At 33.7% G+C, this 57,671-nt stretch carries 49 protein-coding genes, 1 tRNA gene and 1 pseudogene (2 of these 51 only partly in view); 32 read left to right on the forward strand and 19 right to left on the reverse strand.

Annotated features, from left to right (window positions below; all coding sequences use genetic code 11):
• The 7 genes from porN (ACFS3A_RS15035) to topA all read right to left on the reverse strand — a co-directional run.
• On the reverse strand, positions 1 to 969 hold the 5' portion of the coding sequence (gene porN / locus ACFS3A_RS15035; RefSeq protein ID WP_379826582.1) for a type IX secretion system ring subunit PorN/GldN. It extends 21 nt beyond the left edge of the window; the window shows 969 of its 990 coding nt (coding positions 1–969); the start codon lies at positions 967 to 969; its stop codon lies beyond the left edge, outside the window.
• Between the two features lie 189 nt (positions 970 to 1,158).
• A complete protein-coding gene (gene porN / locus ACFS3A_RS15040; RefSeq protein ID WP_379826583.1) occupies positions 1,159 to 2,148 on the reverse strand; it encodes a type IX secretion system ring subunit PorN/GldN in 990 nt (329 codons plus the stop codon).
• Positions 2,149 to 2,193: 45 nt separating this feature from the next.
• Positions 2,194 to 3,738 carry a type IX secretion system motor protein PorM/GldM gene (gene porM, locus ACFS3A_RS15045; RefSeq protein ID WP_379826394.1) on the reverse strand — a complete coding sequence of 515 codons (1,545 nt, stop codon included), beginning with the start codon at positions 3,736 to 3,738 and terminating at the stop codon, positions 2,194 to 2,196.
• Positions 3,739 to 3,789: 51 nt separating this feature from the next.
• A complete protein-coding gene (gene porL, locus ACFS3A_RS15050) occupies positions 3,790 to 4,437 on the reverse strand; it encodes a type IX secretion system motor protein PorL/GldL (protein WP_379826395.1) in 648 nt (215 codons plus the stop codon).
• 56 nt (positions 4,438 to 4,493) lie between these two features.
• Complete coding sequence (porK, locus tag ACFS3A_RS15055; RefSeq protein ID WP_379826396.1) at positions 4,494 to 5,900, reverse strand: T9SS ring complex lipoprotein PorK/GldK; 1,407 nt, start codon at positions 5,898 to 5,900, stop codon at positions 4,494 to 4,496.
• Between the two features lie 262 nt (positions 5,901 to 6,162).
• Positions 6,163 to 7,314 carry a formimidoylglutamase gene (locus tag ACFS3A_RS15060; protein WP_379826397.1) on the reverse strand — a complete coding sequence of 384 codons (1,152 nt, stop codon included), beginning with the start codon at positions 7,312 to 7,314 and terminating at the stop codon, positions 6,163 to 6,165.
• Between the two features lie 6 nt (positions 7,315 to 7,320).
• Complete coding sequence (gene topA / locus ACFS3A_RS15065) at positions 7,321 to 9,837, reverse strand: type I DNA topoisomerase (RefSeq protein WP_379826398.1); 2,517 nt, start codon at positions 9,835 to 9,837, stop codon at positions 7,321 to 7,323.
• A gap of 514 nt (positions 9,838 to 10,351) precedes the next feature.
• On the opposite strand from topA, the gene miaB reads away from it, so the two are divergent.
• From miaB to ACFS3A_RS15115, 10 genes and pseudogenes are all read left to right on the forward strand, one after another.
• Positions 10,352 to 11,797: a tRNA (N6-isopentenyl adenosine(37)-C2)-methylthiotransferase MiaB gene (miaB, locus tag ACFS3A_RS15070; protein ID WP_379826399.1), complete on the forward strand. Its 1,446-nt coding sequence runs from the start codon at positions 10,352 to 10,354 to the stop codon at positions 11,795 to 11,797.
• 45 nt (positions 11,798 to 11,842) lie between these two features.
• Positions 11,843 to 12,232 (forward strand): annotated as a pseudogene (locus ACFS3A_RS15075) (GxxExxY protein).
• A gap of 186 nt (positions 12,233 to 12,418) precedes the next feature.
• Positions 12,419 to 13,678, forward strand: coding sequence for a sigma-54 interaction domain-containing protein (locus ACFS3A_RS15080; RefSeq protein WP_379826400.1), 1,260 nt, complete (start codon positions 12,419 to 12,421; stop codon positions 13,676 to 13,678).
• Between the two features lie 101 nt (positions 13,679 to 13,779).
• Entirely contained in the window at positions 13,780 to 14,283 is a 504-nt protein-coding gene (locus ACFS3A_RS15085) for an LptE family protein (RefSeq protein ID WP_379826401.1), read from the forward strand.
• 84 nt (positions 14,284 to 14,367) lie between these two features.
• Positions 14,368 to 16,077, forward strand: a complete 1,710-nt coding sequence (locus tag ACFS3A_RS15090) for a tetratricopeptide repeat protein (protein WP_379826402.1) — start codon at positions 14,368 to 14,370, stop codon at positions 16,075 to 16,077.
• A 3-nt stretch (positions 16,078 to 16,080) separates the two neighbouring features.
• Positions 16,081 to 16,422 (forward strand): preprotein translocase subunit SecG, encoded by a 342-nt coding sequence (gene secG / locus ACFS3A_RS15095; protein WP_144215270.1) that lies wholly within the window; start codon positions 16,081 to 16,083, stop codon positions 16,420 to 16,422.
• Positions 16,423 to 16,565: 143 nt separating this feature from the next.
• On the forward strand, positions 16,566 to 16,841 hold the full coding sequence (locus ACFS3A_RS15100; protein ID WP_012023920.1) for a co-chaperone GroES: 276 nt from the start codon (positions 16,566 to 16,568) through the stop codon (positions 16,839 to 16,841).
• Between the two features lie 86 nt (positions 16,842 to 16,927).
• Complete coding sequence (gene groL, locus ACFS3A_RS15105) at positions 16,928 to 18,559, forward strand: chaperonin GroEL (RefSeq protein ID WP_177210785.1); 1,632 nt, start codon at positions 16,928 to 16,930, stop codon at positions 18,557 to 18,559.
• A 369-nt stretch (positions 18,560 to 18,928) separates the two neighbouring features.
• On the forward strand, positions 18,929 to 20,131 hold the full coding sequence (locus ACFS3A_RS15110) for an alkaline phosphatase family protein (protein WP_379826403.1): 1,203 nt from the start codon (positions 18,929 to 18,931) through the stop codon (positions 20,129 to 20,131).
• Positions 20,132 to 20,493: 362 nt separating this feature from the next.
• Complete coding sequence (locus ACFS3A_RS15115; protein WP_379826404.1) at positions 20,494 to 22,857, forward strand: hypothetical protein; 2,364 nt, start codon at positions 20,494 to 20,496, stop codon at positions 22,855 to 22,857.
• 237 nt (positions 22,858 to 23,094) lie between these two features.
• Here the strand turns inward: ACFS3A_RS15115 and ACFS3A_RS15120 are convergent, their stop codons facing one another.
• From ACFS3A_RS15120 to ACFS3A_RS15140, 5 genes are all read right to left on the reverse strand, one after another.
• Positions 23,095 to 23,934 carry an oxidoreductase gene (locus ACFS3A_RS15120; protein ID WP_379826405.1) on the reverse strand — a complete coding sequence of 280 codons (840 nt, stop codon included), beginning with the start codon at positions 23,932 to 23,934 and terminating at the stop codon, positions 23,095 to 23,097.
• A 90-nt stretch (positions 23,935 to 24,024) separates the two neighbouring features.
• On the reverse strand, positions 24,025 to 24,933 hold the full coding sequence (locus ACFS3A_RS15125; protein ID WP_379826406.1) for a helix-turn-helix domain-containing protein: 909 nt from the start codon (positions 24,931 to 24,933) through the stop codon (positions 24,025 to 24,027).
• 257 nt (positions 24,934 to 25,190) lie between these two features.
• Positions 25,191 to 26,720 (reverse strand): SulP family inorganic anion transporter, encoded by a 1,530-nt coding sequence (locus ACFS3A_RS15130; protein ID WP_379826407.1) that lies wholly within the window; start codon positions 26,718 to 26,720, stop codon positions 25,191 to 25,193.
• Positions 26,721 to 27,022: 302 nt separating this feature from the next.
• Positions 27,023 to 27,262: a hypothetical protein gene (locus ACFS3A_RS15135; protein ID WP_379826408.1), complete on the reverse strand. Its 240-nt coding sequence runs from the start codon at positions 27,260 to 27,262 to the stop codon at positions 27,023 to 27,025.
• Positions 27,263 to 27,270: 8 nt separating this feature from the next.
• Entirely contained in the window at positions 27,271 to 28,260 is a 990-nt protein-coding gene (locus tag ACFS3A_RS15140) for a DUF6268 family outer membrane beta-barrel protein (protein WP_379826409.1), read from the reverse strand.
• A 457-nt stretch (positions 28,261 to 28,717) separates the two neighbouring features.
• Here ACFS3A_RS15140 and ACFS3A_RS15145 point away from each other — a divergent pair, with 457 nt between their 5' ends.
• The 4 genes from ACFS3A_RS15145 (at position 28,718) to ACFS3A_RS15160 (ending at position 32,982) form a co-directional block, all read left to right on the forward strand.
• The gene (locus ACFS3A_RS15145; protein ID WP_379826410.1) at positions 28,718 to 29,440 is read left to right on the forward strand and encodes a sensor histidine kinase; all 723 of its coding nucleotides are present in this window, start codon (positions 28,718 to 28,720) and stop codon (positions 29,438 to 29,440) included.
• Positions 29,413 to 30,126: a LytR/AlgR family response regulator transcription factor gene (locus tag ACFS3A_RS15150; protein WP_379826411.1), complete on the forward strand. Its 714-nt coding sequence runs from the start codon at positions 29,413 to 29,415 to the stop codon at positions 30,124 to 30,126. Before ACFS3A_RS15145 ends, ACFS3A_RS15150 begins: the two co-directional genes overlap by 28 nt.
• A gap of 264 nt (positions 30,127 to 30,390) precedes the next feature.
• Positions 30,391 to 32,172 carry a hypothetical protein gene (locus tag ACFS3A_RS15155; protein ID WP_379826412.1) on the forward strand — a complete coding sequence of 594 codons (1,782 nt, stop codon included), beginning with the start codon at positions 30,391 to 30,393 and terminating at the stop codon, positions 32,170 to 32,172.
• 78 nt (positions 32,173 to 32,250) lie between these two features.
• Positions 32,251 to 32,982, forward strand: coding sequence for a hypothetical protein (locus ACFS3A_RS15160; RefSeq protein WP_379826413.1), 732 nt, complete (start codon positions 32,251 to 32,253; stop codon positions 32,980 to 32,982).
• Positions 32,983 to 33,018: 36 nt separating this feature from the next.
• Here ACFS3A_RS15160 and ACFS3A_RS15165 read toward each other — a convergent pair whose 3' ends face one another.
• Positions 33,019 to 33,441, reverse strand: a complete 423-nt coding sequence (locus tag ACFS3A_RS15165; RefSeq protein ID WP_379826414.1) for a DoxX family protein — start codon at positions 33,439 to 33,441, stop codon at positions 33,019 to 33,021.
• A 190-nt stretch (positions 33,442 to 33,631) separates the two neighbouring features.
• Between ACFS3A_RS15165 and ACFS3A_RS15170 the strand changes: the two genes are divergently transcribed.
• From ACFS3A_RS15170 to ACFS3A_RS15230, 13 genes are all read left to right on the forward strand, one after another.
• On the forward strand, positions 33,632 to 34,147 hold the full coding sequence (locus ACFS3A_RS15170) for a hypothetical protein (protein WP_379826415.1): 516 nt from the start codon (positions 33,632 to 33,634) through the stop codon (positions 34,145 to 34,147).
• Positions 34,148 to 34,616: 469 nt separating this feature from the next.
• Complete coding sequence (locus tag ACFS3A_RS15175) at positions 34,617 to 34,811, forward strand: hypothetical protein (RefSeq protein ID WP_379826416.1); 195 nt, start codon at positions 34,617 to 34,619, stop codon at positions 34,809 to 34,811.
• A 134-nt stretch (positions 34,812 to 34,945) separates the two neighbouring features.
• Positions 34,946 to 35,980, forward strand: coding sequence for a hypothetical protein (locus ACFS3A_RS15180; protein WP_379826417.1), 1,035 nt, complete (start codon positions 34,946 to 34,948; stop codon positions 35,978 to 35,980).
• 88 nt (positions 35,981 to 36,068) lie between these two features.
• Entirely contained in the window at positions 36,069 to 37,052 is a 984-nt protein-coding gene (locus ACFS3A_RS15185; RefSeq protein WP_379826418.1) for a hypothetical protein, read from the forward strand.
• A 35-nt stretch (positions 37,053 to 37,087) separates the two neighbouring features.
• The gene (locus ACFS3A_RS15190; RefSeq protein WP_379826419.1) at positions 37,088 to 38,107 is read left to right on the forward strand and encodes a hypothetical protein; all 1,020 of its coding nucleotides are present in this window, start codon (positions 37,088 to 37,090) and stop codon (positions 38,105 to 38,107) included.
• Between the two features lie 219 nt (positions 38,108 to 38,326).
• On the forward strand, positions 38,327 to 38,791 hold the full coding sequence (locus ACFS3A_RS15195) for a hypothetical protein (RefSeq protein ID WP_379826420.1): 465 nt from the start codon (positions 38,327 to 38,329) through the stop codon (positions 38,789 to 38,791).
• Positions 38,792 to 40,570: 1,779 nt separating this feature from the next.
• On the forward strand, positions 40,571 to 41,797 hold the full coding sequence (locus ACFS3A_RS15200) for a TMEM143 family protein (protein ID WP_379826421.1): 1,227 nt from the start codon (positions 40,571 to 40,573) through the stop codon (positions 41,795 to 41,797).
• A gap of 29 nt (positions 41,798 to 41,826) precedes the next feature.
• The gene (locus ACFS3A_RS15205; RefSeq protein ID WP_379826422.1) at positions 41,827 to 42,342 is read left to right on the forward strand and encodes a DUF2199 domain-containing protein; all 516 of its coding nucleotides are present in this window, start codon (positions 41,827 to 41,829) and stop codon (positions 42,340 to 42,342) included.
• Between the two features lie 47 nt (positions 42,343 to 42,389).
• Positions 42,390 to 42,854, forward strand: coding sequence for an Mpo1 family 2-hydroxy fatty acid dioxygenase (locus ACFS3A_RS15210; RefSeq protein ID WP_379826423.1), 465 nt, complete (start codon positions 42,390 to 42,392; stop codon positions 42,852 to 42,854).
• Positions 42,855 to 42,861: 7 nt separating this feature from the next.
• Positions 42,862 to 43,728 (forward strand): class I SAM-dependent methyltransferase, encoded by an 867-nt coding sequence (locus tag ACFS3A_RS15215; RefSeq protein WP_379826424.1) that lies wholly within the window; start codon positions 42,862 to 42,864, stop codon positions 43,726 to 43,728.
• 165 nt (positions 43,729 to 43,893) lie between these two features.
• Positions 43,894 to 45,723 carry a TlpA disulfide reductase family protein gene (locus ACFS3A_RS15220; RefSeq protein WP_379826425.1) on the forward strand — a complete coding sequence of 610 codons (1,830 nt, stop codon included), beginning with the start codon at positions 43,894 to 43,896 and terminating at the stop codon, positions 45,721 to 45,723.
• Between the two features lie 115 nt (positions 45,724 to 45,838).
• Complete coding sequence (locus tag ACFS3A_RS15225) at positions 45,839 to 46,519, forward strand: metal-dependent hydrolase (protein WP_379826426.1); 681 nt, start codon at positions 45,839 to 45,841, stop codon at positions 46,517 to 46,519.
• 147 nt (positions 46,520 to 46,666) lie between these two features.
• Positions 46,667 to 47,518 carry an alpha/beta fold hydrolase gene (locus ACFS3A_RS15230; protein ID WP_379826427.1) on the forward strand — a complete coding sequence of 284 codons (852 nt, stop codon included), beginning with the start codon at positions 46,667 to 46,669 and terminating at the stop codon, positions 47,516 to 47,518.
• Between the two features lie 35 nt (positions 47,519 to 47,553).
• Here the strand turns inward: ACFS3A_RS15230 and ACFS3A_RS15235 are convergent, their stop codons facing one another.
• Positions 47,554 to 48,342 carry a zinc-dependent peptidase gene (locus tag ACFS3A_RS15235; RefSeq protein WP_379826428.1) on the reverse strand — a complete coding sequence of 263 codons (789 nt, stop codon included), beginning with the start codon at positions 48,340 to 48,342 and terminating at the stop codon, positions 47,554 to 47,556.
• Positions 48,343 to 48,552: 210 nt separating this feature from the next.
• Between ACFS3A_RS15235 and ACFS3A_RS15240 the strand changes: the two genes are divergently transcribed.
• From ACFS3A_RS15240 to ACFS3A_RS15255, 4 genes are all read left to right on the forward strand, one after another.
• Entirely contained in the window at positions 48,553 to 48,807 is a 255-nt protein-coding gene (locus ACFS3A_RS15240) for a hypothetical protein (protein ID WP_379826429.1), read from the forward strand.
• Between the two features lie 11 nt (positions 48,808 to 48,818).
• Entirely contained in the window at positions 48,819 to 49,016 is a 198-nt protein-coding gene (locus tag ACFS3A_RS15245; RefSeq protein ID WP_379826430.1) for a hypothetical protein, read from the forward strand.
• Positions 49,017 to 49,323: 307 nt separating this feature from the next.
• Entirely contained in the window at positions 49,324 to 50,532 is a 1,209-nt protein-coding gene (locus ACFS3A_RS15250; protein ID WP_379826431.1) for an outer membrane protein assembly factor BamB family protein, read from the forward strand.
• 45 nt (positions 50,533 to 50,577) lie between these two features.
• Positions 50,578 to 52,116 (forward strand): hypothetical protein, encoded by a 1,539-nt coding sequence (locus ACFS3A_RS15255; protein WP_379826432.1) that lies wholly within the window; start codon positions 50,578 to 50,580, stop codon positions 52,114 to 52,116.
• A gap of 316 nt (positions 52,117 to 52,432) precedes the next feature.
• On the opposite strand, the gene ACFS3A_RS15260 is transcribed toward ACFS3A_RS15255, so the two are convergent.
• On the reverse strand, positions 52,433 to 53,374 hold the full coding sequence (locus ACFS3A_RS15260; RefSeq protein ID WP_379826433.1) for an AraC family transcriptional regulator: 942 nt from the start codon (positions 53,372 to 53,374) through the stop codon (positions 52,433 to 52,435).
• Between the two features lie 258 nt (positions 53,375 to 53,632).
• On the opposite strand from ACFS3A_RS15260, the gene ACFS3A_RS15265 reads away from it, so the two are divergent.
• Positions 53,633 to 54,241, forward strand: a complete 609-nt coding sequence (locus ACFS3A_RS15265; protein WP_379826434.1) for a hypothetical protein — start codon at positions 53,633 to 53,635, stop codon at positions 54,239 to 54,241.
• Positions 54,242 to 54,400: 159 nt separating this feature from the next.
• On the opposite strand, the gene ACFS3A_RS15270 is transcribed toward ACFS3A_RS15265, so the two are convergent.
• The 4 genes from ACFS3A_RS15270 to ftsA all read right to left on the reverse strand — a co-directional run.
• A tRNA-Arg gene (locus ACFS3A_RS15270) sits at positions 54,401 to 54,474 on the reverse strand.
• Positions 54,475 to 54,548: 74 nt separating this feature from the next.
• The gene (locus ACFS3A_RS15275; protein WP_198854339.1) at positions 54,549 to 54,998 is read right to left on the reverse strand and encodes a GatB/YqeY domain-containing protein; all 450 of its coding nucleotides are present in this window, start codon (positions 54,996 to 54,998) and stop codon (positions 54,549 to 54,551) included.
• A gap of 258 nt (positions 54,999 to 55,256) precedes the next feature.
• Positions 55,257 to 57,251 carry a cell division protein FtsZ gene (gene ftsZ / locus ACFS3A_RS15280; protein ID WP_379826435.1) on the reverse strand — a complete coding sequence of 665 codons (1,995 nt, stop codon included), beginning with the start codon at positions 57,249 to 57,251 and terminating at the stop codon, positions 55,257 to 55,259.
• 89 nt (positions 57,252 to 57,340) lie between these two features.
• Positions 57,341 to 57,671, reverse strand: the end of a protein-coding gene (ftsA, locus tag ACFS3A_RS15285) for a cell division protein FtsA (RefSeq protein ID WP_379826436.1). Its footprint extends 1,079 nt past the window's final position; the window shows 331 of its 1,410 coding nt (coding positions 1,080–1,410); its start codon lies off the right edge, out of view; it ends in the stop codon at positions 57,341 to 57,343.

A 57,671-nucleotide genomic window follows, 5' to 3' on the forward strand; every position in this document is an offset into this window, starting at 1 on the left:
TTCGAAATTTCGAATCTTCTCTTTTACACGTTCTGATTCTAATAACTGACTTTGTGCATTATCTTTAATATAATCTTTTATTTCTCGGTCTCCGTAAACATTTTCTTCTTTATAAATAACTGCATTGAATCTTCTTGAATTTAGAATTTGATCAAATGAAATTGGGAGAGCTGAATTGTATTCATTAAACGCTTTTGCTTCATGCAGCACATCTCGTGCATTAGGGAAGAAAACCCAAAACAGTTCTATATAATCCTTTTCGTCACTATTCATTGTATAGACATCAGGAGTAACCGGACAAATCCCAAGTAAACGATACTTTAATTCACTTTGACGTTTATCAAAATACCAAAACCCTTTAATCTTATACTGACTCACATCTGCTGCCGTAAGATCTTGTTTCAAAATATATTCAGCAGGAACTGTTCTGGTCGGACCTACAGTTTCTTCTACGTAATTAACACTTTTGTTTTTTCCTTTTCCAGTTACTACTTTTTTCTTGACAACACGAGATCTGTAATCATCAGGATATTGATTAATAAGCTCTCTTCCTGCATCGGTTGTATCAACACGAAATAAAGCTCCTTCAATATCTTTTAAAGACTTTTTGGTATTAAAATAACTGTCTGTATACACTTCAGTTATCTTGCCTGATTTAATTCCTTTAGTTAAAACATCATAAAGAGAACGTCTATCTGGACCTATATTAACTGAATCTACAGGAAAGTACAAAGGAAAATTAATTCTCTGGTTTAAATCAATAATTTCCCAAACCGTTTTCCCCATTAAAATGTCCCGATCATCAACATAACCATAAGCAAGAGGCTTGTCATTATCTGATATCATTTGTGCAGGTGTCTTAATGCCAATCTGATCAGCAGTTTTGGCATTAAGTAAATTCGATTGTGCATAAGTAGTTAAAGTTCCGGCAACAGCAACAATAGCAATTAAAAAATTTCTCACTTTCATCATAATAATTATTATAAGACATTAAACGAAATTTTATTATAAATATTGTTATTTTTCTTACATAAATAAAATTGTAAAAATTTGATACTTTTTTAAACTCTTAAAACCAAATTACCTGAATTATCTACATAAAAAAAACTCTTACTACAAAGGTAGTAAGAGTTTTTCAAATATTTGATTAGGTACTACTTAGTAGTTCCACATATCTTGTTCGAAGTTGCGAATTTTTTCTTTCACTCTTTCAGATTCTAACAACTGGTTTTGAGCGTTGTCTTTCATGTAATCGCTAATTGCTCTGTCTCCATAAAGGTTTTCCTCTTTGTAGATTACAGCATTAAAACGTCTTGAATTCAAAATCTGATCAAACGAAATTGGAAGAGCTGAATTATTGTCATTAAAAGCTTTTGCTTCATGAAGCGCTTCTCTGGCATTTGGGAAGAATACCCAAAACAATTCAATATAATCCTTTTCGTCACTATTCATTGTATAAACGTCAGGAGTTACAGGACAAATTCCAAGTAGACGATATTTCAATTCACTTTGACGTTTGTCAAAATACCAGTATCCTTTAATTTTATACTGAGTAACATCTGCAGCAGTAAGATCTTGTTTTAAGATATATTCAGCAGGGACTGTTCTTGTTGGCCCAACTGTTTCTTCAACATAAGATACACTTTTGTTTTTTCCTTTACCGGTAACTACTTTTTTCTTCACAACACGTGATTTATAATCATCCGGGTATTGGTTAATCAACTCTCTACCTGCATCTGTTGTATCAATACGAGATAATGACCCTTCGATGTCTTTCATTGATTTTTTAGTATTAAAATAACTATCAGTATACACTTCAGTTATTTTTCCACCTTTAATAGCTTTAGTTAGAACGTCATATAAAGAACGTCTGTTAGAACCAATGTTAGCTGTATCTACCGGAAAATACATTGGAAAATTGATTTTTTCATTTAAGTCAATAATCTCCCATGTTGTCTTACCCATCAGGATATCCCTATCATCTACATAACCATAAGCCAAAGGCTTATCATTATCAGATATAAGTTGAGCAGGAGTTTTAAGTCCAATCTGATCAGGTGTTTTTGCATTTAGCAAATTAGATTGCGCATTAGAAGCAAAACCTCCAGCGATAGAAACAATAGCTATTAAAAAATTTCTTACTTTCATCATGATATCATTATAAGATATTGAACGTAGTTTTAAACTACTTTATTATTGTATTTCGTAAATTACCGGAGCAGTTCTTGGCAACAAATAACTACCAGCACCAACCAGTTTAGTTTTAATTTCAGAAATAGTAACCTGATCTCCTTTACCTGCTCTTGAAAGTACTTGTTTACATTGTGCATTCATTTTGTTTCCTGTAACAACCACAGTTGGCTGTCCAGCAATTTTCATATTGAATCCAACAACATCTAAACCAACTTCAAAATCAAAATCAAGTAATTTAGCTCCAATAGTAGCCACCTCTAGGTTAGATTTAGGACCTTTAACAACTCCCATTTCTCCTCTAATTGTTCCTGTTGGCCCAGGAATACCTTTAATTCTGAATGTTTTCTTATCAGTTACTTTATCACCATTTGGCAATGTACCAGTTACAGAGATTGTAGTTTCAGTACCCTGACCTGGATTCATGTTATATTTTCCTGGTTTTCCAGCTGAAGATAATCCAGGAGCGCTAGCCACAACTTTATTATCAGCAACACCAGCGAAAGATACAGAAATCGGGTTCACAACTCCTCTATATACAACATTCATTTTATCAGCAGAAATTGTAGCAGAGTTTGGTTTTGGAACTACAACATAAGTACCTTTAAATGGTAAATTAATTTTTTTACCATCTTCAACGAAGTTGAATTGTCCACCAATATTTTGTTCTCCAATGCTACCAGCTGTCAGGTTAATTCTAGCTTGTCCAGTAGCTGCATCTAATGTAGCTCCTGTTACGCTTTCCGGTATAGTATTTTCATCATAACGACCTAAAACAACTTTACCTGTAACTTTCTCTCCCTGGAAATAAGCATTTTTATCCAATACAACAATTGCCTGGTAATTGCTATAAGAAGCAGCAGCAACTGCAGCTTTTCCTAAAGCACTGTTGTAAACGTCTGCTTCTACTTTCTGAACGTCATTCTGCCAAGCTGAAAGTTTAGCAGCAGATGCAATTGCAGGGAATCCTTTAAAATGGTAAGCTAAGTATTTTTCTTTTATACCGTCTTTGTTTTTTACATCAGAAAGATCAAATTTTTTGTTAACCTCAGCAATAATACCTGCATACTTTTTATCGGTTCCTAAAGCTGCTTTAATATCAGCTTTATATTTTTCGATCTTTGCAATAATTTCATCACCTTTTTTAGTGTAACCATCTCCTGTAAACCAGTTATCGATATTATCACCTTTGTCCATAGACTCGTATGGTAATTTTCCTGTTGATTTATCTACTTCAAATCCTTCTAAAGCCTGAGCTTTTAAAGTTCCAATGTAAGCGTAAAAATCTTTTGAAATTGCCTCAACTTTATGAGCACTCTGAGCTGCAGTTGCAAATTCTCCTTTTGCTTCAGCTGCTTTTTGATCCAAAGCTGTTAATAAAGTGGCGTTATTTGTTATTGATGTTGCGTTAGAAGCTTCAAATTTTTCGTTAAACAAACCGAAACCTGAAATAACTTCTTTTGAGACGTTCATTGCCAACATTGCGATGAAAACCAGATACATCAGGTTGATCATCTTCTGTCTAGGGGTTAATTTTCCTCCTGCCATTTTTTTCTAATTAGTTCTTTATTAATAAATTTAATATTAGTTAAAAACTAATTATCCTTTGTTACTCATTGCAGAAAGCATACCACCGTAAACACTGTTCAAAGAAGCAATGTTTGCAGTCATAGAAGCCATTTGTTCTTTTAATTTAGAAGCGTTTTCAGCGATTTCTTTGTTAGCCTCAGCATTTCTTGAAGCGCTTTCTAACTGTACTTTATATAAACTGTTTAATGATTCCATTTGAGCAGCAGCAACAGATAATTCTTCAGAATATTTCTTTTGTCCTGCGATTGAATCTACAGTTGGAGCAATTCCTTTAGCAGCAGATTCGAAGTTTTTGATACTGTTTCCTAAACTTGACATTAATTCTCCGTCAATTTTAGCTTCTTTTAATAATGAATCTAATTTTTGAGATAATAATCCTTGAGCATCAGTTGGAGTTTCAACTTTATCAGCTTTTTTTCTAGCTTGTCCGTTTGCTAATTCAGGATAAACAAGAGTCCAATCTAACTCGTCTTCAACTGGTTCGAAAGCAGAAAGCGCAAAAATTAACGCTTCAGTTACCAATCCTATCGAAAGCATAACTGTTCCTGTTAATGGTCCAATTTCAAAGTGAGTAATTTTGAATAAAGCTCCAATGATTACTACTGCCGCTCCCATACCATAAGCGAAATTCATTGCTTTTTTACTTAATAATGCCATAATACTTTTTTTTAGGTTTTAAAATAGATTTGTTGGATATTGATAAAATTATAAAATTACTTTCTTTTGCTTCCGTTACCGTTACCAGTTACCTGAGTACCCATGTAATCCTGCACAGTTCTGAATCCGATATAACTTCTGGCAGAATCAGCATATTCGTGGTCACGAGTGCTTACCTGTAGGAAATAAGCAACGTCTTTCCAAGAACCTCCACGAACCACTTTTCTTTGATTTTTACCATCAATTACGTTTGGATTCATTGTAGAAACATACTCATAAGCGTTTGGATTGTAAGCTGAGTCAGTCCATTCTGAAACGTTTCCTGCCATGTTATATAATCCGTAACCGTTTACGTCATAAGATTTAGCTTCTACAGTATATAATGCTTCGTCTGCAGCATAATCTCCTCTGCTTGGTTTGAAGTTGGCTAAGAAACAACCTCTGTCACTTTTAGTGTAAGGGCCTCCCCAAGGGTAAGTTGCAGACTCCAGACCTCCTCTGGCAGCATATTCCCATTCTGCCTCAGTTGGCAATCTGAAAGCATTAACCAAGTCACGACCTTTTTTCTTAGATTTGATATAACTGTTTTTGTTTAATGTTCTCCAAGCACAGAAAGCTTTAGCTTGTTTCCAGGTAACACCAACTACAGGATAATCTCCATAAGCTTTGTGCCAGAAGTAATCATTATGCATTGGCTCATTATATGAATAAGCGAAATCTTTAATCCAAACTGCCGTATCAGGATAAACATTTACCTGCTCCGTTTTTACGAAATCACTTCTTTTTCCAACTTTAGCTTTTGCAGCAGCCTGAATATCCATCCAAGAATAACGGAATTTCAATTTATTTACATCAATTGTTCTTAAACCATTGTATGATTCTTCAATTGGCAAATACATAGAATCCATAACTTCAGTATAGTACTCATCCGGATAAGCTTTTGTATCTTTAATTAATTTTACTTTTCTGTTTAATTTTCTTCCCGCGTACGGATCATCTTTTGTCCCAACACTATAGTAGTTGTCGTACATATATTTATCATAAGCCGTCATTTTTTCCGGATCAGAATCATTGAAAGCATAGTCAGCAATACTTCCGCCTTTTTTTCCTTTTCCGTCAGTAGCTTTCTGCCCTGTTTCATCAGCAAGGATCGCTAAACGAACTCTCATTGTAGAGTCTTTTACCCACTCCACAAATTGACGATACTCACTATTTGTAATTTCAGTTTCATCCATATAAAATGAACGAACAGTTACAGTCTTAGTAGGAGCATCTTCCACGTTAGCTAAATCTGCATCCGATTTACCCATAATAAAAGATCCACCCGGAACCAAAGTCATTCCATAAGGTTTTTCAGGATGCCATTTCCCTCCTGTAACACCAACTAATTCACCTTTGTCACCTGACTTACCACAGCCAATTACCAGTGTTAACATTGCTGCAAATGCAATAAACTTCTTCATATAAATTTGGATTATCTATTCATTATTAAAAGTCCGTAAACGTATTTATTATTTATCTAAAAAACAATACTACTTGCGAAATTTATTTTACCGTTCAAAAATAATGTTAAATAAAATAAAAAAAAAATATTTTATCGATAAACTGCGTCAAAAAATCGATGTAAAACGTTAATTTTTATAATATATATTTATTTTCTTACTAATTAATTTTAACTCTTTTTGACCGTTTTTAAAAACTTAAGATTTACCTTAAATTTTACTCTTATAAAGCATTTTTTCGCTGTGCTTTCCACCATCTTTCTGGCAATTCCTGATTGCAAGCTGACAAATATTCTTCATAAGAACAGGGTAATAACGTATTTCTTTTCAACTTATTGTGACCATTTGACTGAAAAGGAATTTCTATCCACCAGCGATCTGTTTTATCACTTTTATAGAAAATCAATTCCTCATCTTCAAGAGGAACTATATATTTAAGATAATTGGCACGGCTTCCGAACGGATACTCTTTTGAACGGTAGTGATATCCCTCGATAAAATACCACACAATCTGAGCAATAATAACCGATTCAGCCATTGTGCTATTGTGATTAAATACTCCAAACGCAGAAACTTTATCACTGATACCTGCGTATCTTGACAAAGCACAAATTTCTTTTCCGTTAAATCCGTTTGGCTCAAAAGTTACCGTATTTCCTGAAGCAGAAGACTTTACAGAATTCAAATCAAAACTCACTAAATCTGCATCTCTAAAAACCGGCTCTGCCAAAGTAATTTTATTTGAAATTTCTCCCAGACGATAAGCATCAAAAAAGAGTTTTTCAATCAGATCGATTTCTTCCTGGGAGTTGTAATAGGTCTGATACCCTATATTACAGTAGTTAAACAGGTTATTTGGCTCATCTATAATAATTTTAGTCAGATATGAATTAGCAGAAACTGATTCATTTTCTTTTCCAAAATCGAATTTATTATCTACTGCAACCAAATTAACCATCTGCTCTAAATCATCGTAAGCACGATATAAAGCGTAGGTTAAATCCTGAGAACCTCCCAGGACTATAGGAATTACTTTTTTCTTGATTAGAGCCGCTACAACTTTTTTAACTGCAAAATAAGTATCTTCAACAGAATCGCCTGCCAATATATCGCCTAAGTCAGCAATTGAAGCATCCCAGTTACCAGGAAACATACTATATATTTTTTTACGTACAGCCGAAAGATTAACTTCGTTAATCATATTGATATTAGTACGATCTTCTAAAACACCAACTATGGCTATATTAATTTTATCAATATCAGGAAACTGATCCTGGGTATGAAAAACAACTTTGCTTCCAAGTTCTTGCGAAGACAGTGCACTGACGAATTTTACAATTACATCATTAACTGGTTCTAGAAAATCAAATTCCATCTATACTTATTTCTTTTTAGCAGCCGCTTTTTTAGCAGGGGCTTTTTTAGTTGTTGTTGTCTTTTTTGCCGCTGTTTTCTTTGCAGGCGTTTTAGCAGCAATCATTTCCTGAACCTGAGCTAATGTTAACTGTGTTGCATCAACATCTTTACTTAATTCAATTTTGATTTTACCTTTTAGAATCACAGATCTTCCCCAACGGGCTTTTTCTACTACAATTCCTTCTTCTTCCCAATTGTGAAGAACTTTATCAATGTTTTTCTGAAGTTTATCCTCAATAAGCTCTTCTACATCTGCTTGTGATAAATTGTCGAAATTGTACTTTTTGCTCACATTCACAAAAAGTCCGTTCCATTTAATGAAAGGACCAAAACGCCCCACACCTTTCTGAACACCTTCGCCTTTATAAACAGCGATCGGAGCATCTGCAAGTGCTTTTTCATCAATTAATTCCTGAGCTCTTTCTTTAGATACATTTAACGGATCTTCTCCTCTTGGCAGTGAAATAAAAACGCTTCCGTGACGAACATAAGGACCGTAACGACCGTTATTTACTTCAACTTCCTCTCCTTTATATTCTCCTAAACTTTTTGGAAGTAAAAATAAATTTAAAGCCTCTTCAAGAGTAATGTTTCCTATATTTTGATCTGCCATTAAGCTGGCGAATTTCTTATCTTCATCGTCTGCTTCTCCAATTTGAGCCATTGGTCCAAATTTTCCTAAACGAACTGAAACTTGTCTTCCGTCAGCATCTTTACCAAGAATTCTTTCACCGCTTTCACGTTCTGCATTTGCCTCAACTTCTTTTACATTTGGATGAAACTGATTGTAGAAATCCTGCATCATTTTAGCCCAGTCGATATTTCCTTCGGCAATTTCGTCGAAATCCTGTTCAACTTTTGCAGTAAAATTATAATCCAAAATGTTTCCGAAATTCTTCACTAAGAAATCAGTAACAATAGTACCAATATCTGTAGGAACTAATTTTCCTTTATCCGAACCTGTATTTTCTTTCAACAACTTCTCTCCTACTTTACTGTTTTGTAAAGTCAGTTGAGTATAATTACGTTCCTGACCTTCCAATGTTCCTTTTTCAACATAATTTCTATTGATAATCGTTGAAATTGTTGGTGCATAAGTTGACGGACGGCCAATTCCCAGTTCTTCTAATTTTTTAACCAAAGAAGCCTCTGTATAACGTGCCGGAGGTCTTGAATATCTTTCTGTCGCTGTAATATAATTATTAACTAATTTCTCGTTTACTTTTAAAGCCGGAAGCATCCCTTCCTGTTCTTCTTCATCATCATCGTGACCTTCTAAGTACACTTTTAAGAAACCCTCAAAAAGCAATACTTCTCCGGAAGCTGTAAAAATTTCACTGTGATTATCCGCTTCAATTTTTACGTTTGTTCTTTCCAGCTGCGCATCACTCATTTGTGAAGCCAACGTTCTTTTCCAAATCAAATCGTATAAACGAGCCTGATCACGATCTATATTTACAGAGTGACGAGACATGTCTGTTGGACGAATTGCTTCGTGCGCTTCCTGAGCTCCTTTGTTTTTGTTGGCAAAAACACGAGGTTTCGAATATTCTTTTCCGTATGATTTGATGATTTCTGCTTCAGCTGCGTCCATCGCTTCTTTAGAAAGATTTACAGAATCCGTTCTCATATAAGTAATGAGTCCGGCCTCATATAAACGCTGTGCTAATTGCATTGTGATTCCAACCGGCAAATACAATTTTCTTGCTGCTTCCTGCTGCAATGTTGAAGTTGTAAAAGGTGATGTTGGTGATTTTTTGGTAGGTTTAGTTTCTAAATCGGCTACCTTATATTTAGAACCGATGTTTTGATTTAAGAAATCTTCGGCTTCTTTTTTAGTGTTGAAGTTTTTAGGAAGTTTTGCTTTGAAAGCTTTTCCGGCTTCGTTTACAAATTCTGCAACAATTGAATAGGTTGCTACTGCATTAAAACTCTGAATTTCGCGTTCTCTTTCTACGATCAAACGTACAGAAACTGACTGTACACGACCTGCTGAAAGTCCCCCTTTAATTTTTCTCCATAAAACCGGAGATAATTCGTAACCTACTAAACGATCCAGAACACGACGTGCCTGCTGTGCGTTTACTAAATTATAATCAATTTCTCTTGGATTGTCGATTGCTTTAAGAATCGCTGATTTTGTAATCTCGTGAAAAACAATTCGTTTGGTCTTTTTTGTATCCAGTTTTAATTCTTCCGCCAAGTGCCATGAAATAGCCTCTCCCTCGCGGTCCTCATCGCTTGCTAACCAAACCGTTTCGGCATTCTTAGATAGTGATTTTAGTTTCGTTACCAAGGCTTTTTTATCCGGAGAAACTTCATATTTAGGTTTAAAACCATTTTCTACATCTACTCCTATTTCCTTTGATGGTAAGTCTGCTATGTGTCCATAACTTGACTCCACCTGAAAATCGTTTCCAAGAAATTTCTCGATCGTTTTCGCCTTTGCAGGTGACTCCACTATTACTAAATTCTTTGCCATTGCTCTATTTTTCTGCAACAAAAGTATCTATTTTTTTTAAATATTAACCTTACGAATGCATTTTTGAAGTATTTTGATATTATGAAACTTAAAATTGCAGATTTATCTGTAATAATCTCGATTATATATATAGGTACAACTTTTAATGATTTATGACCGAGAAATCCCTTTTAATTTCAGATTTGAGATTATAAAAACATGAACTAAATTAAAACTCAATTTATTTTCTTTTAAAACGGATTGACCTAGCCCAGATCGTAACGGATTGCCCGGAGTAAAAAAAGCAAAAGTTTCTTGTTATAAAAAAGCGACCAACGGAAGCTCTTTTTATAATATTAGAAACTTTGCTTTTTTTATGAGGACAAGAAGTGGAAAGCTGGAAATAGCTTCTTATCATGAAAAACAAAACTCAAAACACTAGTAATCAACATTTCTGAAAACATTGTTAATTCTTTATCTGACATCTTGTCATATTCGTTTCAATTACGCTATCTTTGCACTTTGAAATTTTACAATGGAAAAGATTATTGAAGAAAGCAAGCAGGGCGAAAGTCTTGTTCTGGAAAATAAACCTGAGAATACTAAAAAACTCTTTATAGAAAGTTACGGCTGTGCGATGAATTTTTCGGATAGTGAAGTCGTAGCTTCCATTTTATCTGACGGAGGATATAACACTACTTCTGTTCTTGAAGAAGCCGATTTGGTTTTGGTCAATACTTGCTCTATCCGAGACAAAGCAGAGCAAACAATTCGTAAACGTTTAGAGAAATATAATGCTGTAAAACGCACAAATCCAAAAATGAAAGTGGGTGTTTTGGGTTGTATGGCAGAACGTTTGAAAAGTCAGTTTTTGGAAGAAGAAAAAATTGTCGATCTTGTTGTTGGACCGGATGCTTATAAAGATCTTCCGAATTTACTGGCTGAAGTTGAAGAAGGCCGTGACGCCATTAACGTAATTTTGTCAAAAGAAGAAACGTACGGAGATATTTCGCCTGTTCGTTTAATGAGTAACGGAATTACAGCTTTGGTTTCAATCACTCGTGGTTGCGATAATATGTGTACGTTTTGTGTTGTACCTTTTACACGTGGCCGTGAGCGTAGCCGTGAACCTCAAAGTATTATGAATGAAATTAAAGATCTTTGGGATAAAGGTTTTAAGGAAATTACTCTTTTGGGACAAAACGTTGACAGTTATCTTTGGTACGGCGGCGGTTTGAAAAAAGATTTCGTAAATGCTTCTGAAATGCAAAAAGCAACTGCTGTTGATTTTGATCAATTGCTAGAAATGGTTGCTGTTGGTTTTCCTAAAATGCGTATTCGATTTTCGACTTCAAATCCGCAGGATATGCACGAAAGTATTTTACATGTGATGGCGAAATATCCAAATATCTGTAAACATATTCACTTGCCGGTTCAGTCCGGAAGTAACAGAATTTTAAAAGAAATGAATCGTCTGCATTCTCGTGAGGAATATATGGCTTTGATTGATAAAATTAGAGCAATTGTTCCAGATGCTTCGATTTCACAAGATATGATTGCCGGTTTCCCAACTGAAACAGAAGAGGATCATCAGGACACCATGAGTTTGATGGAATATGTAAAATATAATTTCGGCTATATGTATTCGTATTCTGAACGCCCGGGAACTTTAGCCGGAAGAAAAATGAAAGATGATGTTGAAGAAGAGACCAAAGCCAGAAGATTACAGGAAATTGTCGATTTACAACAAAAACATGCCTGGTTTAGAAGCGAGGAGTTTGTTGGAAAAACGGTTGAAGTTTTAGTCGAGAAAGTTTCTAAAAAATCGAAAGAAGAATTCTCCGGAAGGAACTCTCAAAGCATTACGGTTGTTTTTCCGAAAGAGAATTATAAAATTGGAGATTTTGTAAATGTAAAAATCACAAGCTGTACTAGTGGAACTTTAAAGGGTGAAGCCATTGGATATTCTGAGATGAATTAGTTTTTATAACCGCAAATTTCACAAATTTCCGCAAATTAACTATTCATGATCGATACAAACGAATATTACTACAAGAAAGATCAAAATTATCAAATTGTAGGCATATGTATGGAAGTACATAGATTACTAGGCCCTGGATTACTTGAAATTGTCTATAAAGATACATTAGAAATTGAATTCAAAAACAACAACATTCCTTATCATCGAGAAAAGGAATTTTCAATAGAATAAAAAGGAGTTATTTTGCCTCATAAATTTTATGCCGATTTTATAGTTTATGAAGATATAATATTAGAAGTAAAATCAGTTAGAGAAATCAGTAATGATCATCTTGCTCAAACATTAAATTACATGAAGCTTGCGGATACTCCTGTTGGAATAATTGCAAACTTTAAAAACAAATCATTAGTACACAAAAGATTGATAAATTCATAAACAGAATTTGCGCTAATTTGTGTAATTTGTGGTTAATTTAATAATACACATTTCTAACGGATTTAAAAGAAAACTTGAGTTAATCCGCATTAATCTGTGGTAAAAGAAAAAAATACAAGCCAAAGTTTTAATTTTTAGGCATAACCTGAAACTTGAAACAAATAAAAAACTTGAAACAAAAACTACATGGAAACAGTTCAAGCAATAAAACAGCGATTTGAGATTATTGGTAATGATCCAAAATTAAATCGTGCCATTGAAAAAGCCATTCAGGTTGCTCCAACTGATATTTCGGTTATGGTAACGGGGGAAAGTGGTGTTGGTAAAGAAAATATTCCTAGAATTATACATTCGCTTTCGCACAGAAAGCATGGTAAATATATTGCAGTAAACTGCGGAGCTATTCCGGAAGGAACTATTGATAGTGAACTTTTTGGTCACGAAAAAGGTGCTTTTACAGGTGCGACAAGCACTCGTGAAGGTTATTTTGAAGTGGCTGACGGCGGAACAATATTTTTAGACGAAGTTGGAGAACTGCCATTGACAACTCAGGTAAGATTACTGCGTGTTTTAGAAAATGGTGAATTTATAAAAGTAGGTTCGTCTCAGGTTCAAAAAACAAATGTGCGTATTGTTGCCGCAACAAATGTGAATTTATTTAACGCTATCGAAAAAGGTAAATTCCGTGAAGATTTATACTATCGTTTAAGCACTGTTGAAATTACCTTACCGCCTTTACGCGAAAGAAATGACGATATCCATTTGTTATTTAGAAAATTTGTAGCCGATTTTGCTCATAAATATAAAATGCCTCCTTTAAGACTGGACGATGATGCAATACAATTGTTGCAAAAATTCAGATGGAGCGGAAATATTCGTCAGCTTCGAAATGTAGCCGAGCAGATTTCCGTTTTAGAAACAAATAGAGATATCACTCTCGCAACTTTACAATCGTATCTGCCTGCCGAAGGAAGCAATCTGCCTTCTGTTATCAACGACAGCAAAAAAGAAAGTGACTTTAGTACAGAAAGAGACATTTTATATAAAGTGCTTTTTGACATGAAAAGCGATCTGAACGACTTAAAGAAACTGACTTTAGAATTAATGAAAAACGGCACTTCTAAAGTTCAGGATATTAATCCAAATTTAATTCAGAAAATATACGGTAACCAGGAAAATGACAGCGAGATTGATTTTGAAGAAGAACCAAGAACGGCGGTCATGACAACACCTGCTGTTCGTGAAGACAATTATCAAATACAAGACGATAATTATTTATTTGCTGAAACGATCGAAGAGGAAGAAGTTTTGCGCCTGGAACAAAAAGAAATCGAAATGATCAAAAAGTCATTAGAAAAAAACAAAGGAAAACGTAAAGCGGCGGCAGATGAATTAGGTATTTCTGAAAGGACTTTATATCGCAAAATCAAACAATTCGATTTATAGTTTTGCCGCAAAGAGACCAAGACACAAAATGTTTTTTAAACGAAAATGAATATCTTTGACCAAGCACCGACAAACTGGTCAAACAACTCTTAAACAAAAAAATGAAATACTTAAAATACATCTTTATTCTACTTATTACTACAACTTTTAGTGGTTGTTCTGTTTACAACTTTACAGGAACTGGAAAAATTGATGCCAAAACCTTTCAGGTTAACTTTTTTCAAAACAATGCTGATTTAGTTGAACCCGGAATCGACAGAACTTTTACATTGGCTTTGCAGGATTTGATTATGAATCAGACCAATCTAAACCTTGTGAGTACGGGCGGTGATTTGACTTACGAAGGAGAAATCGTAGATTACAGAATTACACCAATGACAGCAACAGCAGACCAGCAGGCAGCACAAAACCGTTTGTCTATTCGTGTCAATGTTAGATTCATAAACAAGAAAAAAGAAACAGATGATTTTGAGAAACCATTTGAATTTTACTTTGATTTCCCAGGTAGAGACCTTCCTACCGGATCTGTATTAAATGAAGCCATCAGAGTTATTTTTGAAAGAATTACGCAGGATATTTTTAATGAATCATTGGCAAAATGGTAAAATTTTTATTTGTTGAATCGGTTAACATTCCAATCGATTTTCAAAGACAAGTAAACAATTAACCGATTAAAAAAAAACAAAAAAATGAACGTTACCGATTATACCTACTTAATGAACAAACCGGATGCTATCACAGAAAAGCAGGCGGATGCATTAGGAAGTGTTCTGAATGAATTCCCCTATTTTCAAAGTGCACGTGCATTACGATTAAAAGGACTTTATAATCAAAACAGTTTTAAGTATAATTATGCCTTAAAGGTAACTGCTGCTCATACTTCAGATCGTTCGGTTTTATTTGATTTTATAACTTCGGAGGCTTTTACTTCTATTCAAAATGATTTCTACGAACAAAAACTTAGGGATCTTTTGCAAATTACTGTTTTTGACAGCGAGATAATTTCTCCGGAACAAATCCAGAAAGCTATCGAAATCAAAACAGATATTGAAGAAGAACCAATTTCATCAGTTGAAACTCCTGTGGCTGTAGAAGCTATAAAAGTTGAAGAATTTGTAAAAACGGAAGAACCTGTAAAAATTGAGGAAATAATAAAAGCTGAGGAACCAATTAAAGTTGAAGAATCAGTAATAACGGAAGAGACTAAAAACATTCCTGAAATTGATCCGTCGATTTTTCTTGCAATTAAAGAAGCACAAACAATTACTTTTGAAAAACCAATAACAGCAGAAGAACCTAAAAAAATAACAGAAATAGATCCGTCTATTTTCCTTGCTATTAAAGAAGCGCATTCTGTTATTTATGAAAAACCAATAATCGAAGCTGAAACTAAAATAGATACTGAAGAATCAGTTACAAATCTCGTAGAAGAAACCGAAACTTTACCCGAAATAGAACCAGTAAAAACAGAAGAAGTAAAAATTGATCGTGTTGAAAATTCTATTTTAAGTTCTATTAAAGAAGCAGAAACCCCTTCTATACCTGAATCTATAAAACAAGTTGAAGAGCCAAAATTCGATCGCATTCAAAATTCAATTTTAAGCTCTATTAAAGAAGCGGAAAACATAATTCCTCAAGAAACAGTAAAAACGGAAGAACCTAAAACTGATCCTGTTTTTGAACAGACCATTTTAAATACTATTGAAGAAGACGAAGACGAAGGTGATGTTATCGAAGAAATGATCATTCCTGAATTCAAGATCAATCCAATTGAGCGATCCATTCTTTCTTCGATAAAAGAAGCTGAAACAGCAGTACCAAAAGAAAACACCGAAGAAACTCACGAAGAAATAAAAGAAGAAATTTTAGAAACAGCTTCTGAAGTAGTTATTGATAAAATTGAAGAAGAACAAGTCGAAGAAGAAACAAATCAATTTGCAAAAACAGCTGCTGAACATTTAGAACTTGGCAAACCTTTGGATTTTTCTCTTAACGAAAAACATTCTTTTCAGGAGTGGCTGCAACTTTCCAGAACAGAACCTATTGATCGTTCAAACGAAGTTTCTCCCGAAGAAAAAGCTAAAATTGAAGCTGAGAGAGAAGAAGAAAGACAGAAAAAAGCAGAAATTATCAATAAATTTATTGAAACCAATCCGAAAATATCTCCAATCAAACCTGGAACCAGCGCCCCGGCAGTTCAGATAGAAAGCACTATTGAAGATAATTCTTATCTGATGACAGAAACTTTGGCCCGAGTATATCTGGAACAAAAGAAATATACAAAAGCAATTCAGGCATATGAAATATTAATTTTGAAATATCCAGAAAAAATTACTTTCTTTGCAGACCGCATATCGGATATAAAGATTTTACAACAAAATAACAATAACAATAATTAAGTAATGAGCACATTTTCAATTTTTTTAGTTTTAATCACAATAGTTTGTTTTCTATTGATCGTAGTTATCATGGTACAAAACCCTAAAGGAGGCGGATTGTCTTCTACTATCAGCGGAACGCAGATGTTAGGTGGTGTACAAAAAACTACTGACTTTTTAGATAAAAGTACCTGGACTTTAGCTACTGTTTTAATTGTGTTAATTTTACTTTCAAGCTTAAGTTTCTCTGGATCTTTAAGCGATACTGAATCTAAAATCATTGAAAAAACTGAAGCTCCGGCAAATGCACCAGCAGCTCCTGCACAAGGAAATACTCCTGCTCCTGCAGCACCAGCAACTAAATAATCTTAGTTCACTATAAAATCTAATGCCAGCCTGTCAAAGCTGGCATTTTTTTTAAGAAATAATGTCAGTTTTAACAGCATGGCACAATTTCTGAAAGTTTATAGAACATAAAAAAAATGTATAACTTATAATAATATAAAATCATGGCTTTAAACATTAAACCGCTTTCAGACCGCGTACTTATTGAGCCTGTTGCAGCTGAAACCAAAACTGCTTCAGGTATTTTTATTCCAGATACTGCCAAAGAAAAACCGCAAAAAGGAACTGTAGTTGCAGTAGGAAACGGATCTAAAGATCATACTATGACTGTAAAAGTTGGTGATACTGTTCTTTATGGCAAATATGCAGGAACAGAACTAAAATTAGAGGGAACTGATTATTTGATTATGCGTGAGGATGATATCCTTGCAATTATCTAAAAAAAATATATTGTATTAAGTACGAAGTATTAGAAATTAAGTACTTCATTAACTTGAAACAAATCAAACTTTAAACAAAAATTAAAATGGCAAAAGATATAAAATTTGATATTGAAGCACGTGACGGTTTAAAACGTGGTGTTGATGCATTAGCAAATGCTGTAAAAGTAACTTTAGGACCAAAAGGTCGTAACGTAATCATCGGAAAATCATTTGGTGGACCAACTGTTACTAAAGATGGTGTTTCTGTTGCAAAAGAAATCGAATTAAAAGACGCATTAGAAAATATGGGTGCGCAAATGGTTAAAGAAGTGGCTTCTAAAACCAATGATTTAGCTGGAGACGGAACTACAACGGCTACAGTTTTAGCTCAGGCTATCGTAAAAGAAGGTCTTAAAAACGTTGCTGCAGGTGCAAATCCAATGGATTTAAAACGCGGTATTGACAAAGCGGTTGAAACAATCGTGGCTGACTTAGCAAAACAAGCTAAAGTAGTAGGAAGCGATTCAGACAAAATCAAACAAATTGCTTCTATCTCTGCAAACAATGACGAAGTTATTGGTGAATTAATCGCTACTGCTTTCGCTAAAGTTGGAAAAGAAGGTGTGATCACTGTTGAAGAAGCTAAAGGAACTGATACTTTCGTTGACGTTGTTGAAGGAATGCAGTTCGACAGAGGATACCTTTCTCCTTACTTCGTAACAAATCCAGAGAAAATGGAAGTGGAATTAGACTCTCCATACATCTTATTATACGACAAAAAAGTATCTTCTTTAAAAGAATTACTTCCAGTTTTAGAGCCAGTTGCTCAATCAGGAAAACCATTATTAATTATTGCTGAAGATGTTGACGGAGAAGCGCTTTCTACATTAGTAGTAAACAAATTAAGAGGCGCTCTTAAAATTGCTGCTGTAAAAGCTCCGGGCTTTGGAGACAGAAGAAAAGCAATGTTAGAAGACATCGCAATCTTAACTGGCGGAACTGTAATTTCTGAAGAAAGAGGTTACACTCTTGAAAATACAACTATCGAAATGTTAGGAAACGCAAAAAGAGTTTCTATCGATAAAGACAATACAACTATCGTAAGCGGTGCTGGCGAAGCTGATATCATCAAAAACAGAGTAAACCAAATTAAAGGTCAGATGGAAACTACTACATCTGATTACGATAAAGAAAAATTGCAAGAGCGTTTGGCTAAATTAGCTGGTGGTGTTGCTGTTCTTTATGTTGGTGCTGCTTCTGAAGTTGAAATGAAAGAGAAAAAAGACAGAGTTGACGATGCTTTACATGCAACTCGTGCAGCTGTTGAAGAAGGAATTGTTGCTGGAGGTGGTGTGGCGCTATTAAGAGCTAAACTTGCTTTAGCTGACTTAAAAGCGGATAACGCTGACGAAGCAACTGGAATCCAGATTGTTTCTCGTGCTGTTGAATCTCCATTGAGAACTATCGTTGAAAACGCTGGTCTTGAAGGATCTGTTGTGGTAGCTAAAGTTTCTGAAGGTTCAGGAGATTTTGGATACAACGCAAAAACTGACGAATATGTAGACATGCTTACTGCTGGAATTATCGATCCTAAAAAAGTAACTCGTGTGGCTCTTGAAAACGCTGCATCTGTTTCTGGAATGATCTTAACTACAGAATGTGCATTAATTGATATTAAAGAAGAAAATGCCGGAGGCGGAATGCCAATGGGAGGCGGAATGCCTGGAATGATGTAATTCATTCTCTTCTTAAAACTTAAAAGCGCTAGATTTTTATCTGGCGCTTTTTTTTTGTTTGCCACTAATTGCACTAATTTCCACGAATGATTTTGCTTGTAAAAAGTAGCCACAGATTACACAGATTAAAAGGATTTCTTTATTGGATACACTAAAAAAATTTTACACAGATTTTACAAATTCAAGCATATTAATTTAATTTTTATAATCTATAATCTGCATAAAATAAAAATCCTTTTAATCTGTGGCTGAAAAGAAAAAAAATTCGTGGAAATTAGTGCAATTTGTGGCAACCACTTTTTATTTAACATTCTCTTTTTCTTTAAAAAATCTGTTATCTCTACCTTTGCCCTTATAATAAATTCAAAAATGAAAAAATATTTTATCCTGCTCCTATCTTTACTTTTCTTTACATTTTCTTTCATTTTACAAGCTCAAAACAGCAAAGACAATTATGTGGTTTTAGTTTCCATGGATGGATTTCGCTGGGATTATGGCAAAATGTATAATCTTCCTAACTTAAAACAAATTTCAAAAGAAGGCGTTCATGCCAAATCAATGAAACCTTCTTATCCGAGTAAAACATTTCCAAATCATTATTCAATAGTAACAGGACTTTATCCAGACCATCACGGAATTATTAATAATGTTTTTTATGATGCTTCTTTAGATCAGGCATTCTCATTATCAAGTAATGCAAAAAATGATTCCCGATTTTACGGAGGAAATCCGATTTGGAATTTAGCAGAAGAACAAGGTGTAAAAACAGCTTCTTTCTTCTGGCCGGGATCTGATATTGACAAAAGAAATCCAAGTTATTTCAAAAAATACGATGGTAAAATCCCATACGGGGCAAGAGTTGATACGGTTTTAAAATGGTTACAATTACCCGAAAAACAACGACCTCATCTGGTTACTTTATATTTTGACGAACCGGATCATTCTGGTCATAATTTTGGTCCACTCTCTCCTGAAACCAAAAAAGCAGTAGTCAAAATGGATTCGATTATGGGTGAATTATCCCGAAGACTAGATCAATTACCAATCGGAAAACAAATCAATCTAATTATTGTTTCTGATCACGGAATGGCCAATATAAGTAATGATAAAAAAGTAGCTGTTTTAGATTATTTAAAACCAGAATGGCTTGGATATAAAGATGTTATTAATCCGATTATGAGCTTACAGGCAAAAGCAGGATTTCAAGATTCTATTGCTAAAGCCTTAAAAAAAGTACCACATATCAAATTCTGGAAATCAACCGATGTTCCAAAAAGATTGCACTATGGAACCAATCCAAGAGCACATGATTTTGTAATTGAAGCTGAAAAAGGATATAGCTTGGTAAGCAAAGAAAGTACTCATATAAAAGGCGGAACGCATGGTTATGATAATAATGAAAAAGATATGCATGCTATTTTTTATGCTAAAGGCCCGGCTTTTAAAGTAGATAAAACGGTAAAAACATTTCAGAATGTTTCTGTTTATCCTTTAATTGCACATATTTTAGGTCTCCAAATTGGTGAAATTGATGGAAAGTTTAGCGATGTAAAATCGATACTGATTAATTAGCTTGTGTCACCCTGAGCGAAGCCGAAGGGCGCTCTAATTGATACGTAGCCTTCGACTTCGCTCAGCCTGACATACTAATCTTAATAAACAAAAGTAAACCCGACAGGTTTTTAAAAACCTGTCGGGTTTACTGTATAAAATAAAAAAACATTTTATACTTATCTAATGTAGACGCACTGTAGTGCGTCTCTACAGAAATACGACATCAATAGAATGGTATAATTGCCACATTTTCTAATTATTACCCCGTTTTAATAAATACTCAGAAACATTATGACCATTTTAACTATTACAGATAAATATTACAATTAAATTTATAGCCACATTATAAATATCATAATTGTATTTAATATTTGCTTTGTATGAAATTAATCATCAGGTTTTTTAGTTTTCTATTCTGCCTACAATCTTTCGCACAGGTTATTTCTAATCAAGATAAAATCACGAAATACCTTAATGATTATTTTTCTCAGGACCGCGAGATTATCCATGTACAATTCAATAAAAACCTTTTTATAAACAATGAAGATATTGCCTTCAAAGGATATGTTCTCAGTAAAAACAACAATATCCCAAACAGCAATACTACAAATGTTCAATTAGTCGTTTATAATGAAGAAGATCAAATAATTCAAAAACAATTGCTTTTTGTACAATACGGTATTTTTTCCGGCGGAATTCATTTAAATGAAAAATTTAAACCTGGTAAATACCATTTTCATTTCTATACCAACTGGATGAATAATTTCAAGGAAGACGATTCCTTTAATCAGACTATTGAGGTTATTGATAAAAATACTCCATATACATTTGACAACAATGAACCTAGCTGGAAAACGGCAGAAATAAACTTATTCCCCGAAGGAGGAATTATATTAAACGGCATCATTAATTTGATTGGAATTAAAATTACAGACTGCAATAAAACAGGAATAGAAGTAGCAGATGGCGTTATTTTAGATTCTAAATCAAATGAAATCACACACTTTCGCACCAATCAAATGGGAAACGGCGTTTTTTATCTAAACCCTGATTTAAACGAAAAATACACGCTTAAAATAAATAATGATAAATTAAAAATAGTACAACCTCTCGGCAAAATTGCAGAAACCGGTCTTATATTAAGTGCTCCTAATAATCCTGCAAGAAACAATTTACTTGTAGTTTTAAAGACAAATGAAAAAGGACTTCAATCTTATCAAAATAAAAAATTCACTGTATTGATTCAACAAAATGGAAATTCAATGCAACAGGAAGTTACCTTCAACAACAACAAAACGGAACAACCATTTTATTTTGACAAAAAATATTTATCAAATGGAGTAAATACGATTAGAGTACTAGATGAAGATTTAAATGAAATTACAGAAAGATTAACCTACATTGAAGAAGGCAAAAATCTGTCTACAACACTAAACGCCAAAGCAACATCTAACGACAGTATTGTACTATCCGGAAAAACCGAAGTTAATAAAGCGCATTTAAGCATTAGTGTTCTTCCTGAAAAAAGCGAATGCATCAATCAAAAGAAAACAATTTTAGGGACTTTTTATCTTAATGCCTATTTAGAGAAACCTGAAACTAATACTTATTTTTATTTTGATCCGGACAATAAAACACGAAGACAAGATATAGAGTTCTTATTGCTTAATCAGAAAAAAGGAAAATATTTGTGGGATAATATTAAATCGGGTACACCAAAAATTAGTTATGAATTTGAAAAAGGAGTTACAATAAATGGAAAAGTAGAGAAAGAACTAAAACCGAATTCTAAAAACAAAATTTCTCTTATCGCATTAAAAAATAATTTATTTGACCAAACCACTATCGATCAGAATAATGATTTTAAATTCGAACATTTTTTTGTTCAGGATTCGACTGTTTTAGCTCTACAGATGACCAATGAAAAAAACACTACTTTAACCACCAAAATAGAAGCACGAATTGCCCGAAATGAACCTCGATTTGTTTTGGGACCATCATTCGAAAAAACATTTTGTCCGGTAATAAAAAGCTCTGACAATATTTTTACTTACCAACCTCCTAAAACAGAAGCGAGTGAATTAAAAGAAGTTGCAATAAAAAACACCTATAAAAAAGAAGTTTTTACTCATAAAGCTGACATGAGTCCTATGGCGAGAGTCTTTAAATTTGATGGCAAAGAATACGGAACTGTACTGAATTTTCTCTCTTCAAATGGCTATAATACCGGTGTTAACCAAAGTGACTTCAGTGTATTTATAAAAGAGAGAAGAAGTTCTTATCTGGGCGAATCTGCGAGTTCTCCAAATGTATATATTGACAATTTTCTAGTCTTCGATTTCAATCAGCTTTTCAATCTGACTTTAGATCAAATAGATGAAATTTACATTGATCAGACTGGAAGCTCTGATATGACAAGTGCAGGACATGGAACAATTAAAATTTTCATGAAAACCGGGCAAAAAAACGATTATTTCAAAGCAAAATTTGCAACATTTATCGTGACAAAAGGTTTTGCAAAAGACTTTATTTACAAAACCACCCCATTTGCAAATCAGGATGAGCTTAATTATTTCGGCACATTGGGCTGGTTTCCAAACATCGAGCCGAATGATCATTTGGACTATCAAATTAAAATTCCAAAGAATCAGCAAAAAGAAATACAAGTTGTAATTGAAGGTTTTTCTAATGATGGACAATTAATTTCAGAGATTAAAAAAGTTCCTATCGGAGGGATTTTTTAATTAGAAAATTTGATAATTCTTTAAATTAATCAAATTGAATTACCTCCAGATTTATCTGGAGGCATGCTTTTGAAATATAAAAAAGGGCTTTAGTCAAACTACGAAGTTTGGCTAAAGCCCTTTCTGATTAAGCTATTCTTTTCCTCTAGCTAAAGCAGGAGGCAATTCAATAAAATAGTAAACCTGACAGGTTTATCATTGCATTTGGAATTTGGAGTTTTTTATTTGATTATCTAATTAAAGCGCTGTTGATATAGAAACCGTTTTCCATTGTTCTAATTCTGCCTGAACGCTTGCTATTTTTTGGTTGGCCATATTATAGGCATCTTCTCCTAAAAATAAATGCAATGGCGGATTTTCATCTTCGCTCGCTTTAATTAAGGCTTCTGCTAATTTTACAGGATCTCCAGGCTGATTTTCGTTGATACTGTCTTTGTGTGCACTTTCAGATTGTCTTACTTCTTTGTAATCTGCAATAGGATTTTGAGGTAATAATAATGAACTGTCTTTTAAGAAATCGGTTCTAAAATAACCAGGATAAACAATTGTCGCATGAACTCCAAACGATTTTACTTCTGCCGCCAAAGATTCTGTTAAACCGGCAACTGCAAATTTTGTTGAACAGTAAATTCCCCAGCCCGGAAATTCTCCGTAATAACCACCAACAGAAGAAATATTAAAAATATGTCCTGAATTGTTAGCACGAAGAATCGGCATTGTATTTCTAATTACATTCAATAATCCGAAAACATTTATTTCGAAATTTTTTCTGGATTCAGCATCTGTTAATTCTTCTAATGCACCTAATAAACCATAGCCGGCATTGTTTACCAAAACATCAATTGTTTTAAAATGATTTATAGTTTTGCTGATTGCATTTTTGACACTTTTTTCATCAACCAAATCCATTTCTAAAGGAAGAAAATTTTCAGACGAATTTCCTAAAACTTTAATTAAAGCTTCTCCACTTCTTGAAGTTGCAGCTACTTTAAATCCTTCTGCTAATAATTTTTTAGCCAATTCTAATCCAAGTCCTTTTGAAGCACCTGTGATAAACCAAACTTTTTTATTGTCCATGATTTTAATTTTTAAGTTTTAAATACAAGACAAAGGTATTGGCGAAGTGCTTCTCAAATATTGAAGCAATCAAGCAAGAAGTTACAAAAATCAAACAATTTCTGTCAAACGATAAATTTTAGGAGAAACCTGAACATTCTTTTTAAAGAAATTGATAAAATGAGACAATTCTTCAAAACCTAAACACCATGCAATTTCATTAACATTCCAATTGGTTTGTTTCAGCAAAATCATCGCTTCCTGAATAATTCTTTCTGAAATAATCTGCGAAGTTGTTTTTCCAGTTGTTTCCTTTAAGGCCTTATTCAAATGATTGACATGCACATTTAACTGATTGGCAAATTCTGAAGGTGAACGGAAATTAATTTGCTGTGAAATTGATTCAATCGGAAACTGACGCTCTAACAATTCCAAAAACAAAGAAGAAACACGAATTGTGGCATTCGATTTACTATATAATGAAGCAGTTACAGTTTGTGTTTTTAAAGCCAGATGAATAATCTCAAAAACCAGATTTCGAAGTACATCATATTTAAAAGCATAATCCGAATTAATTTCATCCAGCATTCTTAAATAAACCGTTTTTAAGGATTCTGCCAATTCAGTAGAAATTGGAACGACTGGATTACCGCCTGGCTGAAATAATGGATATTCTTTTAAATTACCAAACTGACTAAAAAAAGCATCTGTAAAAATGCAGAAAAATCCCGTTTGATTTTCATCAATATGCTCCCAGCTGTAAGGAATTTGAGGATTTGCAAAGAACAAAGCCTGGTCTTCAATCGCTACTACTTTATCAGCATAATGCACTTTGTTTTTTCCAATGATCAAACTGATTTTATAAAAGTCTTTTCGTGTATAAGGCAAGGGATTACAAGTAGTCCCTATATAATCATCCAGTTTAAAAACATTAAAATGTCCGATTTCTTTTTTAAGATTTTCGGGCATCCCTTTTATTTTTACTGTGTAAAAGTCTTCTAAAGTTTCTGTTAGTTTCATTTTGTAAAGTTACAAAAATCAATCTTTGGTTTTTCGCCACGAATTCACAAACTTAAATCAATCCTTATTATGTAGAAAATTACACAAAATCACAACGTATATCAAACATTACGGTTACGCCACGTATAAGACGCACTGCGGTGCGTCTCTACAAAACACCGGAATGAGACACAAAAAGAAGAAACCCGACAGGTTTTAAAAAAACCTGTCGGGTTTATCATCACATTTGGAATTTGGAATTTCAGCTATTGGAATTTCTAACTTACCACTTTATACGTCGGATCTTCAATAACATTTACATTGATAACCGCATCGGCGTTTTTAAGTAATTGTCGGCAATCTGTACTTAAATGGTGTAATTCTATAGTTTTATTTTCCTGCTTGTACTTTTTAGTAATATTATTCAAAGCTTCAATGGCAGACATATCAGAAACACGGCTTTCTTTAAAATCAATGATTACATGATTCGGATCGTTTTGTACATCAAATTTTTCCATAAAAGCAGTTATAGAACCAAAAAATAATGGCCCATAAATTTCATAATGCTTTACTCCGTTTTCATCAATATATTGACGAGCACGGATTCTTTTAGCGCTTTCCCAGGCAAATACCAAAGCCGAAATAACAACACCAATTAAAACCGCCAAAGCCAGATTATGCAATACAATGGTAATAACAGCAACTAAGATTCCAACAAAAATATCATGCCTTGGCATTTTATTAATAATTTTAAAACTAGCCCATTCAAAAGTGGTAATAGCCACCATCATCATCACACCGACTAAAGCTGCCATTGGCAATTTTCCAATAACAGGAGCACCAAACAGAATAATAATTAAAATTGTCAATGCAGCAATAATTCCGGAAAGCCTGGCTCTTGATCCGGCACCAAGATTAACCAAAGTCTGTGCAATCATTGGACATCCGCCCATTCCGTAAAAAAAGCCATTTAAGATATTCGAACTTCCCTGCGCAATGCATTCGCGATTGCTGTTTCCACGCGTTCCGGTAATTTCGTCGACTAAATTCAGCGTAAGCAAACCTTCAGTCAAACCAACAGCCGCAACAATTACCGAATAGGGAAAAATTACTTTTAAAGTCTCAAATGAAAATGGAATATTTGGAATATGAAACGGCGGAAATCCTCCCTGAACTGAAGCAATATCTTCTACCGTTTTGGTTTCAATATTAAAAACAATCACCAAAGCAAAAACCACCATAATCGCCACCAAAGAAGCCGGAACCGTTTTGGTTATTTTAGGAAAAATCAAAACAATTGCAACGGTAAGCGCAACTAAACCAAGCATGATGTACAAAGGTGTTCCCTGCAGCCAGGAAACCTGACTATTAACCATAGTTTTAAACTGTTCCAACTGAGACATAAAAATCACAACCGCCAGTCCGTTTACAAAACCAAACATTACAGGTTGCGGTACAAGTCTTATAAATTTTCCGAGTTTGAAAAGTCCGATGCAGATTTGCACCACACCGCCTAATGCAACAGCAGCAAAAACATATTCGATTCCATGAGATTTCATAAGAGCAATCAAAACAATAACAGTCGCTCCCGCCCCGCCGGAAATCATTCCCGGTCTTCCTCCAAAAACAGCCGTAACCAATCCGGCAATAAAAGCCGCGTACAAACCAACCAAAGGTGGAAACCCGGCCAAAATTGCAAAAGACAAAGATTCCGGAATCATGGTCATGGCAACAGTTAAACCGGCTAAAATTTCATTTTTATAATTGACTTTTTGCGTAAAATCGAAGAGTTGGAATGCTTTTTTCATAGGGCGCAAAATTAGGAAAATATTATGCGAAAAAAGCACCTACCTTTTCACAAAGGAAAAGTATTTAATAACAAACTAATAGAAGTAAAAACAACTATACTAAAACAGTCGCTCTAAAAGAAATAGAAAAATCGAAAGAATAAGATTTAACATTTGAGTAGTTTTATGTGCCATACAAAATTATCGCACAAATTTATTTATAAAACGAAATATACAGCTACGTATTTTTACCTGTTTTCAATATTAATGACAACTTCAGGTTGCAATAAAAACAAGAGTCGCAGTTTTTTAATTCTAAATTTTCAATCCAGCCTCACACAAGTATACCCGAGACAATGCACATAATCCATTAAATTATCACATTGAATATCAATTCCTTCCACCCTTAAAATTTTATCACAATCTTCAAGATCAAAATTAATTTTATAATCAGGGAATTGAGTCTGAATAACAGCAATGACATAATCTTTTTCAGATTCCTTTTGAACATTGGTTTTAAAAATCTCCACAATCATAACATTTTCTTTTAGTTCTTTCAGCATGTTCATTCTTACTTACGATTAAAAAGGTTATACGAAACTCCAACTCTCACATACCCCTGAGCATCTTCTTTTTGATCGTAAACATAGCGATTGGTTCTTTCTCCACGTTCCGTAATTCGGGCGCTCACTACATTATTTATTCCGCCTTTTGCAAATGCAATCAGTTTTGGAGTAAAACTATATTCGTATGTGATACCAGATTTCAACTCTAACTGATTCAGTTCGTATACTCCTTTCAGATTTGCACTATTTAAATTTAAGTAAAAACTTTCAGTATTTAATTCTGTTCCTAAGGAAATTCTTCCGTTTTCAAATAATTCTCTTCTAAACAAAAGACGTTGCGGCAAAATAAAATCCATATCCCATTTAGAGTTTTTAAACTTATGATTTATAGACAAAAGCGGTGTCATTGGTACAATCGAAGACGGATCCAGCAGCACTAAAACTCCTGCTGTAATGGTTGTTGAAGGCGTTCTTTTGAGCACTAAAACCCCTGAAGCAAAACCTTTTAAACGCTGTAGTTTTTCTTCGTCACCGTCTATTGTTGCAGTAGCACTGTAGATTACAGGTTTTCCAAAAAGAGATGCCATATATGTAGCGGTTAATGCTCCGGCCCAAAAATGAATATCGGCATTTTCTCTTCTGTAAGTCTCATTGGTGCCATAATTGTAAATATCACCAAACTGATAACTTTCATATTTATAACGCAGCGAAGCAGCTAAAACAAAACGCTTTGATTTTGTAGCATAAAAAGGAAGATTAAACGCCGCTTTAAATCGGCTGTGACTTTCGACTCTTCCTCTTTCGAATTTATTCCCAAACAATTCCGAATCGTAATTGGACGGCCCAAGTTGTTCGTATTGTATATCTAAAGTTCGGGTTGTCGGAAATTTATCCACTATGGCTTTGCCTAAAGTTTTCATGCCGGGTTCTTTTTCCTGAGACATCGCTTTCAATGAAATAAAAACAACTAAAACTGAAATGATTTTGGATTTCATAAACTGGGAGATATAAAATTTATTTTGGGATTTGATCTGAAATTCGGTTCAAAAGTAAAAGAGACACTCTTATTATAATAGCATTTTTATACCAACGGCGTATGATTTATACCAACGCCGTTGGTATAATTTATCCTTTTCAAAGCGTTAAAAACTATACGATTATATTATTTTTGCCGTTATGACGATCTCCAAACTTTATCAAAACTTCTTTCTGCGAAATCTGTTCGTAAATACACTCGTTTATTTAGTCATTTTAGCCTGCGTTTATGACGAAATAAAACTGGATGGACATAGCTGGTCTTATATTTTAAGTAAAATTGCTGTAGGTTATTTTCCCTGCATTGTCTGGATTACTATTTTTAATATTTGCATTATCAAACCTGTTTTATTCAAAAGAAAGGTTAAATCGTTCTTTTTTCTTCTTGCAGCTTATTGGACGTGTTTTTACTTTTTTATGAATTGGTTTTTTCCGCTTGTCGGACTGGGAAATTTCAAAACACTTCAAATATTATCATTGATTATAAACGGAATGTTCTTCTATTTCATTCATGTGGTTATTACCAAAAAAATAATGGATGCCGACAAAGATATCATGAACTATAAATCGGAACTTTCGTTTTTAAAACAGCAATTGAATCCGCATTTTTTACTGAATGCCATGAACAATCTTTACGGTGAAGCTCTCGCAGAACCCGACAAAGTTCCGGACCGCATCCTGAATCTTTCGGACATGCTGCGCTATCAGATTGAAGCCTCCAAAAAAGATTTTGTTTTGGTTGAAGAAGAAATTGATTTCGTCAAAAAATATATCGAATATTACACGTTTAGAAATGAAAGATTAACCGTAAATCAGAATATCGAAGGTGTTAATAGAGAAATTGAGATTCCGCCTTTGTTCTTTTTACCTTTGGTAGAAAATGCCGTAAAATTTTCTGCCGAAACTGCAGAACCTTTTATTACCCTGGATTTGAAAGTAAAATGCCGAAATTTGACTTTTACTTTAAAAAACAATTATCTCGATTCAGGTTCCCGTCTTTCGGGTACCGGAATTGGAATTGAAAATCTTAAAAGACGTTTGGAAGTTTACCGCTTAAAACATGATTTAAGCTGCCAGAAAGAGAAAAATTTATTTGTTGTAAAATTAAGCATATGGCACCTCCCTACCGCTGTCTCATAATTGATGATGAATCGCCGGCACATAAAGCCCTGATTTCGCACATCTCCAAATTTGACGAGCTGGAACATTCCGGCAGCGCCTTTAATGGTATGGAAGCTATAAAACTGCTCAACGAAAACCAATACGATATTATTTTTCTGGATATTAATATGCCTGTAATATCGGGTGTAGAATTAATGGAACTGCAACCCAATCGTCCGCTTACGATTGTCACCACCGCTTATTCCGATTTTGCGCTTTCGGCTTACCAAAACGATGCAATCGATTATTTGATGAAACCTATTTCATTGGACAAATTCACCAAAGCCATCGAAAAAGCGAAAACCTACCATTCCGGAAACACAATTAAAAAGGAAAACAACAGCAACGAAAAAGCACTTTCGTATCGTTCCAACGGGCAAACCATAGAAACGCCTCTTTCTGATATTTTATATATTGAAAGTCTCGGCAACTACATGAAACTTTATAACAGCAAACTAAAATCGCCCGCCATTATTTACGGCTCTCTTGCCAGCATCAGCGCCGAAATTGATTGCTCGCATTTTATTCAGGTACACCGCTCATTTATTGTAAATACCAATAAAATTACAACAGTTACTTTTAAAAATCTTACCCTGTCAAATGGTGATATTATCCCCGTAGGGAGGAAGTATCAGATTTTGTTGGATAATTTGCCGATGAGATAATTTGTCCATTTAGATCATTAGATAATTTTTGAGAAGCCTGACCGTTTTGGGGTTGGGCTTTTTTATTGTTTTTTAAGTGGAGAAGACCTCTGTTTTCAAGCCTTTTTAAAGCTAAAACTATTCAATCCAATCTTTTTAGCAACTTTTTAGCCAACAATTACTTAACTTTTATTTAGTAGTAAAAAACCGTATAAATACTTGGTGTGTATTTTTGAAATTTTGGTATTCTTGATGTACCAAACATAAATCTAAAAACAACCAATTATGAAAAAATTATTACTATTGCTATTGTATTTAACCTCAATTACTTCTTTTTCGCAAAATGATATTCCAGACTCTGATGTAGAGATTCCCAAAGGGGAAGGTCAGAGAAATAAAATTATAAGCTTTTTAACAAAAAATATATATAGTACTCTCAACAAATATTGTGATCCTCCTTCTTCCGAATCTAGCAGCATAAAGCTTTCTGGTGATAACTTTTTTGAAAAAAGATTAAAAAATGTGTTTTCAACAGTGGTCACAACCACTTCCGATGTAGTTGAAAATGGCTCTGCATTTTCCTATGTAAAAGATAAAGATGCAAACACCCTTAGTGTAAATGGCGCATTTTATAAAAGCACCAAACGCGAGCACAAATACATATTTGATATTGGTGTTTCAACAAAAATGGAATCAGATGCGTATAAATTTTATTCGAAAGGCTCATTTAGTAATGACATAACCGGTACTTTAGGAATTAGCTATGTCTTTAACTTCACCAATAAATGGAAAAATCATATAGATTACATCTCTGAATGTGACTCTGTAAATCAAATACGATGGCAATTTGTAAATGACACATTAATTCCAAAATACAATAAACTCTACAAATGGTCATATGATCCAGAATTATTAAACGAACCATTACCAAAAGAACTAACAAGAGAAAAAGGTCCGCAATTTCAAACTATAATTAACAAAGGTGGTGTCGGAGAAGTATTCCTCAAAGACAAAAACGATGATTTAATAAATACCTATGTTGCTTCTTCAATAAGAATTAAACAGATTAACGACATTTTAAAAAACAAATTCAACTTCACTCACAATACAACACCCTATACTCAACCATCAACTGAAAAAATTACTATTACCGAAAAAAGTTTACAAATTGACAATTTAAGTAAAGGCTCAATTACTGTAGATGGGATTAAAACAACCTATATAACCATTGACACTAGCAATGGAGAAAAAATAACATTAGTCGAATCTAAAGAATTAGATTTGAAAAAAGAACTTAAAGATTTGATAGAAATAAGAAATACTGCAATTGAACTACTCCGCTTAAGAGATAATGTTGATAAAGACGATTATCCCGTAAAATCATATATTGAAAAAAAATTCGAAAAATTCGATTCAACACATGATGCCTCATTTGGATACTCAATCTGTTGGACAACATTAAAAGCATCTTTTTCAAATTCAGCTATAACTATTAATAATCAAGACATAATAGATGAAAATATACAAGTAAAAATTGACAATCTATTTAAATTTTCTACAGAACTATCTGGAAACTATAGCCGTAGCATGAAAAGTTTTCACTATTTTAAATTGTATACCAAATTCAATAGAGGAAGTCTTCTGGACTCTCAGATTCTTAAAACAGATGGATTCAATATTTTTGCTGAAACTAGTACAATACCTACTTCATATGTAATCCAAAACGATGATGGTGAAACAATTGCAAATTATAACGATTTAAGAAACCCTGTTTACAATATAGATTTTGGTTTATACTATGCAACACTATGTCTTGCTGAAAAAAATATCGGATTTTCAGCACAAGTAAGTTTTAATTCACCTGTAAGTGTAACTAACATCGAATATAAACCTACCTATACTTTATTGCTAGGGTTACTTGTAAAAGCAAAAGCAGATGCCGTTATTATAAATCTTTCATCTGGTTTTGAAAATCAATATTATTCAACAAATGCCTGGGATAACTTTATTGTAAAAGCGTCTATTGGAGTGCCCTTTACAATTTTTGAAAAGAAAGCTAAGAAATAATAAATTTAAATTCATTAGCTATTTACAAAATTTGGAAACATTTAATAAAAAACAATCTAACTTTAAAACTTAAGTAAAATGAAACTAACATACGACGGAAAAGACTTTGATGTAATGACCTATAGAAGCATCAGACGCGCCATTGGATATCTGGCTATAAGTCTACCAATTATTCTTCTAGTTCTATCTTGTTTTTCTTTTTTCCAAACTGACATACAACATTCAATAAGTCATTATTACTATACCAATCTTAGAGAAATTTTCACGGGTACTTTATGTGCTGTAGGTCTGTTTTTAATTCGATACGAAGGGCATAACAATCCCTCTCTTTGGAAAAATGACAAATTATTAACCAATATAGGCGGAATCATGGCTATCGGGGTTGCATTTATTCCAACAACACCTGATACATTTTCACAAAAAATTTACTCCCTCATACCATATGACATAAAATGGCTTGGATGTCTTCATTATGCATTTGCCGCTATCCTTTTTTTAATATTGGCATTATTAGCAATCAACGTTTTTACCATTGGACAAAAAAAAGAAAGTAACATTAATGAAGTTGCATATGAGAACCATATTTATAGGTTTTGTGGGTATTCTATATTGCTTTTTATGATTTTAATCCCTATCTGCTCCTATCTTAAGTATAATTATACGACTTTAATCTTTGAAGCACTGTCTCTTTTTGCTTTTGGCACAGCCTGGTTAATTAAAGGACGAGCACTTGGAGACAAAGGTGAGCTTGGAAGAAAGCTTTACGGAGAAAAAAATAATGAAAACACTGAAAAAATATTCGAAGAATAAAGACTAAAATTCTATTAAATTTAAAGGCTCAACTTTTTAGTTGAGCTTTTTTATAAAAAAATACCCAATCCCACCACTCGACCACAGCGCCAGAAAAATCAAAACCGGCTGAAAAAACAATCGGATCAAACGAACCTGATCTGTATCGAGTCCAAAGGCGGAAGTTCCGTTTAGGTATTGTGCAATGTTACCCGGAAAAACTAAGACATAAAACACAGCCAATGCAATTCCAACTTGTACTTTATACTTTGTTAGAAACAACATACTAAGTCCTAAAGCAATCTCTACAATTCCGGAAAGAACAACCACAAGATCTTTGTCCAATGGCACCCAATTAGGCACCTGCGCCTGAAAATCCTGCCTTTGAAAAGTAAAATGACCAAAAGCAGCCATAATCATAAATAATCCTAATAGTATGCGGACAAAATTCTGAATTCCTGAAGTTTTCTTATTTTCCATATCTAACCTGATTCTTGCTTATTTTACCAAACTTACGATTAAATCCGGATACTATTTTCTAAGTTTACCAACAGTATTTATCTAATCCCCACATTATCGGATATTTACTATTCCGAAAATCAGTTATTAAAACACTATTTTTTATTTACTTTTAACTCCCAAATCAACCCAAAACTACACTACCCTATTTATGGATCAACTGAAGGGCATTTTATTCTTTGCCGCTATATTTACTTTTTTTGTATCAATTGCAATGACCGGAAGTCAATTGACATTTTATTTTAAGAATAAGGAAATGTTTCATAATCCTGAACAATACAGCAAAGAATATGTTGCAATCGATTCGTTTTTTACCGTAACACAAGGCTCAAAAAACAAAAAAGATTTCTATTATGGCTTGTCTAAAAAATTTGATAATTACAAAACTGTATTTAATCTAAATGTTCCTGACGGCAGTGCACTTCTTGAAGAAGAGCTTACTGTTGAACCGGTTAAATATTCTTCGGACCATACTGTTTTTGATTATTATGCATGGGTCAACAAACAGAAACACATTGGATATATTGGGAATTCTTACGAAGAGTCTGTACAGGAAAATTGGATTTTTTCGGATCGTCTTTACAATATTAAACTTAACATTGTTTTTTTCCTTTTTTCGGTTGTTATTTTTTTCTGGCTTAAAGTGTACAAGATTTTCAAGAAGTAACCCTATTCATATAATTTACAGGTATCAAACTACCGCTGCCTGTAAATAAATAAAAAAACTGCGGTAGTTTGTACCTCATAAACCAAAATCTCAATGGTAATTTCGGGGTTTTTCGACTTTCGTTTAGACAAAACCTCATCTTCAATAATTTTATTTCCTTTCAGCCTCTATCCATTTCCTGTCAAAAACCATTCTGGATTACCAGCTGTATACTTTCTTTAAGATTATCTTCTAATCAAGCAAGACCAATAGCTTTATTTTTTTAACTGACTGGCAAAAGAACCATTAGGCATATTAACTTCACGCTCCAAAACACTTATCCTAATCTCTTTTGAGTCAATATATTTTTGCTGTTTATTCTGTTCTGCCAAAGAGTATACTAAAGATGCGTAGACTTATTTTAATACAAAGAAACCTTTTCGTGGCAATAAACCTTATGAATCACAATTAATTTTGCCTCAAAAAAAAAATGAAACCGAAACACATTTATAATCAAGACATTATAAAAATCATACAAAGCAGACATAGTTGTTCTGCTGATTACATCCGAAAATCAATTCGGGGAGATCGTGTTGGTAGTATTTCTAAAATAATTAAAGCAGAATATAATAAACTCAACAACGAAGCCATAAAAGCCATAAAAAAACAGATTAACAAACTATAAAACACTGTATCAATCACAAAAAAACTAAGCTTCGTATTTCAATCCCGATACAAGAATAAAACATTTCATTATGGAATTTTTCATTTTGAAAAACCACAAATATTTAATAACAACAATTTTATTTTTAAAATTTTATGAAAACTTATGTAAAGCTGATACTTTTCTTTTGGTGTCTCTCAACAGTGAGTAGCTATTCACAAGTAGGCGTCTATGGAAACAAACCCAACAAAAATGCCGTATTAGATCTAAACAAGACTGACGGCACAAACGATAAAGGTTTATTATTGCCTAAGGTAGTACTAAAAGCTATTAACAATACCGCGCCAATGACGGCACATGTCGCCGGAATGAAAGTATACAACACTGCAACAGACGGTACAGGAGCAAATGCCGTAACACCCGGCGAGTATTGCAATGATGGTACACAATGGGTGCGCTTAGAAACCAATAGCAACTTATGGTCAACAACTGGAAACGCAGGAACCAATCCTGCTGTAAATTTTTTAGGCACAACAGATGCAAAAGATTTTGTAATTAAAACCAACAACACAGAACAAATGCGTATTACCAGCAGTACTGGACAATTGTTGATGGGAACTACCACATTCCCTATAGCAGGAGGGGCCAATTCGAAGATAGTTATTGACAACGGTACTACCAGGGGTGCCATACAGCTAATAGACGGCACTCAGGCCGATGGAGCCACTTTAATTTCTGATGCCAACGGGGTAGCCAAATGGTTTCAGGGTGGAAACACAGACTTCGGTACTGGTATTTACTATAGCACCGTAGCACAAAATTTTCCTGTAAACGCAACCACTACCTTACAAACCAGCAAAGCAATAAAAGTAAGTGAGGCAGGAAGCTACCTCGTATCTGTAAGATGGTGGGGCAATAATGACGCTCCAAATGCTAATTATCAAGTGGAAGCCAATATTGGATTAAGAAAAAATGGAGTTGAGGTTGATGTACTGCAGCAATATGCAACCCAACTAGGAACCGGAACTACATTTCGTGTATGCTTCACTACTAATCTAGTAGCGGTAGACTGTGCAGCGAACGATGTTTTAACTGTAACTGTCAATCCTTATTTTGGAGGAAACTGGTTTACAGGAACAGCAGGAATCGTTTCAACATTTATGCCAACTGTAATGGTAGTAAAATTGTAATAATTACTTAGAAAATCTTTATTTAATTTTTAGTAAGATGAAAAAATATATAATAATCGGTTTATTTCTATTGGTATGTACTGTAAAAATGCAGGGACAAGTGGGAATGACAAGCAATAATCCAAATAAAAATTCGGCACTGGATTTGAATAATACTGACGGCACGAATACCAAAGGTTTACTACTGCCAAAAGTTGTTTTGGCAGGCTTAAACGATGCCTCTCCCCTTTCAGCACACACAGCAGGTATGCATGTTTACAATACCGCCACTGCGGGTACAGGCAGCAATCAGGTTACCCCTGGGGAATATTATAATGATGGCACGCAGTGGATCCGCCTTCAAGTGAACGCTTGGGAACTGGGAACCAATAGTGGTACCAATCCTGCTAATCACTTTATAGGCACAACTGATGCTGTTGATCTCGCCACCCGCACCAACAATACGGAACGTTTGCGTGTAAACAGTGCCGGTAAATTATTGGTAGGTACCACAACAGTCCCTACAGGCGGTACCAATGCTAAAATGATAATAGACAACGGTACCATAAAAGGTGCCATACAAATAAAAGACGGCAGCCAGTGCGACGGCTGTATAATGGTATCTGATGCCAATGGAGTGGGCACTTGGTTTGAACCTGGAAATTCAGCATTGGGAACTGGAATTTACCGTAGTACGGTTGCTCAAACTTTTCCGTGGGCTACTCTAACACAACTTCAAACCAGCCAGCCAATTAAACTTGGAGCGGGAGGGACATACATCACTTCTATACGCTGGTGGGGTACCTCTAATGGACCAACTGCATTTTATAATATAAATTCTGCTTATTTCTATCTGTATAAAAATGGTGTACAGGTAGATGGAATAGAGTATTATATTGCTAACAGCTATAATGGTTCTCCCATGTCTATGACTGTTAATTTATTAGCGACTAATTGTTCTGCAAATGATGTATTAACTATTAAAGTTGTTCCCTCAATAGGTGGGCTTGCTGCAAACTCCGCAACATGGTATACTGGAGTGGCGGGAACAAGTTTTCGTTGGATGCCGAGTGTTGTTGTAATCAGGCTTTAAATTATTTAAGTAACATTAAGTAAATCGAAACAAAAATGAAAAAATATATAAGTATAGCAGGCTTTTTAGTAATCTGCATCACAAATAGTGCAATTGGACAGACAGGAATCTCAACCAATGCTCCCAATAAAAATGCAATACTCGACTTAAACAACAGTAATGGCAGCAACACCAAAGGCTTATTGCTGCCCAATGTAGCTCTTACTGCTGTAAATAACGCTGCCCCATTAACTGCTCATGTAGCTGGCATGCATGTTTACAACACCGTGACCGCAGGTTCAGGAGCCAATATGGTTAGCCCTGGCGAATATTATAACGATGGAACCAAATGGTTCCGTATAGCTGGAACCGCCTGGGCATTGGGTGGGAATGCAGGAACTACTCCGGGAACAAATGCTATTGGTACCACAGATGCCGCCGATCTTTCTATTCGCACTAATAATGCCAATCGTATGCGTATTACGACAAATGGAAATCTATTGGTAGGAACAACTACAGTACCTACTGGTGGTGCCAATGCAAAACTAATAGTTAATAATGGTACTACAAAAGGGGCATTACAAATTAAGGATGGAACTCAGGCAGATGGGGCCTCTTTAATGTCAAATGCTAATGGTTTGGCACGATGGCAAAAAACTGGAGATCTAACCACGATTTACAGAAGCACGTTAGCACAAACTTTTTCACCTGCCACTTATAACACTATCCAAACAAGTCAGCCTATGTCTATAACTATTAAAGGCACCTATATTGCAACTCTAAGGTGGTGGGGGATAAGTCAGGGACCTAATGTGGGCGGTGTAACATCTGCCTATATCGGACTTTTTAAGAATGGGGTTCTAGTAGATGAAATAGAATACTATTATCCAATTGTAGGAGCCAACTACTATACCTTTACGATAACTTTACTAGCGCCAGACTGTGATGCTGGAGACACACTAGCAATAGGAGTAAGACCTTCTGTAGGAGCAGAAAGTACAAGTAAAAACTGGTATACTGGGGGAGCTGGACTTATACCACAATTTATGCCCAGCATAATTGTTTCTAAATTATAAAAGAAAAGATTAAAACTATACCAAACCAAACTTAAACTAAGCCGTAAAGAATCATCTTTGCGGCTTTTTTGTTTTACTTATCTACAAAAAGTATAAACAAAAACTACACATACTCTTTGTTCATTCTTTTCTTCAAAAAAATATTTTATATGATTAACTTTTCTTACTTAATTGTCTAAATTAGCATAATTCAGAACCACTAAGATTTTTTTATAACTCATGAGTATTTTTGATTTTTTTAAACGATCCGCTATAGTATGTCCGAGATGTCTTGGAAAAGGCTTTGTGGACTTAGAAGATATCATTCGTTTAAAAAGACAATTAAAATGGGTTCCCGCACCTTGTGCCTACTGCAATGCCACAGGAAAAGCAGAAAAAGAAATGCTCTCAAAAGTGGCTGTAGACTGCATGTACCTCACTATAGATCTACCGGAGTCTGTAATCGATAAAATAAAAGAAGTAGATAAAGAAACCATCGAAAAAGGCAAACAACGCGAACGTTTTGTAGACCATCTTATTCAATACGCACAAGATCGTTACTTCAATCAAAAAATGGATGCCGAGAGTATTGCAAACTTATATCTCAGCACAGAAGAAGAAAATGCCGCTTTTTCGGTAACCAAAGAAGAACTCATAAAATATGTTCAGGGCGTAATCGAGCTCAAAAGGTCTGAATTGAATTAAACGAAAGACCAGCAAAGTTTTTTGAATTTCAAAAAAATCTTAGAATCTCAATCGCTTAGAATCTTAGTACCTTTAAAGAAAAACCCGTATAAATACGCATAGTCATACTAATTTATAGTGGTAATATTGCCATGAATAATTTTTAGTTTAGAATTTAGTTTTCGTCCAGAGAGCTTTTTTAAATTTTTGTCACTTTTTTTTGGAACACAAAGTGGGATTTCAAATCGCTGGTAACGATTAGAAATCCCACTTTTTTATTTATTCCCCAAAAAACGAAGGATTACAAACGCATGTCGACAAAGATTATCCCCCAACTTTGTCCTCCTGAGGAACGAAGGATCACACACGCATGTCGACAAAGATTATCCCCCACTTTTGTCCTCCTGAGGAACGAAGGATTACAAACGCATGTCGACAAAGATTATCCCCCAACTTTGTCCTCCTGAGGAACGAAGGATCACACACGCATGTCGACAAAGATTATCCCCCACTTTTGTCCTCCTGAGGAACGAAGGATTACAAACGCATGTCCACAAAGATCATTCACCCAGTTTTGTCCTCCTGAGGAACGAAGGATCACAAACGTATGTCGACAAAGATTATCCCCCAACTTTGTCCTCCTGAGGAACGAAGGATCACAAACGTATGTCCACAAAGATCATCCACCCAGTTTTGTCCTCCTGAGGAACGAAGGATCACACACGTATATCGACAAAGATCATCCACCCAGTTTTGTCCTCCTGAGGAACGAAGGATCACACACGCATGTCGACACAGATCATCCACCAGTTTTGTCCTCCTGAGGAACGAAGAATCACACACGCATGTCGACAAAGATTATCCCCCAGTTTTGTCCTCCTGAGGAACGAAGGATCACAAACGTATATCGACAAAGATCATCCACCCAGTTTTGTCCTCCTGAGGAACGAAGGATCACAAACGCATATCCACAAAAGATCATCCACCCAGTTTTGTCCTCCTGAGGAAAGAAGGATCACAAACGTATGTCGACAAAGATTATCCCCCAGTTTTGTCCTCCTGAGGAACGAAGGATCACACACGCATGTCGACACAGATTGTCTGCTATACTTTACGGAGTCACTTGTGTGATCCTTCGTTCCTCAGGAGGACAAAAAAACTGTGCGACTTAATAGTCGATATACTTTGCGGAGCTACTTGTATGATCCTTCGTTACTCAGGAGGACAAAAAACTGTGCGCCTTGATAGTCGATATACTTTGCGGAGTTACTTGTTTGATCCTTCGTCCCTCAGGAGGACAAAAAACTGTGCGACTTAATAGTCGATATACTTTACGGAGCTACTTGTGTGATCCTTCTTTCCTCAGGAGGACAAAAAAACTGTGCGACTTAATAGTCGATATACTTTACGGAGTCACTTGTGTGATCCTTAGTTCCTCAGGAGGACAAAAAAACTGTGCGTCTTGGTAGTCGATATACTTTACGGAGCTACTTGTTTGATCCTTCGTTCCTCAGGAGGACAAAAAAACTGTGCGTCTTAATAGTCGATATACTTTACGGAGTCACTTCTGTGATCCTTCGTTTCTCAGGAAGACAAAAAAACTGTGCGTCTTGGTAGTCGATATACTTTACGGAACTATTTGTTTGATCCTTCGTTCCTCAGGAGGACAAAACTGGCATAAATTGGTTGTTATCCTTATTTCAGTCAAAACCTGAAACTTGAAACCTGAAACAAAAAAATAACCAAACCTTCGTATCTTTGCAGCTTCTACGCCAGAAAAAAATTAAAGCCCAAATCGACATGACGCGAGAACATTATATTCCGTTCAACAAAGAGTTTTTATTAGAACAGCAAATTGCTTTAGCTGAAGATCCCAAAAAGGCAGATGATTTTAAAAAATTATTCGATATCATCGAGCATTATTATCACTACGAGTCTTTTAACCTGAACCGAAACCTAAAACAAAACTATGCGCTTTATGATCCGGATTTAAGCGAAAAAGAACGTGAAGGTTTTATTGGTAAAAGTGATTTTGGCATTTTTAAAGAAACCCTGCTTACAGTTTTAGAACGTGGCAATTATTACCGAATTGACGAAGAAACTTTAAAAGCCGCATTTGAAGAATCGGACTTAATAGGCTTAAATCTGGCAATTGATTTCAATGCTTTTAAAGATTTCGAATTATATGCCCGCGGTCATCATAAGGCAAAAGAAAAAGTTAAAAAGTTTTTTTTCTGGAAAAAAGAAGTTGAAATCGAATATTACGATCGTGTCCTGATTTACCTCAATTACAGCGACGCTGATTATCTTGCTGCAAAGAAAGTAAAATTGGGGAAAATGCCGATCGATCCGGGATCTATTGCTTTGAAAATTTTCAAACGTGTTCCTAAAAATGATCTCGAAACAACATTCCCAAATGCTGTTCCCAAAATGTCTTTAAAAGACAAAATGCTGCTTTGGATTCCGGGAGTTTTTGGTGGAATTTCGCTTTTAAGCGCCAAGGTAATTCCGGCTTTGCTAAATATGTATGACGCATACCAAACCGGTGAAACCATCGATTTATTAAACAGTAAAACGTCCTTAAATCAAGGCTTAATTGCATTGGGAATTTTGGCTGCTTACTGTTTCCGTCAATACAATAATTTTATAAATAAGAAAATAAGATATTCCAAAACCCTTTCAGACAGTTTGTATTTTAAGAATGTGGGTAACAATAGTGGTGCTTTTTACTCTCTTTTAAATTCGTCTGAAGAAGAAGCTTTAAAAGAAACCATTTTAGCATATGCCTTTTTAAGCAGAAGCCAAAATGCATTAACTGCTTCTGAGTTAGATTCGCAAATAGAATCCTGGTTTGCTGCTCATTTAAAAACCGACCTAGATTTTGATGTAAACGATGCTTTATTAAAATTAAAAAGCATTGGTTTAGGAATAGAAACCGATGGAAAATGGAACGTTATTCCACTAAACGAAGCGCTGGTCAAAATCGATGAATTGTGGGATAATGTTTTTAAATATAATCAGCAATAAATTTTAAATACCTTTATATAAAAATCAAAATGCATCCTTACAAATGTTCCTGCTGTGGCGAATCTTTCGACGAAATACCTTTATGTTTCGGCAATGAATTTCCTGCATATTATTTTGCCATTCCGCCCGAAGAAAGAGAAAAACGAATCGAATATGGCGGTAGTTGGTGTTATGTAGATGAAGAACATTTTTTTCACAGAGGGAGATTAACTATTCCGATAATTGATTACCATGAAGATTTGGTTTTTAATGTCTGGACCACCATAAGCGAAGACAATTTCTGTCTGCGAATGGATTTATGGGAAAATCCCAACCGTATTAATCAGGAGCCCTATTTTGGCTGGATGCAGACTGATGTTCCAACTTATGGAAAAACGATATCTCTTAAAACAATTGCTATTGAACAAGAATTAGGATTGATTCCGGAAATTAAAATGACTGAAGAAAATCATCCTTTGACAATCGATCAGGAAAACGGAATATCTTTTGAAAAAGCGCTTTCTATCGTGAATGAAATTATGAAAATACAGCACGGTAAAACGTAAGAAAAATTTCATTAGTTTTACTGCAACTAACTATAAAACCACAAAAAATGAGAACATTAGATCAATGGTTTACAGAATATGCAGTAAGTCATCAAAATCCAACCAACAAAGCCATACACTATATTTGTGTACCCGCTATTTTCTTTTCGATCGTTGGTTTATTAATGAGCATTCCCAACGGAATTATTGCCAATACTTTAAAACTAAATTTACCCATTATCGAAAATTGGGCTTTTGTGGTTTTGCTTTTTGTTCTCGTTTTCTACATCAGATTATCGGTTGCTATGGCAATTAAAATTGCTTTGTTCTCGGGAGTTTGTTTAATCCTAAATTATTATATCGGACAGATTGTTCCGTTGTGGGCATTCTCAATCGGCGTTTTTGTTATTGCCTGGATCGGACAGTTTTACGGACATAATATTGAAGGTAAAAAGCCCTCTTTCTTAAAGGACCTTCAGTTTTTATTAATTGGTCCGGCCTGGGTTGCAGAGAATTTGTTTTCTAAAAAATAAAATTCCGATGAAAGCAGAAAAAACAAGCAGAACAGCTCAATATATGGCGTTCTTTAGAGCATTGGAAACACAACGTAAAGACAGATTATTTTCAGATCCTTACGCTATTCATTTTACAGATTCAAAGTTGAGGCTTGCAACCCGTTTGTATCCTTATTCTATTTTTACAAAATATATTAATAATACAATTAACAAAAAGATTCCGGGCGCCTTATCTTCCGGAATTGCCAGAACAAAATATATTGACAGTTTATTAGAAAATGCTGTCGAAAAAGGAGTAAAACAGGTTATTATTTTAGGAGCAGGTTTTGATACCAGAGCGGTACGTCTTGATTTTCTAAAATCGATTCCCGTAATTGAAATTGACCATCCGAATACTTCTAATTTTAAAGCTGAAATCTATAAAAAACGCATCGGTCTCGTTCCTGAGAATTTAACTTTTCTTCAAATTGATTTTAATGAACAAAATCTGGATGAGTTAGCTGTAAAACACCATCTGGATTTTTCAAAACCTACCGCAATAATCTGGGAAGGTGTAACCAATTACCTAACAGAAGAAGCTGTAAAAAGCACTTTTTCTTTTATTTCAAAATTTGCCCAAAACAGCCATGTCATTTTTACTTATGTTCATAAAGATATCCTTCAAAATCCTGCTTCTTTCTTAGGCGGAAAAAAATTACTGGAAGATCTCGAAAAAATAGAAGAACACTGGACTTTTGGTTTTCTTCCTGAGGAATTACCTAACTATTTAAATCAATTTAATATTGAAGTTTTAGAGGATTTAGGTGCTGATGCATACCGTGAAAAATTTCTTCCAAACCGTTCTGAAAAAGGATACGAGTTTTACAGAACTGCAGTTGGAGTAAGGAAATAAATCTATTTTTTTGATAAAAATATACTGCAGATACATAAGGCAACAAAATAATTTCACATTCTATTTGCTAATATTTTCTTAATAAAAAAACAACTCATTGTATAATAAATAACTTTACAAATCGTTAAACAATTAAGAAACAAACAAATAAAAAACCACAAAAAGATGAAAAAAATCTACATTTTGTTATTCTTTGCCGTTGTTAGCAATCTATTTTCTCAAAATGGAAAAATCTATCTGAAAAACCCGAAATTTAAAATTGGTGCCGAAAACACTTATGTTTACGAACCAGCACAGGGAATTGTTATTAAAGAGAATTATAAAGCCAGCATTATAGATTCTTACTATGATTCACAGACTCAAAAATTAGTAAAAAAAGGGAAAAATTATGAGTTTACAGCAAAAGTAGCCGACTCTGCAAGAACGCTGATCGTTATGATTACTAATGCCCAGGAAATTATCGACAACAATAAAGATCAGGGTTATGTTGTGTATCTAAAAACACAAAATGCTTCTGAACTTGGTAAAACTCTGGCAAGTGAAATTGCTATGGGAAATTTTGCAAACTATTTTTTGAAACTCAAAATAGACCTCAAACCGGAAGCTCAGGTTGCAGCTTACGAGAAATTATTTGAAAAATATCCGGACCTAAAAAGTGACAAATCTTATATGAGCTATCTTTATCAGAAAAGCCAGATCAATAAAGAAGAGAGCAATAAAGAGGCTTTAGTTTTTGCCGAAAAATGCCTTAAAAAAAATACAGAAGAAGATGACATGCTTGCTAATGATGCTTATTCCATGAACAGAATGTCTGATGAAAAAGCAAAATTAGAAAAAGAAATCTTAACAAAATATCCTTCCGGAAAACTGGCGAAAAATCAATTTATCAACCGCTTTTTTGCTAAAAAGGACAAAACAGAAGATTATATTTTAAAGTGTATAGACACTTGTAAAACAAAGTATAAAGAGGAATCGAAAGGAACTTTAGGCATTTTTTATAACAGTTTGATGAATCAGTATCTTACTGATAAAGATTTTGAAAAAGCACAAAAAATAGAATCCAAAGTAAATGATCCTGCAGGCATTTATAACGATTTTGCCTGGGGCTTAACCGGCGAAGATTTAACTTCTCCTATTAAAGACATGGACTTTACTTCCAAAATTTCTAAAAGATCGCTAAATCTTCTTGAAGAAAATGCAAAAGAAAGTTTTAATCCACAATATCAGTTTCAATTTAATATGTATGCTGATACTTATGCACTTATACTTTACAAACAAGGTAATTATGAGGAAGCTTTCAAATATCAGGACAGCGTAAGAAAAGCTAACGGATTCGATGCTGGCGGAAAAGAACGTTACGTAGCCATGATGGAAAAAGTAAAAAGTAAAAACGAAGTCAGAACTTATCTTGAAAATGAAATAAGCACCAACACAGTTACTCCTGCATTGGTTTCGAAATTAAAAGAGATTTATATTGCAGAAAACCTTCCGCTTGCAGATTTTGAAAAATTAAAGGCAAAGGCAGATCAATTAAATGAGGAAGAAAGAAATAAAAAAATTATTGAGCAATTCGGCGGTAAAACTCCAACTGATTTTGCCCTGAAAAATATAGAAGGCAAAGAAGTAAAACTTTCTGATTACAGAGGAAAAATAGTTGTTCTTGACTTTTGGGCAACATGGTGCGGACCTTGCAAAGCTTCTTTCCCTAAAATGCAGGAATTGGTTAACAAATACAAGGATAAAGATGTGACTTTCTTATTTATAAATACATGGGAAAATAAAAAAGATGATGAGGTTTTAAAAAACGTTAAAGACTATTTAACTGAAAAGAAATACACTTTTAATGTTGTGTTTGACTCCAAATCAGAAGTGGTTACTAATTACAAAATACAAGGAATACCAACCTCTATTCTTATTGGGAAAGATGGAAATATTTTATTTGCAGGGCATTCTAACAGTAACTTAGGAGAACTAATTGATGCACAATTGAAATAATCATTTATAGGATTCGAAAATTCAAAATGCGCGGTAAAAACTTACTGCGCATTTTTTATTGGTATCTTTATTGAATTATAAATCAGCAACTTATTAATCCTAAAACTATATTTTTATGAAAGTAACGTATTACGGTCATTCGTGTTTTTCGGTTTTTGCAAACGGAAAACACCTGCTCTTCGACCCTTTTGTCACTCCCAACGAATTAGCAAAAGATATTAATGTTGACGATATAAAAGCCGATTATATCTTTATTTCACATGCCCATTACGATCATATTCTGGATGTTGAAAGAATTGCCAAAAACACAGGTGCCAAAGTGCTCGGAAATTTTGAAATCTACAACTGGCTCTTAAAAAAAGGAATCGAAAATGCGCACCCCATAAATCCGGGTGGAAAATTCAGCTTTGATTTTGGAACCGTAAAATGTGTTATCGCCCAACATCCGAGTAGTTTTATGGATGGCAGTTACGGCGGTATTGCCTGCGGTTTTGTGTTGACAACTCCAGACGGAAATTTCTATTACAGCGGCGATACGGCCCTGACTTTTGACATGCAGTTTATTCTGAAATTTACTAAACTGGATTTTGCTGTTTTCCCAATTGGTGACGGACTTACAATGGGAATTGAAGAAGCAGTTGAAGCTTCAAAACTGGTTGAAGTTGATAAAATTCTGGGAGTTCATTATGATACTTTTGGCTTTATTAAAATGGATCATCAAAAAGCTTTAGACGAATTTCGAAAAGCAGATCTGAATCTTTTCTTACCGAAAATCGGTGATACAATCGAACTCTGAGTTTCTATATTTCGTTAAAACTTATCTTTTTAGCGAAATAAAACCAGAAGAATTAGCTACGTATGCTGCCAAAGCCTGATTTTAATTATTTTTTTCAAAGGCATTAAAATTGTTTCTTATTTCATTATTAATTCAAATTTTAAAATAATGAGCACATCAAAAATAAACGCTGTAAATTCTGAAACACAGTATGCAGTATTTTCAGATCGAAAAATTGCCTATAGATCCATTGGCGAAGGACATCCAATTATTTTAATTAATCGCTTTAGAGGAACACTTGATACTTGGGATCCCTTATTTTTGGATCTTCTGACCGAAAAACATCAGGTTATTACTTTCGATTATTCGGGAATTGGATATTCGACTGGAAAACTGCCAACCGATGTCAAAGAAGTTGCAAAAGATGTAAAAGATTTGGCTGATTTTCTGAAAATTGAAAAAGCCATTTTCATGGGCTGGTCTTACGGCGGATTGGTTACACAAGCAGCAATGCACCAATATCCGGAATTGGTTTCACATACTATTTTATTGGGAACAGGTCCTATTGGAAAAAGAGTTGTGCCTTTAGAACAATCTTTTCTGGATCATGCTTTAAAGCCTGTAAATGATTTTAATGATGAAGTGATCCTTTTCTTCGAACCTGAATCTGACGAAAGTGTAAAAGCGGCAAAAGCTTCTCATGAACGAATTTCCCAAAGAATTGATGTTTCTAAAATCCCGTCAACTATGGAAGTCTTTCAATTGTATTTTGCAGGAGGAGAAAATGCTGCCGAAGACAAGGAAAACTACAGAGATAAACTAAAAACAACTAAAACACCAATATTAATAATTTCCGGAGATCATGATACAAGTTTTGCAGTAGAAAATTGGTATCCGCTGACCAAACAGCTTCCAACATCACAGTTAATTTTACTGCCGCAAACAGGGCATGCTCCTCAGCACCAAAATATATCACTGGTAGTAAATTACATCGATAATTTTTTACAGAACACAAAATAGGTTTCCGGAATTTTTCTAAAGAACAAATACCTGCTTTAAACTTCTTCTTTAAAATTGATCATTGTTTTTACATTTAGATATAACTCCGGAAATTCCCTTTTAAAGATTTCCGGGGTTTCAAAAAAATGTTCGAGAATTACTGCCAGAAATTCGAATTTATTAGTGTAAGCGTACTCTCTGAAATACTCCTTTTCTTTAAGTTTATTCGTTAACTCTTCCTGGTCAAAATATTTTTCGATTTCGGTAAATTCATCATGGAAAATAATGGCTCCGGGATAAGAGCTTTTTTTGGAATGAAAATGAAGCACATGTGTAAATTCGTGTAATCCAAGATTGATGTTATCTTTTGTTTCGTGTCCACTCAAAAAATCTTCCCAGGAAAAAACAACCGTTTTCATTCTGGGATTATATTCTCCTTTATGATAATCCTGATTAATCGTAGAATAATATACCGAAGGATAAATAACAATATTTTCAAATAACTGAAGCAGGTAATTTCGCATCCCAAAAGTGAGCATTACGTAAGTTCCGGCAATAATTAGTTTCATTTCCCGAGTAACCTGAATTCCTTTTCCTTTAAAATTATAATACTCAATAAAACTTTCTACACGATGTTCAAAATATCTTTTCTTTTTAACAGACAGATTAGAATAATACGAAAATTCGCGCCTCAGCAACGTTTTATCTTCCGGATCCAATTTCTTCAAAACAGGATGCCAAAATATAAATAATGGTTTATTGAAAAACATCAAATATACAGGCTCAATAATCCTGAAGATAATTATAAAGAGAAATACAATTCCAATTAAAAGGAGAAACAGCATAGTTCTAATTTGATAAAAAGCAGAGCACTTTGTTGATCTCTGTTTCGCTAAAGTAGGAAAATATCAAACAGTTTAATTAAAAAACACAATCATCTAATTTTTTTTTATTAAAAATTAGATTTAGCATTTCTAAAGCAAATCAGAAAAAACAAATACATTTTTCGTATATTTTTTTATATTCGCTTACACTATTAATCAATTACAAATAACATGAATAAAAATATTTATGAAAATTTCACAGATGCAAAACTGATAAAAACAAGAAATTTGTTAAAAGGCATTGCAATCGGCTTTGGAGTTGTTTTTATAGTAGCTCTTGCTGTCTCGATTTATTTAATTACTTCAAAAGGATTAAAAGACTCTATTGCTGCGCTTATTCCTGTTTTTTCACTTCCGGTAGTTTTTACTCCATTATTAATAAACTTCAGTTTATTGAGTAAAGAAATTAAATGTAGAAACCTTTAATCCTCTTCAATATGCAAAATAAAAATAATGCTCCAATATTCGTATTAAGGATTGTGGCAATCATTGTAGGTGTTGCCTTGTATAAACAATTTGACTTTAAGACCATGCAATTTGAAAAACCTGCATTGGCAGCTGTTTATGCAATTACTTTTTTGTTTTCTATTTATGTTATAATAAAGGATTTTAGGAAAAAACGATCTGAGAAATAAAAACTCTATATCTAGATATTTATTAAAATTTTCATTTGAAAATTTGTCTCCCAATTATTGAAATTACCTGTTCTTTAACCATTCATCATTTTGAGTAGCTAATGAAATACTTTGTCGTGCCATAACGCCATTATTTTAATCCACTTTTAATATTTTTCTTTCAGAGTATTTCTTTTTTCAATTTAATTTGACAATTTGTTGAACTTATTGCTTCAAAACCTTAATATATTTTTTCACTATATTTGACGTTATCATTGATTTACTTATTGATTTCATCACAGTAAAAAAATAAACCCAAATCTTAAAAATGAAAAAAAATCTAATAGCTCTTTTATTTATATTTAGTGTTATAAATATATTTGGACAGGCTCCGGCGACTTCAAAAACTGGCAAAACTAATACTTCTAATGCTAGTCTATCTCCTGTTGAAATGGTCACAAATAAAGCCATACGTTCAATAAAAAAAGTTCCATTAGACGAAACATCAATTCTGATTTATGATTATGACGGTTCTCTTTTTTCATTTGATCTGGAAACTGAATCTATCAATTGGACTGTAAAAGCAACCGATGCCTATACCGAAATGTGTGCTAATAAAGTAACCCTGAATAATGGTGTTCTTTATGTTCCGTTTATTAATGGTGAAATTTTCGCAATAGACAATCAAAGCGGTGATGTTTTCTGGAAATCAAGATTAGGAAATAGTACAGATCAGATTGTGCTTAAAGATCAAACGCCAATTGTAAATGACGGAAAATTATTCATAACAGCTCAAAACCAAAACCAAAGCAGCAATCTTTACGCTCTTGATATAAAAGACGGCAGTTTAGCATGGAATTACAAACTAGATACGGCACAAAACGACATTCAGCCACTTTTCTTCAACGGCAAAATTTTTCTTCCAAGTGCAACCAACCTTTATGGTTTTGACGCAAAAACTGGAAAAGTACTTAGTCAAAAAACTTTCGAGGAAAATATAACAGGAAAACCAATAACGGATGGCGAAAGTATATTTGTAGCGAATGAAAAAAATATTCTTTATGCCTTAAGTCCTGATAAATTAGATATTGTATGGCAGTTCAAGTTTGATGAAAATCAAAATAATGTGAAGGAACGCATCTTATATAAAGACAAAAAAATCTTTATTGGCGCTCAGGGTTCACAAGTGAGTTCGGTTTACGCCATCGATTCAAAAGCAGGAACACAACTATGGAAAGTAGATTTTAAAGATGATAATGTTGAATACATTACCGAAGAAGTTAATAACATTTGGGGTTACACTAAAAAGAAAAAACTTTTCCAGTTAGACTTTAACGGAGAAACAGTATTCGAAACCAAATTAACAACGCTTCCTGTTTCAAACATTGAATTTCCCGCCGATGATAACTTACTCTATTATTATTGTGACGCTGGTTTAATTCAGTTTGACTTAACCGAAAAAGACGAAAACGTATATTATATGCGAACTACTCTTGGCGATAATGTTTATACTTCTTATTTGAAAATAATTAGATAATAAAACCAATAATTTTCAAACAGGTAAAGTCAAAGGTATTCAAATATGAAGCAAAACTTAATTAATATTTTTATTGGCATACTAGCTCTGGTTTTCGGTCTTAAATTATACAACTCAAATAAAGGAGCCGATTCTCAAGACAAAAATATTGTTGCTTATGATAATTTTTGTCAAAATGGTGCTGTTCTATCTGCTAAAATTGATTCCTTCAAACAACAGCAAACGTCTTTCGTACATAAGATCAGCTATACTTATAATCATAAAAATTATCAGCAATCCATTACTTCAAACAAAAAATTTGAAGGACAAACAGTAGAAATAAGCATCCTAAAAAATAACCCAAACGATTTTGTTGTAGGCAATGCCTGCAAAAATCTTACTAATGAAATTAAGAATAATAAAAGTGTGTTTTGGGAATATTTAGGCATTTTACTAATTGTGTATGGAGCATTCGTTATCTTTATTAAGTCTCTAAAAATTATTTTCTCAATAAAAGATAAATACAAAGACTTAGCTGTCTTTGAAAGAAAGACCAAAAGAGAAATTCCTGGTTTCATTAGAAAAATATTTGAACATCAAATAAGAAATGCTAAAAACATTGAATTTGAAATTCCACATTATGGAGCATTTCAAATAATCAATTATACTATTAGCCAAGGAGATAATTTCGATAATCCTTACCATATCCTAAAAGAAATTGAGGAATACATTGAAAGGTATATGTTTCCAGTTCTAAACTATTCTAAAATAATTCCTTTTGCGGTCAATCAACGTTACAGTGTTTTATTTGTAGAAGAAGGAAAAGAGGACATTATTTTAGTCGATTTAGATTCCGAGAATAAACCATTAGTCCTTCAAAATAAAATAGATTATTATATAGATGTAAATAAGCTAGAATTCATAAATAATAAATACTACTTCAATGGCTTGAAAAAAATACAAGACATCTTGAATGAAAATGAATACTTTTTCGATATTCCAGATTGTATTTCTGAAGGGAAAGATTATTATGAAATTTTAGACAAGTCTTTTAGTTTATTAGAAAAAAAGCCAGATTTCTCCATTTTGAATATCGAGGAAACCCAAGATAGTTATATTTTAAATCTGAAAATTGAAGATCAATCAAAAAAAATAAAACTGCAGAGATATAGCGATTATGTGGATGGAGAAAAACTTATTAAAAACTTGAACGAAATACTGTCATTATTAAATTACGATAAAAAAAAGTACTATCTGCTTTCAAATAATATATGCGATTTTGGTATTGCATTGGCAGCTGAAATAACATATCAAACTTTACTTTCCAATGGCTGCATTGATCTAAATGAAGATGAATTAAAACTTAATTCGGATGAGGTTACTGAAATCAGAAAGTATAGCGACTTAATAACACAAATTGAAAATATTGAATTTCATTTAAGTATAGTTAAGAAAAATAATGAAATCAAAAAAGGCTTAATTTATAATTTCCTTTATGAAACCAAATATGAATTTGACAATAATGGAATTATCGAACTAAAAAAGAAACTGAAAGTTAATCTAAAAAAGACAGATTCTGGTTATGAAATTTATTTTGAGAAGTAAATTATCATTAGACTAAAGATTTAAACACCAAATTTTCAACATAACTAAAAGGTCTATTTCAAGCAGAAATAGACCTTTTTAGTGACTTTGACGGTACAGAATTCGAACAGTTTGTTGGAAGATGTAAGGATTTTAAATGTAGATTTAATCTAATATCTATTCATATTTCAGTAAGACCTTAGTTTAAATACCTCTATATAATTTTTAAAAATAATTTATTCTAAAATTAAATTGCAAACCATTACCTGTAAAAGAAAATGAGACAATAAATGAAAACTTCATTAAATTTGAATTTAGTTAGTACACTTTAGAATTATCAAAGCAATTTTATTGGTATATAAATATCTATAATATGATGATTTTCGGGATGTAATTTAGGATCATTTAAATGACTTAAAAAGAAATTTCTATTATCAGGCTGATAACCATTTTCTTCAAACCACACTTCGTAAATATAATTCCACGTTTTAAAACATTCAGACATTGGTGCTTCTTTATGAAAAACGGCATATAATCCACCGCTTATTTGGGTACTACCAATTATCCCTTCTCCGACTATAGTATCAGGAACAGACAAACAGACATCTGCCTGAAGCATTCCAGATAAATTAGCATTGCTTCTATATACAGTTAGTGCTTTGGTTTCAGGAAAATTAACTAAATTTCTGGGAGTAGCCCAGCTGAAAAGTTGCTCAAACATTTTACCAAATGTTTTACTATCATGATTGTGGATATTGAGGTTTCTGATATAAATAACATTAAATTCCTCCATTTTTTTGATTTCAAAATCAAGTTTTACAATTTCACTCATTTCAATATTTTTTAAATTATTTAACTTGAGCGCAAGGTAGTTTTCGATTTCGAACTGCATTTTTCCAATATTGCTATCTTTTATACCAATATTGCTATTTTTATGATGCTTTCGCCATTCACTAGGCGTTAACTGTTTCACTTCACGAAAAGCTCTTGAAAATGACGAAATACTTAAGAAACCACATTCAATAGCTATTTCACTAATCGTCTTGGAAGGATTGTTCATTAAGAAAAATAGAGCTCTTTCAATCTTTGCATTTTTGATAAACTCATTAATTGTTACTCCTGTAACTGACTTAAAAATTCTATGAAAATGAAATTTCGAAAAATTGGAAAGAACAGCCAATTTTTCTAAAGAAAGTTCTTCATGAAGATTGTCTTTAATATAATCTATACTTTTATTTACTCTAAAGTAATACTCTTTAATAGATTCTTCTTTTGTCATGTTTTTGGATCTATGATATCGTTTTAACTAAAGACTCGTGACTGTATAAACTAATATTGATGGCAAAGTTATGAATGTATTTTTTAATCAAAAAAAGCCTGAAGAATTAAATCCTCAGACTTTTTCTTTTGTGACCTTGACGGTACAGAATTCGAACCACATTTTAGAGTATTTGAAGATTTTAAATGAAGTATGATTGATTTGTAATTAATAAAATCTTTTTTATTTATATTAGCTTAGTACAAAATCCAATAAAAAATGAACAAATTTCTATTAGTTTTTTTATTAGTTATTGCTTTACAGGGTTGTAAGAATAATTATTCATACGAAAATGAAGAATTAAAAGCAATTGAAGATATTAGTAACGACTTTTTAATTAAAAAAGACTTAAATAAATTATTGGATGTTCCCGATTCAATTGATCATGTTAAAGTCTATAAACCGAATATTGATTCATTAAATATAAGTGTTTATCTCTCCGATGCGCTTATTCCAATTGTACAAGAAAAAGAAGACAACTTGTGGATGTTTAAAAATAATCAATTTTCAAAATCTGATTCAATAGTATTTTATGGAATTGTAAATTCAAATCGTTTTAAGGAACTAGGTTATAGGGATTTTGATAAGACAAAAATCAAATTAAGAAAACCATATAGTCAGTCTGAAATTTCTGAAGTAAAAATTGTTGCAGATCAAGAATATAAAATTCTTAAGTTTTCACGAGTATGTTTCGATGATGAAAAACAAAACGGAGTAGTTGTTGTTGAATTGCTTACTGGTTTAGAATATGGAACTCAAAGTGGTTACAACGGTGCTATTTTGATTAAAAAGGAGAATAATAAATGGATTTACACACAACCAAATTAAAAAGATGAGGTTGAATTTATTCGACTTAAATGGTTCAAATCCCATTACGTCAACTTCATGGGATTTGTGAATCGCTTATATTTATAAATTAAAACTCATTAAATAGATTAAAAAAACATAAAAAAACCTATTTCATCTCGAAATAGGTTTTTTATTTTGTGACCGCGGAGGGGTTCGAACCCCCAACCCTCAGAGCCGAAATCTGATATTCTATCCAGTTGAACTACGCGGTCAGTTTTATTTTAGATTTATGATTTTAGAATTCAGATTCAATCTAAAATCTGAACTCTAAAATCTAAAATTATATTTACGAAAGTAATTTCTTTACAATTGTAGAAATGGTTTTTCCTTCAGCAGTTCCGCCCAATTGAGCAGATGCTAATCCCATCACTTTACCCATTGAAGCAATTCCGGAAGCTCCTGTTTCAGCAATGATTTTTGCGATTACAGCTTCTACTTCTTCTTCGCTTAATTGAGCCGGTAAAAACTTCTCAATTACTGCCACCTGAGCCAATTCTGGTTCAGCTAAGTCAGGACGATTTTGCTCTGTAAAGATTCTTGCGCTTTCTTTACGGGTTTTAACCAATCTTTGAAGTAATTTAATTTCTTCATCTTCTGATAAATCTTCTTTAGAACCTGAAGCAGTTGAAGCTAATAATAATTCAGACTTCACTGCTCTTAAAGCTTCTAATGCTACTGTATCTTTTGCTTTCATGGCCGTTTTGATCTCGTCCATGATTTGTGTTTGTAAACTCATCTTTATGTTTTATTTAAATAAGCAGTGCTTATAAATTGATATAATAATTTGTTATTTCAACTAATAATATAGTTTGTCAGGCTGAGCGAAGTCGAAGCCTTTTTCCAATAAGAAGTCCTTAGACTTCGCTCAGGGAGACAATATTGTTTTTAAAATACTATTTTAAAAGTCAAATTTTGAAATTCTGTGCGAAGATAAAAAAAATAACCCGAAAATTAAATCCAATTTTCGGGTCATCTAGTATTATGATGCTAAAAATTAATCTACGTTATCGTGCAAAAAGGAATTGTTTGAACGTAATTGTAAATCATTGTTGCTATCTGTCCCAACAGAGATTCTGGAATTTGTATTATTCGATTGTGAATTTGACAAATCAATTCCTAATCTTTTGTAAGCTGGCTCTTTTTCCAACTCATCAATTCTGGAAACATTATTATGGAATTTATAATTAAATTCCTTTAGTTTCTTTCTTCTTTCCTCCGCTCTTAAACGAAGTGTTTCTTCAATTGTTAATTCTAACGGAGAAACTTCAGAAGTTGTAGAGAAATCAGGCTGACTTGCAAAGTCAGGTCTTGCTTTTAAAGTAATGTTCAATTCTTCAGGAACTACATCTTCCACCACTTTTTCAACTGGTTTAGAAGCCATCAAATCATTCTCCACTTCCATGTATTCTTCAAGAGAATATTTAATGATTCCGTTTTCGGCAACTTCTGTTACAGGTACAAATTGTACCGGATCATTTACTTTTATCTCACGAGTTTCGTTTGTCAATTCGAACAAAACTCTGTTATCCTCAATAACTGGTTCTCTTTTTACAGGCTCTTGTTTAAACAAAGGAAGATCAAAAGAAAAAGTAGTTTGTTCTTCTCTTTCAAATACTCTTTGTTGCTGTACTGGTTGCTGTTGAATTGGCTGATGTTGCACTTGCTGAACAGCTGGTTTTTCAGGAGTTGAAATTGTAAAATCAATATCTGTAATTGGCGAAACAATCTCGAAAGTTACATCCAGATTTTTGATAAACTCAGACATTACAACCAACTCTTCCTGATTAATTGCTGGAGCAACAGCAGTTGGAGCAGTTGGAGTAAATGTTTCATCGTCGTCTACCAAATCAAAAACAACCTTATCCTCTACTTTTGTAGTTGGCGTATCCACTGTTAAGTCGAAAGAGGAAATCGGTTTGTTTGTTAAATTATGAACACTTCTCTGTTCATCTTCTAACGTATGAATTATTTTTTTAGGTTCTGTATTTACGATTTCATTTTGTTGTTCAACATCAAAACCTGTAGCAATAATAGTTACAGCAATAGCTTCACCAAGAGTTTCGTCTTCACCAACCCCCATGATAATATTAGCATTGTAACCTGCTTCAGCCTGAATGTGATCGTTGATTTCTCCGATTTCATCAAGAGTAATCTCGTGAGTTCCAGAAACGATAAGCAACAATACGTTTTTGGCGCCTGTAATTTTATTGTCGTTTAACAAAGGAGAATCTAAAGCAGAAACGATCGCGTCTTTTGCTCTGTTTTCACCTTCTGCCACAGAAGATCCCATGATAGCAGTACCACTGTTTGACAAAACAGTTTTTGCATCACGTAAATCGATGTTTTGAGTATAATGGTGGGTAATTACTTCAGCAATACCTCTGGAGGCTGTTGCTAAAACTTCATCCGCTTTAGAGAATCCTGCTTTAAAACCAAGATTTCCGTATACTTCTCTTAATTTATTATTGTTGATTACAATTAAAGAATCGACTTGCTTACGCAGCTTCTCAATTCCAATAATTGCCTGCTCCTGACGTACTTTCCCTTCAAATTGAAACGGAATGGTCACGATACCAACTGTTAATATTTCTCTTTCTTTTGCTAATTGAGCAATTACCGGAGCCGCACCTGTTCCGGTTCCTCCACCCATACCAGCAGTAATAAATACCATCTTAGTATTTCTATCCAACATTTTTTCAATATCAGAAATACTTTCAATAGCAGATTGCTGTCCAACGTCCGGGTTTGCTCCCGCTCCTAATCCTTCAGTTAAATTAACTCCTAATTGGATTTTATTTGGTACTGAACTATTTTGAAGCGCTTGTGAATCGGTATTACAAACGATAAAATCTACGCCTTTAATACCTTGTTTAAACATGTGGTTGATTGCGTTACTTCCGCCTCCACCAACACCTATGACTTTGATTACATTTGATTGGTTTTTTGGTAAATCAAATGAAATACTTCCAAATTCTGAGTTGCTCATCATCTTTTTGGTTTTTTGAAATTCTTATTAAGTACATTTTTTACTTCTTGACTTGGGGCCAGAAAGTAATTTCCTTCTTCTTGTTATTCTAATTATTCCGCGTTGTCTAAAAATTCTTTGATTTTATCGACATATCGATCAAAAAATGATCTTCTTATTTTGGTTTCGGTAGACTCGTCTCTGGAAACTCTTTGAGCTACTGGTTCTCTTGTTTCTTCAATAGCTTCTACTTTGTCAACGTAGTTTTCTTCTACTTCGTATCGCTGTACTGGAGTTGGTGCATTTCTGTAAACAACTTTTGGCTGCTCATTAACCATTTCCAGCCTAACAGCGCTTTGCGAACTGTTTTCGATACTGTTCATTACCAATCCAACCGCTGTTGCAAATAAAGGACTAGAGATTTCTTCTCCAGAGTTTCCTGCC

The organism is Flavobacterium notoginsengisoli (genome assembly GCF_042686225.1).
In the GTDB taxonomy this organism is placed as follows: Bacteria; Bacteroidota; Bacteroidia; order Flavobacteriales; family Flavobacteriaceae; genus Flavobacterium; species Flavobacterium notoginsengisoli.

Bases quoted from the DNA above. Each gene is read 5' to 3' on its own strand.
- ACFS3A_RS15215 (WP_379826424.1), top strand. From the start codon at position 42,862: ATGAAAGCAGAAAAAACAAGCAGAACAGCTCAATATATGGCGTTCTTT.
- ACFS3A_RS15250 (WP_379826431.1), top strand. From the start codon at position 49,324: ATGAAAAAAAATCTAATAGCTCTTTTATTTATATTTAGTGTTATAAAT.
- ACFS3A_RS15080 (WP_379826400.1), top strand. From the start codon at position 12,419: ATGGAAACAGTTCAAGCAATAAAACAGCGATTTGAGATTATTGGTAAT.
- ACFS3A_RS15110 (WP_379826403.1), top strand. From the start codon at position 18,929: ATGAAAAAATATTTTATCCTGCTCCTATCTTTACTTTTCTTTACATTT.
- ACFS3A_RS15170 (WP_379826415.1), top strand. From the start codon at position 33,632: ATGGATCAACTGAAGGGCATTTTATTCTTTGCCGCTATATTTACTTTT.
- porK (WP_379826396.1), bottom strand. From the start codon at position 5,900: ATGAAGAAGTTTATTGCATTTGCAGCAATGTTAACACTGGTAATTGGC.
- ACFS3A_RS15135 (WP_379826408.1), bottom strand. From the start codon at position 27,262: ATGCTGAAAGAACTAAAAGAAAATGTTATGATTGTGGAGATTTTTAAA.
- ACFS3A_RS15155 (WP_379826412.1), top strand. From the start codon at position 30,391: ATGAAAAAATTATTACTATTGCTATTGTATTTAACCTCAATTACTTCT.
- ACFS3A_RS15260 (WP_379826433.1), bottom strand. From the start codon at position 53,374: ATGACAAAAGAAGAATCTATTAAAGAGTATTACTTTAGAGTAAATAAA.
- porM (WP_379826394.1), bottom strand. From the start codon at position 3,738: ATGGCAGGAGGAAAATTAACCCCTAGACAGAAGATGATCAACCTGATG.
- ftsZ (WP_379826435.1), bottom strand. From the start codon at position 57,251: ATGATGAGCAACTCAGAATTTGGAAGTATTTCATTTGATTTACCAAAA.
- ACFS3A_RS15115 (WP_379826404.1), top strand. From the start codon at position 20,494: ATGAAATTAATCATCAGGTTTTTTAGTTTTCTATTCTGCCTACAATCT.
- ACFS3A_RS15210 (WP_379826423.1), top strand. From the start codon at position 42,390: ATGAGAACATTAGATCAATGGTTTACAGAATATGCAGTAAGTCATCAA.
- miaB (WP_379826399.1), top strand. From the start codon at position 10,352: ATGGAAAAGATTATTGAAGAAAGCAAGCAGGGCGAAAGTCTTGTTCTG.
- ACFS3A_RS15140 (WP_379826409.1), bottom strand. From the start codon at position 28,260: ATGAAATCCAAAATCATTTCAGTTTTAGTTGTTTTTATTTCATTGAAA.
- ACFS3A_RS15120 (WP_379826405.1), bottom strand. From the start codon at position 23,934: ATGGACAATAAAAAAGTTTGGTTTATCACAGGTGCTTCAAAAGGACTT.
- ACFS3A_RS15235 (WP_379826428.1), bottom strand. From the start codon at position 48,342: ATGCTGTTTCTCCTTTTAATTGGAATTGTATTTCTCTTTATAATTATC.
- ACFS3A_RS15225 (WP_379826426.1), top strand. From the start codon at position 45,839: ATGAAAGTAACGTATTACGGTCATTCGTGTTTTTCGGTTTTTGCAAAC.
- ACFS3A_RS15275 (WP_198854339.1), bottom strand. From the start codon at position 54,998: ATGAGTTTACAAACACAAATCATGGACGAGATCAAAACGGCCATGAAA.
- ACFS3A_RS15165 (WP_379826414.1), bottom strand. From the start codon at position 33,441: ATGGAAAATAAGAAAACTTCAGGAATTCAGAATTTTGTCCGCATACTA.
- ACFS3A_RS15265 (WP_379826434.1), top strand. From the start codon at position 53,633: ATGAACAAATTTCTATTAGTTTTTTTATTAGTTATTGCTTTACAGGGT.
- ACFS3A_RS15190 (WP_379826419.1), top strand. From the start codon at position 37,088: ATGAAAAAATATATAAGTATAGCAGGCTTTTTAGTAATCTGCATCACA.
- ACFS3A_RS15130 (WP_379826407.1), bottom strand. From the start codon at position 26,720: ATGAAAAAAGCATTCCAACTCTTCGATTTTACGCAAAAAGTCAATTAT.
- ACFS3A_RS15160 (WP_379826413.1), top strand. From the start codon at position 32,251: ATGAAACTAACATACGACGGAAAAGACTTTGATGTAATGACCTATAGA.
- secG (WP_144215270.1), top strand. From the start codon at position 16,081: ATGAGCACATTTTCAATTTTTTTAGTTTTAATCACAATAGTTTGTTTT.
- ACFS3A_RS15200 (WP_379826421.1), top strand. From the start codon at position 40,571: ATGACGCGAGAACATTATATTCCGTTCAACAAAGAGTTTTTATTAGAA.
- ACFS3A_RS15195 (WP_379826420.1), top strand. From the start codon at position 38,327: ATGAGTATTTTTGATTTTTTTAAACGATCCGCTATAGTATGTCCGAGA.
- ACFS3A_RS15125 (WP_379826406.1), bottom strand. From the start codon at position 24,933: ATGAAACTAACAGAAACTTTAGAAGACTTTTACACAGTAAAAATAAAA.
- porL (WP_379826395.1), bottom strand. From the start codon at position 4,437: ATGGCATTATTAAGTAAAAAAGCAATGAATTTCGCTTATGGTATGGGA.
- ACFS3A_RS15145 (WP_379826410.1), top strand. From the start codon at position 28,718: ATGAATTGGTTTTTTCCGCTTGTCGGACTGGGAAATTTCAAAACACTT.
- ACFS3A_RS15255 (WP_379826432.1), top strand. From the start codon at position 50,578: ATGAAGCAAAACTTAATTAATATTTTTATTGGCATACTAGCTCTGGTT.
- ACFS3A_RS15150 (WP_379826411.1), top strand. From the start codon at position 29,413: ATGGCACCTCCCTACCGCTGTCTCATAATTGATGATGAATCGCCGGCA.
- groL (WP_177210785.1), top strand. From the start codon at position 16,928: ATGGCAAAAGATATAAAATTTGATATTGAAGCACGTGACGGTTTAAAA.
- ACFS3A_RS15230 (WP_379826427.1), top strand. From the start codon at position 46,667: ATGAGCACATCAAAAATAAACGCTGTAAATTCTGAAACACAGTATGCA.
- ACFS3A_RS15090 (WP_379826402.1), top strand. From the start codon at position 14,368: ATGAACGTTACCGATTATACCTACTTAATGAACAAACCGGATGCTATC.
- ACFS3A_RS15245 (WP_379826430.1), top strand. From the start codon at position 48,819: ATGCAAAATAAAAATAATGCTCCAATATTCGTATTAAGGATTGTGGCA.
- ACFS3A_RS15205 (WP_379826422.1), top strand. From the start codon at position 41,827: ATGCATCCTTACAAATGTTCCTGCTGTGGCGAATCTTTCGACGAAATA.
- ACFS3A_RS15240 (WP_379826429.1), top strand. From the start codon at position 48,553: ATGAATAAAAATATTTATGAAAATTTCACAGATGCAAAACTGATAAAA.
- ACFS3A_RS15175 (WP_379826416.1), top strand. From the start codon at position 34,617: ATGAAACCGAAACACATTTATAATCAAGACATTATAAAAATCATACAA.
- ACFS3A_RS15085 (WP_379826401.1), top strand. From the start codon at position 13,780: ATGAAATACTTAAAATACATCTTTATTCTACTTATTACTACAACTTTT.
- ACFS3A_RS15060 (WP_379826397.1), bottom strand. From the start codon at position 7,314: ATGGAATTTGATTTTCTAGAACCAGTTAATGATGTAATTGTAAAATTC.
- porN (WP_379826583.1), bottom strand. From the start codon at position 2,148: ATGAAAGTAAGAAATTTTTTAATAGCTATTGTTTCTATCGCTGGAGGT.
- ACFS3A_RS15220 (WP_379826425.1), top strand. From the start codon at position 43,894: ATGAAAAAAATCTACATTTTGTTATTCTTTGCCGTTGTTAGCAATCTA.
- ACFS3A_RS15100 (WP_012023920.1), top strand. From the start codon at position 16,566: ATGGCTTTAAACATTAAACCGCTTTCAGACCGCGTACTTATTGAGCCT.
- ACFS3A_RS15185 (WP_379826418.1), top strand. From the start codon at position 36,069: ATGCAGGGACAAGTGGGAATGACAAGCAATAATCCAAATAAAAATTCG.
- ACFS3A_RS15180 (WP_379826417.1), top strand. From the start codon at position 34,946: ATGAAAACTTATGTAAAGCTGATACTTTTCTTTTGGTGTCTCTCAACA.
- topA (WP_379826398.1), bottom strand. From the start codon at position 9,837: ATGGCAAAGAATTTAGTAATAGTGGAGTCACCTGCAAAGGCGAAAACG.